This is a genomic window from Fundidesulfovibrio agrisoli (assembly GCF_022808715.1).
Taxonomy (GTDB): Bacteria; Desulfobacterota; Desulfovibrionia; order Desulfovibrionales; family Desulfovibrionaceae; genus Fundidesulfovibrio; species Fundidesulfovibrio agrisoli.
In genome coordinates, this window is sequence record NZ_JAKZKX010000020.1 from 7760 (window position 1) to 63114 (window position 55355).

A 55355-nucleotide genomic window follows, 5' to 3' on the forward strand; every position below is an offset into this window, starting at 1 on the left:
GCTCCAGGCGTGGCCTCTCCAGGGCCGAACTGTCCGCTGTATTTGAAGAACATCAGCCAGTTCGGCCCTGGGGAGGCCACGCCTGGACCCGCTACTGCTCACCGGGTACATTGGAAGGATCTTTCAGGCCCGCTTTCGCAAAATCGACGATAAAAGAGCCCCCGGGTACATACTGCCCGGGGGCTTTTTCTGTGGCGGATCAACTGGTGGGCGCGGAGGCGCCAGGCATGAGGCGCCTCCGGCGGCCAAAGGACTTCGCCCTTTGGAATCCCTTATAGGGTCGGCTGGTGTCTGGATGCCGCGTGTGACTTGAGGCGGCTCAGTCGAATCCGTGAGTGGGCATTGGAAAGGGAGACGGGGAGGGAACGGGGCCGGGTCTTCGGTCCGCCGGGGCTCCCTCCCTGCTGGGCGGGAGCCCCGGCGTTCGCCGGCGAATGTCAGGGCTGGGGCGAGCCGCGATTACAGGTAATCGCCCCGGTTGAACTTGATCTGCTCCGTCGCGGCCATGACTTCCAGTTCATTGACCATGGAGGAGAGTTGCGGGCTCTGCCCGTCCAGCCCGGGATGCTCGTCCTTGAGCTTTTTCACGCCGGTCTGGATGTTTTCAAGGGTGCCGTAGGCCTGGCGAAGCTGGTTTGCACCGCCGTCCGCCAGTTGTCCGGCATATTTTTCCCATTGGCTCAACAAGCTGTTCACGTTGTCCATCACCGCCTGCCTGTCGCTTGCGGCCGAAACGGCCGTGGTGGGCGAAGTCCCCTGGACGGCCGCCTGGGCGGCCACGGCCTGGGCCAGCCCGGCAGCGCCAGACATCAGCGGAGCGACGGCCGACGCCGTCTGGGAGGCATCCGCACCGCCCACCTCGCGGGCCAGTATCTCCCCGAAACTGACTCCCGTGGCGCCGGCGGCCTTCTGGACCTTGCCCGTCTGTTGTACAGGCGTGATCTGGTCTGTTTGGATCTTCATAGGCTGCATCTCCTCGCCCTGACATGTTCCCTGCCAGGCTTAAGCAAAGCCCTTGCCAAATCGATGAACATGTAAGGCGCTGAAATCGTTGATGCTGGCCGGAGGCGGGAGGGAATTTTTTGCCTCCCTGCGCATTCCGCAGCCGGGCGCGGCGGCCCGGCCCGAACCTGGGGCCAGAACATCCCTAGTACACGGGAAAACCCTTGTCTATCGCAGGCCTGCTTGGCTACACTGGCCGGACCGGAAATTTTGCAACAATGGAGGCGGCCATGGCCGAATTCAAGAAGATCCTGTGCGCTGTGGACTTTTCCGATCAGAGCCCCAAACTGGCCGACTACGCCAAGACCCTGGCCCGCTGCACGGGCGCGAAACTGCTGTGCGTGTACGTCGCGCCTTCCCTGTCGCAATACGTGGGCTTCCATGTGCCGCCCAGCTCCATCGAGTCCTTCGTGGGCGAGATCGTGGCCGGAGCCGACACCAGCATGGAGGCCTATCTCAAGGCCCACTTCGCGGGCGCGGACGCCAGCGGCAAGGTGCTGGTGGGCTACCCCGCCGAGGAGATCCTCAACCTGGCCGAGGACGAAAAGGTGGACCTCATCATCATGGGCACCCACGGGCGCACCGGCATCGACCGCATCCTCTTCGGCTCCGTGGCCGAGAAGATCGTCAAGAGCTCCAAGTGCCCCGTGCTGACTATCCGCCCCGAACCCCAGGCCGACGAGGATTGATGGTTTTTCCTATGGACCCCAAAGACACGCTGCGCCCCGAGGTGCTGGAGTTCACTCCGTACTCCCCGGGGCTTTCCATCGACGAAATCAAGGAGCGCTACAAGCTGGCCAGCGTCATCAAGCTGGCCAGCAACGAGAACCCCCTGGGGGCCTCCCCGCTGGTGCAGCGGGTGCTCACGCGCCGCTCCGAGGTGGTGTTCCGCTACCCGCAGTCAGGCAACCCCAGGCTGGTCAAGGCCATCGCCGGGCACCACGGGGTGCCCGTGGAGTGCGTGGTGCCGGGCAACGGCTCCGACGAGATCATCGACCTGCTGCTACGCGTGAAGGCCCGCCCGGGCGTGGACAACGTGGTGGCCTTCCAGCCCTGCTTCAGCATCTACCGCCTGCAGGCCAAGCTCTGCGGCGTTGAGATGCGCCAGGCCCCCCTGGCGCAGGACTTCCGCTTCCCGTTCGAATCCATGCTGGAGCTCTGCGACGAGAACACGGCCCTGGTGTTCCTCACCAACCCGGACAACCCCTCCGGGCACGCGGTCAAGGCCGCCGAGATCGCCTACCTGGCCAAGGCCATGCCGCCGCGCGCCCTGCTGGTGGTGGACGAGGCCTACGTGGAGTTCGCCGAGCCCGAGCAGGAATACTCCGTGATGAACCGCCTGGAGAGCCTGCCCAACGTGGTGGTGCTGCGCACCTTCTCCAAGCTGTACGGCCTGGCCGGGCTGCGCCTGGGCTTCGGCGTGATGCCCGCCTGGCTGGCCGACCTGGTCATGCGCGTGCGCCTGCCCTTCAGCGTGAACCTGCTGGCCGAGGCCGCGGGCATGGCCGCCCTGGAGGACACGCACTTCCGCGTGGCCACCCTGGAGACCGTGCGCAAGGGCCGGGCCTGGCTCACGGGCGAGCTTGAGCGCCTGGGCTGCACGGTGCAGCCATCCCAGGCCAACTTCCTGCTGTTCACCCCGCCCACCGAGGCCAAGGCCCTGTTCGAGGCGCTGCTGGCGCGCGGCATCATCATCCGGCCCCTGGCCAGCTACGGCCTGCCGGAGTGCCTGCGCGTGAGCATCGGCAGCGAGCCCGAGAACCGCGCCTTCATCCAGGCCATGTCCGAGATCATGGGCATCCATGACTGAGCCCTCCATCATCACGTTGGACGGCCCCGCCGGGGTGGGAAAGACCACCCTGGCGCGGATGCTGGCCCAGGCCCTGGGCGTGGCCTACCTGGACACCGGGGCCATGTTCCGGGCCACGGCGCTGCGCCTGGGCGATGGCGGGTGGGACCTGCCCCCCGATGAGCTGGAAAAGCGGCTGGACGGTCTGGAGTTCGGCCTGACGGGCGTGGGTTCGGGCTCCGTGCTGTTGTGCAACGGCGAACCCGTGGGTGATGAAGTGCGCACCGAGCAGGCGGGCGTCTGGGCCTCCAGGGTGGCGGCCCGGCCCGAGGTGCGCGAGTTCCAGAAGAAGGCCCAGCGGGCCATCGGGGCCAGCGTCTCCCTGGTGGTCGAAGGGCGGGACATGGGCAGCGTGGTCTTCCCCGCCGCCGCCCGCAAGATATTCCTGGACGCGGACCCGCGCGTGCGCGCCCAGCGCCGGGCGGAGCAGTTGAAGGCCATGGGCCAGCCCGCCGACTTGGCCGCCATCGAGGCCTCCATCAGGGAGCGCGACGAGCGCGACCGCAACCGCCCCATCGCGCCCCTGGCCCCCGCCAAGGACGCCGTCATCGTGGACACCTCGCGCCTGAGCCTGGAGCAGGTGTTCGCGCGCCTCGTGGAGCTTACGGGCTAGAGCCCGTTGATCTCCAGAAATCTCTCCAACATCGCGTTGACCTGGGCGGGCACTTCCAGCGTGAGGAAGTGCCCCGAGCCCACCGCCTGGCCGTGCATCAACTGGGGGCACAGCTCCGCCAGTTGCGCCGTGTCGGTTCTCGGGCGCGACGAGGACACGTAGAGCATGGGTGCCCGGCAGGCCCGCGCCGCGGCCGCGCCGTCGGCTATGCGCCACTGCTCGAACAGGGCCACGATCACGTGCTGGGGGGTGCGCAGCATGCGCTCCAGGATGGCTTGCTTGCGTTGCGGATCGTCCACGGGGTCGAAGGCGGCCTCGAAGTAGCGCAGGAAGTAGCCCTGCCAGGCAGTGGAGCGCAGCCCGTCCAGCAGGGAGTGGATGCGGCTTGGCCTGCCCGGGGGCGAGAGCACGGTGGAGTCCAGGCAGGCCACCCCGGCCACCAGCTCCGGGTGGTGGTGGGCCAGCTCCAGCACCACCACGCCGCCCATGCTGTGCCCCACGGCCGTCACGGCGCGGCCCTCCATGCCTTCGAGCCCGTTCAGCATTTCCGCCAGGTCCTCGGCCAGCTCCGCGAAGGCGTAGCCCTCCTGGGGGGCGTCGCTCTCGCCGTGGCCGCGCAGGTCCGGCGCGATGACCCGGCGCGTCTTCTGGAAATGCTCGATCTGGGGGGTGAGGAAGGTGTGGTCGCAGCTGTTGCCGTGGACGAAGAGCAGCGGCGGCAGGACGCCTTCCGCGCCGCTGTCGTAGACGTTGAGCGCCGTGCCGTCCCGGAGGGTGACGCGTGTATAGGCCATGGTGCCGGGTGTACCCCCTGAAAGGGGACGGATCAAGCGCCGGGCTGTACTATGGGGAGGCGGAGGTTGAACACCGCTCCCCGCGTGGAGTCGACCGTAAGCTGCCCGCGCAGTTGCTCGGTCAGCAAGGTGACGATCTGCAGGCCCATGGTGTGGGCTCCCGCAATGTCGAACCCCGGGGGCAGGCCGGGGCCGTCGTCGCCCACTGTCACTTCCAGGCAGCCGTCCTCCTGGCGCAGGCTCACCCGCACCTCGCCCGCGGCCCTGTCCTTGAGCCCGTGCTTGATGGCGTTGGTGACCAGCTCGTTCATGATGAGCCCGAAGGGGATGGCCTTGTCCAGGCCCAGGGAGACGGCCGGCAGGTCCAGGTTCAGGGTCACGTCCCTGCCGCCCTTGTAGGTGGTCACCAGCCTGGGCACGAACTGCTCCAGGTAGGCCTTGAGGTCTATCTCGCCGAAGTCGCGCGAATGGTAGAGCTGCTCGTGGATCAGGGCCATGGAGGCGATGCGGCTTCTGGCCTCGAGCAGGGCCGCCTTGGCCTCGGGGTTGCTCATGCCCTGCTTCTGGATGCTGAGCAGGCTGGAGATGATCTGGAGGTTGTTCTTCACCCTGTGGTGGATCTCGCGCAGGAGGATGTCCTTCTCCTTGAGGGAGGCGGCAATGCTGCCTTCAATCTTTTTCCTCTCGGTGATGTCCCTGGCCACGCTGATGTAGGCGATCTGGACGCCCATGTTGAAGCAGGCTACGCGCATCTCCAACGGAAGCAACCCGCCGTCCTTGCGGCGATGCGCCGTTTCAAAGGCGGCCACCTTGCCGACTTCGATGCGGTCCCTCAATTGCCGGATCGCCTCCGGGGTGTTGTGGTTGGTGTCCAGATTGTGGACGTGCAGTTCCAGCAGTTCGTTGCGGGAGTAGCCGGTCTGCCGCAAGGCTTCGTTGTTGACCCCCAAAATGCGCCCTTCCATGTCCGTGAGATAGATTGCGTCGCCTGCGTTCTCGAACACGGTGCGGAAGAGCTCCTCGCTCTCGCGCGTTTTCTTTTCCGAAGCCCGCAGCGCCATTTCAGCGAGGTTGCGCTGTTGTTCGTGCCGCAACAGCAGCGTGAACATGGTCAGGATGAGCCCCGCCCCGGCCAGGAATATCACGCTGTAGCGGACGCCCGTGCCCTTCGCCGTGCGTGCAAGCGACTCCGCGTATTTGTCCATGGGCACGGTCACGCTGATGCCGCCGCGTATCTCGCCCAACTTGTAGCCCTGCTTGGCGTGGCATTTCAGGCAGGGCTCCTCCGTGAGCATGGGGCGCATGAAGCGCATGACCTCGCGGCCATCCTCAACCGCGATTTCGTGGTACTCACCGACGCCCCGTTTGAAGGACTCCAGCGCCGTGGTCTCCCAGGGCGAAGGGGCGTTCGCGGGCCGGATGGGCTCCAGGCTGGTGATGTGGGCCTTGAGCCCGGCGTCCTCGAGCATGACGCCGTGCACCATGCGCGTCATGTAGGCGGGGTTGATCAGGGTGAGTTTCTTTCCGGAGTCTGTGACGATGTCCCTGTCCGGCACGTCGAGGTAGGGGTTGGGCCGCAGGGTTTCGGTGATTTCCGCGTAGAGGCCGCCCATGCGCGCGGCCCAGCGCCGGTAGGTGACGTCCTTCTCGTAGGCGATGCGGGCCTCGACCAATGCCTGCTCCAGGGCGGATTCATGGTCGTTGCTCAGGGCCATGTAGTACAGGTAATACGTGAAGCCCGACCATAACCCGAGGACGACCAGAAACAGCAGGATCAGCTTACGGAGTATGTTCACCGCGGGTCCCCCGATTCAAGGCGCAAGGAAGCGAGGGGTGGGAAAGCTCCCGTGGCGAGGACCGCCACAGGTTCGGTTGGGAAGAGGGCTGAGGCCGGCCGGGCTGCGTTCATCCGGTAAACCATAGTTACAGACCTGCAAGATGCAGTTGATTCGCATGCCCCAGGCCAAGCGGACATGCTTAAATTCCGCTGATTAAAAAATGTCACATGCAAGATGGGGAGTCAATCGGATAAGCGCCAGCCCTGATGCCCTCCTGGCCAATGGGTTGGCTGCACGATCGGCGTGCGCGCAACATGCCGCAAAGGAAGAAGAAAAAAATAGCAGACGCGATGCGTCCGGGATCACGGCGGATTTCCGCAACGCTTCCGTAACGGGGCTTGGGCGCAGGGTTTTATTTTGTTGCGGGATGATGCGGCTGGGGTATGAGGGAATCAATGCCGAAGGCGGTCTTCGGCAGGCGTCGGAACGGCAACGGAGGGTAGAGGTCGTTAATTCCAGGCACCATAACGGGCGAGTGAGCGCCCCAGCGAGGATTCGTCGAAGCGCGCCCTAGCCCCCCGATACACTGCGGGGGCCCTGCCGGGAAACGGCAAGCGCAACAAGGCGGATCCTCTTTTTTTAGTGCCGCCCTATTCTTCCTTGGCGGCTTTCCTGGCGGCCTTGGCGCGAGCGGCGGCCTCTTTTTTCTTGAGCATCGGGCGGATGGCCTCCATGGCCAGGTACAGCTCCCTGCTGACCCAGGCGTCCGTGGCCGCGTAGCAGACCTGCGCCGGGCTCAGGCAACTGGCCTCCCAGTTGGTCAGCCGCGCCTTCTTGGAGACGCGCACGCCGAGCAGCCCCGCCGCCAGGTTGCGCAGCCCCGTCACGGGCCAGCCGAATTTCTTGGCCCACTCCCCCACGTCCTCGAAGCGCCTCGGCGTCACCGGGCCCAGCTTGCCCAGGGCGTTGATGTCGTCGCGCACGGCCACCCCGGCCTTGACCACCGCCTCGTCCCCCAGAACCGCCGTCAGTTCGGCCCAGGCCGCGAAGGCCCCGGGACGCACCAGCACCACCAGTTCGGCCCCGGCCAACTGCACCAGGGAGGGCAGGTAATTGACCCCGCGCTTGAAGGTGGGCCGTGTTTCGGTGTCGAAGCCCAGCACGGCCTCGCCGCCCAGCCGCTCCAGGGCGCGCAGGGCCTCGTCCGGTGTCTGGGCGATGACGACCTCGCCCTCGTAGCGCGCCTGGGGCAGGGCGGCCAGTTCTTCGGGCAGCATGGCCCGGGGTGGTTCAAAGGGGGTGTTCATGGCGTCACTGCTCCATGGGCAGAGCGGAAGGAGGGGGTGGTTGGGTGAAATAACGCTCCACGAACTCGTCGATGACGATGTCGGGCTTCTCGTCCAGGATGATCTGGGGCTTGAAGCCGCGCACGTGCACCGCGTCCGTGGGGAAGGGCCAGACGAACACCATGCGTGAGAAGTGTTCGGCCAGGAAGGGGATGATCTCGTGCACGAAGGAGTCGCGCAGGACCACGGTCCTGGGCAGGGAGGCGTCCTCGTTCTCGTAGATGGAGAGCGGCTGGAACTCGTTGAGCCCGGCCTCGCGGCCGGTGGTCTCCCGGGCCTTGCGGGGCAGCAGGGGCTCCATGGTCACGACGTTCTCCGTGTAGATGTCGCTCATGGCGATCATGCCCGCCAGGCCGCCCTTCAGGCCGGGCCGTTCGCCCACGGCGTAGTCCGAAAGGGGCGCTGGCTTGAGGCCGGGGAAGTACTTTTTGAGCGCTTCCGCGATCTGCCGGTAGGCGAAGAAGGCGCCGAAGGGCGTCCAATGGCTGTCCGTGCGGTAGTAGGCCGTGCCGTTGGCCCGGGCTTCGCGCAGGGCGGGCCGCAGGTCCACCACGTCGATGCCCGCCTTGGTCAGGGCCTCGACCATCTGATCCATCTTGTTGGTCTGGCGGGCCTTGGTGAAGCGTTGGGGCACGTAGTCGGGGTAGATACTCACCTTGTTGGGGGCCACCACCACCATGTAGCGGATGCCAAGCCCGGCCAGCCAGTCGCGGCGGGTGCGGTAGATGTGCACCCAGGTGTCGAGCTGTTGCGGGGTCAGAGGGGCGGTCACGCGCCAATCGTTGATGACGTTGAGCTGCGGGTTTTCCTGGGCCAGGTAGAGCCAGTCGTCGTTGCCGGCCAGCACCGGGTCCCACGGCATGGAGGATTTGAGCAACCGCACGTCCAGCAGATGCTCCCAGCGCACCAGCACCCGGCGCAGGCCGAAGTTGCGGTCCAGCCAGTTGCGCCGCAGCTTGTAGATCACCTGGGCCATGGTGGGGAAGTCCATTCTGATGCTGGGCATGGGGTTGGGGTCGCTCTCCTGCAGGGGCACCACGGGGTTGATCTTGAGGATGTTGGCCGTGACAGGCACGAGGATGGCCCCAATGAACACGATGGAGACCATCAGGGCGACGACCTTGCTCGCCAGGCGGTTGGCTGCGTTGTCCATGCTCAGAACTGGAAGTAGATGAACGGGTTGTGGGTTCCGCTGGCCAGCGCCATGCAGGAGAGCAGCAGGATCGCGGGCATGGCCACCAGTCCGGTGAGGGCGTCGACGAAGGGGCCGTAGAGGAAGCTGCCCGTGCGCTCGAGCATGCGCGCGCGCCAGGCCGCCAGCCAGGGGATCACCGGGGCGGAGCCGACCACGGCCAGCACCAGCACGATGCCCACCTTGGGGTTCATGAACAGGCCGGGGTGCCACTCCATGCCGGTGCCGGTGCCCATGCCGGCCATGGCCTTGAGGAAGGCCGTGGCCTGGCCCAGGTTCTCCGCCCGGAAGAACACCCAGCCCACCATGACCACCAGCAGGGTGTAGGCGTGGGCCAGGGGGCTCCAGGCCTTGTCCATCCAGGCCCCGAAGCGGGTGCGCTCCAGGCCCAGGAAGAAGCCGTGGAACAGGCCCCAGATGATGAAGCTCCAGCTGGCCCCGTGCCAGAGCCCGCACAGGAAGAAGACAAGCACCAGGTTGAAGGTCACGCGGGCGTTGGAGCAGCGGTTGCCGCCCAGCGGAATGTAGAGGTAGTCGCGGTACCAGGTGGAGAGCGAGATGTGCCAGCGCCGCCAGAACTCGCGGATGTTGCGGGAGATGTAGGGGTAGTTGAAGTTCTCCAGGAACTTGAAGCCGAACATGTGCGCCAGACCGATGGCCATGTCGGAGTAGCCGGAGAAGTCGAAGTAGATCTGCAAAGTGTAGTAGAGCACCCCCAGCCAGGCCACGGAGGTGGTCAGCTGGTCGGTGGGCACGGCGAAGATCTTGTCGGCGGGCAGGGCCACCACGTTGGCGATGAGCACCTTCTTGCCCAGGCCGGTGACGAAGCGCCGCACGCCGTAGGCGAAGCGCTCCACGGTGACGGTGCGCCCGGAGAGCTGGCCAGCGATGTCCTTGTAGCGGACGATGGGGCCGGCCACCAGCTGCGGGAACAGGGCGATGTAGAGCGCGAGCTGGCTCAGCGAGGCGTTGGGCGGGGTCTGCCTGCGGTAGATGTCCATCAGGTAGGAGATGCAGTGGAATGTGAAGAAGGAGACGCCGATGGGCAGGTGCACCTTGCCCACGTCGATGGGGTGCATGCCGAGCGGCGACACCACGAAATGATTGAGGTTGTCGACGATGAAGTTGGTGTATTTGAAGATGACCAGCAGCGTGATGTTGAAGGCGATGGCCAGCCCGATCTGGAGCTTGGCCGAGGAGGTCCGGTGGGCGTTGTGCACCCAGAGCCCGAACCAGAAGTTGGCCAGGATGGAGACGGCCATGACGATGGTGTAGGCCCCCTCGCCCCAGGCGTAGAAAACGAAACTGGCCGCCAGCAGCAGGGTGTTGCGGATCTTGAGCGTGGATGCGCCGACATAGTACAGCAGCAGCACCAGTGGCAGAAAATAGAATAGAAAAGATGCGGAACTGAAGACCATGCGATCCTGCGGTGTATGGACGATTTGGTGCTTGCCCGAAGGGTGGTTGCCCCTTACCCGATGGAGCCGCTTTTGACAACTCCCGCCCCTGGAAGCCCCGCGGGCGTCTGTCCGGCGTATCCCGGTGCGGTCGGGCCAGGCGGCCTTCCGCCTCAGCGCCCGGCGGGTTGCGACCGGAAGAAGATGTCCGCCCCGTGGTGGAAGAGCTGGGCGCTGCCGGAAAGGGTCACCCGTACCTCCAGCGCGTCGCCCGCGTCGTTTGGCGGCACGAACCCGTAGCGTTCGCCCACCGGCATCCATTCTCCGGTGTCGTACTGTGCGGTCTCCGAGATTTTGCGCCACTGCCCGCCCAGCTTGGCCTCCACCAGGACGACGCCTTTGTTGGAGAACAGGCGCGGATGGTAATAGACGGGGCCCTTCCAGCCGTCGAGGCGCAACACTCCCCGCATGACGCCGGCCTTGGCCGGGTCCTGGGGGGCGATCTTGCACCAGCCTTGCGGGGCCAGGCTCTCCTCGGTCGAGGCCAGGTTCCGCATCTCGACCTCCGCGATCTCCAGGGGCAGGGCGGGCGGCTTGGCGAAATCGCGCCCGGCGTAATATTCGCCCCACCCGGCATAATAGGACAGGGCCGCGTCCATCGACTCTTTGGAGGGGACTGGGCACATGCCTAGGCGGTCCCGCATGAAACCGGAATCGCGCAGCTTCTCGAAGACCTCTCTGGCGAGCAGGTAATTGAGCAGCTGCGAGTAATGCGTTTCGTCAAGGAACAGGCGGAAAGCCTCCGGATGGCGTTCCGTCAGGGCGTCCACCCAGGGCTGCATGTCCACGAACATGGCGCCGCTGGCGCTTGCGGCGCTGCGCAAAACGGAGCGCGTGTATTCCCGCCCGAACTTGAACAGGGGCACGTTGACAGGGTAGGGGATCCTGTCCGCCTCCTTGGCGGCGGAGGCGTCCGGCCTGACGATCCAGCCATAGTTGACGACCACCACGGGGGTGCCCCGGCTTTGGCGCTCGCGGATGAAGGCCGCGACGTTCTCAGCAAAACCGAAGGCCTTCATCTTGTGCTCCATGGCGTCGGCGGTGAACCATGACTCCACGGCCAGGCGCGCTTCCCGGAGCATGGCCGCGCGGCCGAGCAGGTCGAAAAGATCCTTCGGCCCCGACCTGGGTTGCCAGGCCGGCCATTTCCCGGAGCCGCCTTCGTCCGGCTCAGGGGTGTCCATGGCTACGAGCCTCGTGAGCACGCCGCGCTGCCGCACCGCCTCGTCCACGTTGCTGATCGACGCCGCGGTCAGGACGTCGGTGACGCCGTCCATCACCACGTAGAGGTCTGGCGACAGCTCCTCCAGCTCCGTATTGGCGCGGATGCGCGTATGCCAGCTGTTGTAGCCCACCACGCCCGCGTTGATGACCTCCGCCTGCACGGGGCAGCCTTTCAGGGCCAGGTCGAACATCTGTTGCAGCAGCGCCGGGTAGGAGGTCTTGGGTCCGCTGTAGCCGTAGGTGGTGGAGTTGCCCACGCAAACGATTCTGACGGTGTCCGGCTTTTTTCGGGCCTCGACGGTGCGGCCGGCGTAGGCCCTCACGTCCCCCTGGGCCTCGGGGAGGCGGGTCTCGAGCCTGTAGCCCAGTTGCGGGTCGGGCATGCAGGTCACCCTGAACGCCTGCGGATCGAACGCGGGGGGCTTGGCCCCGGGCGCGCCGTGGGGGGCCTCACCCTGCGCGTGCAGCAGGGCGAAGACCTCCAGCCCCAGGCAGGAGCCGATGAAGGCCAGGAAGATGGCCACACTCATACAGGCGACAGCCCTTTCCGCCCGGTGGTTGGTCATGCTGCCCATGTGCGGCGCCGCATCGGGACGGAGTCATGGAGCGGGCCGCAGGCCGGCGCCGTGCCGAGGTTTGGCGGAGTGTTGCGAATCATGAACGGGGACGGGCCGGAACAGCAATGGAGCACCGGTGGGTGGGCATGATAGGAAGCTGAGGGGCTGAAAGCCATGCGATCCTGCGCTGTCTGGACGATTTGTAGCTTGCCCGGAGGACGGTAGCGCTTATCCGATGGAGCCGCTTTTGACAACTCCCGCTCCGGGAGGCTAGCAACCGGGCCAAAGGAGCATCCATGCACAAAGACTTGCCACGCGTCGCCGTTGCCTGCCCCCCTTCGGGGGTCGGAGCCTGGCAAACGGCCGCCCTGGCCGCCCTGGGTCAGTCCGGCGTCCCCGTGACCCTGCCCGAAGCCGGGGCCTGCCCGCCGTGGCTGCCCGCGCCCTGGGGCCTGTTCCTGGGCCGGGAGAAGGCCGCCCCCGTGGCGGGCGGCCTCGTGGCCCCCGGCGCTTCCGGCGCGGAGCTGCTGCTGGCCCCGCCGGGCCTGCGCGCGGGTGCGGAGCTTGCCGCCCTGCTGCCGTTGGGCCTCCTTGAGGTGGAGGCCTTCCACCCCGCCCTGGCGCGCGACGGCGCGCTGGAAGGCCGCGTGCTCTGGCGGAGGGCCACCGCCCCGGGCAGGCTGGAGACGCGCCTGGCCGCCAGCGTGGCCACCTGCATGGAAGGCCCCCTGCCCGGCGGCTGGGCCGCCAACCACCTGGCCAAGCTCTCCCGCGCGCCCGCCGGAATCCTGGCGCGCATGGGCGCGGACCCTGAGGCTTTCTGGAACGCCTGCCCGCCGTGCGAACCCCTGCCGCCCTTCAGGCCCTCGGGCCTGAGCTGGCTCCGCTTCGCCGCCGATCTGGCCCGCTGGGGCCTGACCCGCGCCTGGCAGGATCTGCTGCACCGCCGCCAGTGGTTTCTGGCCGTGCGCCCGGGCGGGGGCGACCCGCTTGCTCCGGGGTTCGCCGCGCGGCGCTTCGCGCCCCTGTACCCGCCCAAGGGCACGGGCTGGGCCGACCCGCTGTTCTTTAGCCGGGGCGGGCGGAGCTGGCTGTTCATCGAGGAGATTCCGCCCTCGGGCCGGGGCGTCATCAGCGTGATGGATTTCGACGGCAAGAATTTCGGCCCGCCCAGGCGCGTGCTGGAGGAGCCGTTCCACCTCTCCTACCCCAACGTGTTCGAGCACGGCGGCGAGGCCTACATGCTGCCCGAGACCTCCCAGGCCGGGCAGGTGCGGCTGTACCGCGCCACGGATTTCCCCGGGGGCTGGGTGCTGGACAGGGTGCTGCTCGACGGCCTGCGCGCCGTGGACGCCACCCTGGTGGAGCATGGCGGGGCCTGGTGGCTGCTGGCCAACGTGCGCGGGGAGCGCGGCTCCTCCTGGGACGAGCTGCACGTGTTCAAGGGGCCGTCGCCCCTGGGGCCGTTCACGCCGCACAGGCTGAACCCCGTGGTCTCGGATGTGCGCAGGGCCAGGCCCGCGGGCCGCATCGCGCGCCTGGGCGGGCGGCTGGTGCGCTACGGGCAGGACTGCTCGGGCTGGTACGGCCGGGCCCTGGCCGTGACGGAGATCACCCGCCTGGACGACGACGGCTACGAGGAGAGGCCCCTGGCCCGCCTGGAGCCCGGGCTCATCGAGGGAGGCAGCTTCTGCCTCCATACTTTTGACGCTCTGGCGGGAGGCTCACTGGCCGGTGACGCCCAGGCCGGGCTTGAGGTCGTCGACGGGCAGCGCCGCGTTCTTCTTTGGCGCTGAGGCGTCCGGCGGCGGGGGCGGCCCGTAGGACACGATGGAGACCAGCTCGCAGACCACGCCGCGCTTGGTGCCGCGCACGTCCGTGACCATGAACTTCACGGCCTGCCCCTCTTCGAGGGCGGCCTTGGTGGCTTCGCCCTGCAAGGGCAGGGGCACGTTCACGGCCACGGTCTGGTCTTCGGAATCCACGGCGTAGCCCAGCACCGCGCCGTTCTTTTCCGAAACTGAATTGATGACCCCCTCCAGCGGCGAGGGCTTCAGCGGGTCCGTCTTGCCGAAGGTGATGAGCAGCGCCAGGGCTATGGCGCAGGCAAGGGCGAAATATTTGGCCGAACGCAACTCGGCGTACTGCATGACTCCTCCATGTTGGACAATCTGGCCTGTTCCTTGCTAAGAATTATAATAGGCAAGGAGGCCGTCATGACCACGAAATCTCATCTTTCAGCCGCACCGGCCATGCCGGCGCCGTGGGGCGCCGCCCGCCTGCACCCGCTGGACATGGAGGACGTGGCCCTCTCCAGGGAGGCGCTGCGGGTTCTCGGCGACACGGCCAGGAAACTGCTGGTCCGGGCAGGGGCCGAAGAAACCTCGATGGCCCGGATAATCAAGGCGTTCTGCGCCAAGGCGTTCTGGAACGAGAGCGACGGGGCTCTGCTGCTCTGCGGCGAGCTGGATGGCAGGATGGTCTGCCTGCCGGTGCCCGCCGGGCACTGGGAGGTGGCCGTGAGCGGCCCGGCGCATTGAGCGCGCCGCATCAGTCTGAGCTGGGCGGTGGCGAACGCCTGGCGCGTCCCGCCCGGGGGCAATATAATGCCGCTCCCGGCGGGAGGAAGGGCCTCCGCCTGATACGGCGCGGGCGAACGCCTATTTCTCGCGCTTCTTGACCTCGTCCCAGAGGGCGTCCCAATCAGCCAGCCGGAAGTCCGCAGTGTTCAGGCCGCGCTCGGCGGCCAGGGCCTCCATGGCCTCGAAACGGGCCAGGAAGCGGGCGTTGGCGCCCTCCAGGGCGGAGTTGGCCTTCACGCCCAGCCTGCGCCCGTACTCCACCACGCAGAAAAGATAATCCCCGAATTCGGCCTCCACCCGCTCCTGGTCGCCTGAGGCCACGGCCTCCTGCAGCTCCTGCCACTCGCGGCCCATCTGGGCGGCCTGGGCGGCGTCGTCCTCCCAGGTGAAGCGGTGGCGCGCGGCCTTGGAGCCCAGGCGGTAGGCCTTGAGCAGCGGGGGCAGGCCCCTGGGCAGGGAGGCGAAGATACCCTCCTTGTTGTCCTTCTCCTGGCGCTTGATGCGCTCCCAGTTGCGCAGCAGCTCCTCCTGGTTCTCCACGTTCAGCCCCTCGAACACGTGGGGGTGGCGGCGGATCATCTTGGCCGCGATGGCGTCGATGGAGTCGGCCAGGGTGAAGGAGCCCTTCTCCTCGTAGAGCGCACCCAGGAAGCAGAGCAGGAAGAGCACGTCGCCCAGCTCCTCCATGGCGCCGTGCTCGTCACCCGCGCGGATGGCCTCCACCAGCTCGTGGGCCTCCTCGATGACGTAGTCGCAGAGGCTCTCGGGGGTCTGTTTGCGGTCCCAGGGGCAGCCCTCGGGGCCGAGCAGCGTGGAAACGACCTGGCGCAGCTTGGCCAGGGAGTCGCCTGTATTGGGCATGGGGGACGTCCTTATGTGGTGCTTTTCTTCTGCCCGTGCGGCTTGGCGGGCGTGGGCGCGGGAGCGGGCGCCGGAGCGGGCGGAGACGCCGGGGGCTCCACCACCTTCTTCTGGGGCGTCACCGGCGGGGGCGTCAGGCTCTTGAGCTTCTGCTTCCAGTCCGGCGGGATGTATTCCGAGATGAAGCCGTCGACCTTCTCCAGCACCGGCACCAGCTTGGAGCTGGCCATGAAATCGGGCCGGGGCAGGAGCGCCGTCCAGACCCAGAGCACCACCGCCGTGAGCAGCACGCCCTTGGCCAGGCCGAAGAAGCCGCCGAAGAACTTGTTGGCCCAGTCGATGAGCGTGAGCTTCATCAGCCCCGTGATGCCCACCACGATCAGCGAGCAGGCGATCATGGTGCCCACGAAGATGATGATGAACGCGGCCGGGCCCGCGAAGGCCGGGTTGGAGACCATGGGCGCGATGTGCGGCGAGAGCTGCGGCGAATAGGCCACGGCCAGCTTGAAGCCGAAGACCAGCGCCAGGATGGAGGCGGCCTCCTTGACGAGGCCCCGCAGGTACCCCCGGAAAAAGAAGAAGCCCCAGATGATGAGCAGGGCGAGATCGACGATGTTCACGCCGAGGGCGTATCAGGTTTTTTCGCGGGAGGCAAAAGGGGCTACAGCGCCCCCTCGAGCTCCAGCAGCCACTTTTTCATCTCGAGCCCCGGTCCGAAGCCGCCAAGCCCGCCGCCGGAGGCCAGCACCCGGTGGCAGGGGTAGATCAGGGGCCAGCGGTTGCTGGCCATCACCTGCCCCACGGCCCGCGCCGCGCCCGGGCTGCCGCAGATGGCCGCCAGCCCGCCGTAGCTTACCACCTGCCCGGCGGGCACGCGCACAAGCTCCTCCAGCACGCGGCGCTTGAAGCGCGGCATGCCCTCCAGCTCGATGGGCAGCTCGGGCCAGTCCACACGCTCCCCGGCCACGTAACGGTCCAGCGCCTTGGCCAGCTCGCGTCCCATCTCCGTGACCAGGCGGGGCGCGTCCCCGGGGGCGGACCAGGAGAGCGACATGTTCCGCAACGTGCCGTCGCTCCAGGCCAGATCCAGGCGAAGAGGGGCGGATACGAGCGTTTCGGTGAGGATCATTGCGCGTTCTCCTTCTTGTAGGCCGCCTGGGGCGACAGGGCGAGGCTCAGGGCCGCCTGGTGCAGGGCCTCCTCGTAGATGGGGCGCTGATCCTCGGTGATGTACCAAGTCAGGCGCAGGAAGCCGTCCGAGGTGAGCCAGGTGTACGTTGCGCTGATGACCTGGCGGCCCAGGGCGCGGTTGAAACCGGCCTCCTTATAATAGTGCATGCGCCTGGTGGGGAAGTGTTCTTTTTCCAGAAAGGCCGTCCCCGGGGGGGCGGCGTCCTCCCGGTCGCGTTCGACCAGCACGTGGTCCATGAACAGCTCCTGGGGAGTGCGCTTCCTGCCCGTTTCCCGGGTGATGAGCATGAAGGGCGTGACGAACCATGTGTCGGCCTTCTTCTGGAACCCGGCGTGGGTCCGGCGGAACGCGGCCAGCTCCTCGTGGGGCACCGGGGCCTGCTTGCCGGGGTGCTCGAACAGGAACAGCTCCAGGGGCGGGATGCGCACGAAGTCCGCCGGGAGGTTCAGGGAGTAGGAGCCGTCGTCTGCCGAGGCCAGCGGTTCGGCGGCGCGGGCCGGATGGGAGGCCGCGAGCAGCGCCAGCAGAGCCAGCTGGGCCAGAAAGGCCGGAAGCGCCAGGGCCGGAAGAAGGTGGGCGGTGGGCCGGGTCATATTCGCTCCGTTCGGTTCATGCCCTGGCGCACGCCGCGCACGCGCAGGACCTCCGCGATGGTGTTGTGCAGCCGTCTCCTGGCCCCGGCCCAGGCCGGGGCCACCAGCTCGCCGTGGGCCGGGTCCGCGTGCAGGCGGTGCACCACGATCTCCGGGCGCAGCCGGGCCAGGGCGCGGGCCACGAAGTCGGCGTACTCCTCCAGTTCGGGCAGGGGGGCTTCCCCTTCCAGGTGCATCCGGGCCAGCTCCGTGCCCTTGGCGGCGTAGACGTTGTGGAACTTGACGCCCGCCACGGGCAGGGCGTTCACGAAGTCCACGCTGGCGTCCCAGTCCGCGCGCGCCTCGCCGGGAAGCCCGGCCATGAGGTGCGCCGTGACCTTGAGCCCGGCCCCGGCGGCCATGCGCACCGCTGCAGCGAAACAGGCCGCGTCGTGCCCCCGGCGGATGCGGGCAAGTGTTGCCGGGTTGGACGACTGCAAACCCAGTTCCAGCCAGAACTCCTCCACGGGGAGGGCGGCCAGCAGGGCGGTCTTTTCCTCGTCCAGGCTGTCGGGGCGGGTGGCCAGGCAGAGCCCGGCCATGTCCGGCAGGGCGGCCAGTTCGTCCAGCACGGCGGCCAGGCGTTCAGCCGGACCGTGGGTGTTGGAGAAAGCCTGGAGGTAGCCCACCAGGGCGAGATCCTGGCCCCAGCGGGCGCGCAGGCGCTGGCTCCAGTAGGCCCACTGGGCGCCGAGGGGCATGCGGCTGCCGAGCCCGGTGCCCGACCCCCTGGCGTTGCAGAAGATGCAGCCCCCCGCGGCCAGGGTGCCGTCGCGGTTGGGGCAGCCGAAACCGGCGTCGAGCGGAACCTTGCGGGCGGCCCTGCCGAAGAGCGCGCGCCAACGGGCGGAAACCGCGTTGTACGGCCGGGCCTTCTGGGGTGAAACGTGGTCCATCAGAGTAAAATCCCGTTGACATCACGGCTCGAATTGACCAACACCAGCGTCGAACCGAACGACGGCAGGAGCCCTGGCGCACCGCCGTAGCAAGGGCCGGCCGCGTGCGGCCCGGCTTTTTTTATCGCGTTCCCTGCATCTTCCGGGGCCGCTGATCGCGCCCACGAAATACGCCAGGCTCCTGACGCGAGCCAAGGAAGGGACCATGTCCAGACTTTTGGATTCCGCACTGGGATTTTTCTCCAACGATTTGGCTATCGACCTCGGCACCGCCAACACCCTGGTGTACGTGAAGGGCAAGGGCATCGTGCTCTCCGAGCCCTCGGTGGTGGCCGTCAAAAAGGACGCCCGGGGCGTCAACAAGGTTCTGGCCGTGGGCGCCGAGGCCAAGAAGATGCTCGGCCGCACGCCCGGCAACATCGTGGCCATCCGGCCCATGAAGGACGGCGTCATCGCCGACTTCGAGGTGACCGAGGCCATGCTGCGCCATTTCATCTCCAAGGTCCACAACTCCCGGCGCCTGGTGCGCCCGCGCATCATCATCTGCGTGCCCACGGGCATCACCCAGGTGGAGAAACGCGCCGTGAAGGAGTCGGCCCAGTCCGCGGGCGCGCGCGAGGTCTACCTCATCGAGGAGCCCATGGCCGCGGCCATCGGCGCCAACCTGCCCATCACCGAGCCCACCTCCAACATGGTGGTCGACATCGGCGGCGGCACCACCGAGGTGGCGGTCATCTCGCTGTCGGGCATCGTCTACTCCAAGAGCGTGCGCGTCGGCGGCGACAAGATGGACGAAGCCATCATGCAGTACGTCAAGCGCAAGTACAACATGCTCATCGGCGAATCCACGGCCGAGCAGATCAAGATCAACATCGGCAGCGCCCACCACTCCACGAGCATCGGCGACATGGAAGTGAAGGGCCGCGACCTGGTCACGGGCATCCCCCAGAACATCCTGATCACCGCCGACGAGGTGCAGAAGGCCATCGCCGAGCAGGTGGAGTCAATCGTGCAGGCCGTGCGCATCGCCCTGGAGCAGACCCCGCCCGAACTGGCCGCCGACATCGTGGACAGGGGCATCGTGCTCACCGGCGGCGGCGCGCTGCTGCGCGGGCTCGATCAGCTGCTGCGCGAGGAGACCAGCCTGCCCATCGTCATCGTGGACGATCCGCTCTCCGCGGTGGTGCTGGGGTCCGGCAAGGCGCTGGACAACCTGGACGTCTTAAAAGAGGTAACGATCGATTAAGCCCTCGCCCCAGCGCATCGCCCTGGGCCTGCTGGTTGCCCTGTTCGTGTACCTGGGGGTGTTCACCTGGAACATCCGTACCGGCTACGTGGACACGTTGGCCAGCCACACGGGCCTCGAACTCACCCGCTGGGTCCTGACGCCCGGCCGGTGGGTGTGGACGCGCTTATCCTCCTTCTGGGAACGCTACGTCTACTTCGTGGGCGTGCGCCAGGAAAACGAGACCCTTCGCGAGGATCTCGCCAGGGCCAACGAGGAGCTGGTGGGGGCAAGAGAGCAGGCGTCGCTGGCCAAGCGGCTCACCGACCTGCTGCTCATCGCCCCGCCGCCCCAGTGGACCCGCGAGGCCAGCCGGGTCATCGCCCACCGCCTCGGCCCCAACGCCGCGCTGGAGACCTTCGTCATCGACAAGGGCCGTCGCAGCGACGTGGACGTGAACACCCCCGTGGTGGCGCCCGAGGGCGTGGTGGGGCGCGTGCTGCGGGCCTCCATGAACGCGGCCACCGTGCTCATGGTCACGGACCCCAACTCCAAGATCCCGGTTGTCTCCCAGAAGTCGCGCACCCAGGGCATCCTGGTTGGGCGCGGCTCGGGGCAGCCCATGATGCTGCAGTACGTCTCACTCTCCGCACAGGTTGAGCCCGGCGAGATCCTGGTGACCACCGGGCTCGAAGGCATCTTCCCCCAGGGCCTCCCGCTGGCCACGGTGACCAACGTCAACCGCGAGGGGGCCTCGCTCTTCCTGAACGTTTCGGCCCAGGCCCTGTTCGACCCCAAACGCCTGGAGGAGGTGGCCCTGCTCAAGAAGGCCCCGCCGCCCAAGCCCGAGGAGGAAGAGGCCCTGCCCGACACCAGCACCAAGCGCCCCAAGGGCGCGGCCGATCGCAAGGGCGAGGTCAAGAAGCGCGGACGCAACGAGCCCCCCGAAGCCCGGCCACAGGAATCCACGCCCAAGAAGAAGCGCGGGGAAGGGCAATGACCGGCCGGCGCGCGGCTTTCTGGACGGTGTTCACCCTGGCGGGCATGTGGCTGCAAAGCTTTCTTCCGGGCGTGGACTTCCTCGCCCCGGGACTTATCCTGAGCCTCCAGGAGGAGAAGCTCCGAACCACCGTCATCCTTGGCGTGATCTGGCTGTTCATCCAGGAGGGCACAGGCTCGCTGGCCTTCGGCACCGTGGTGCTCTGGTACGCGCTGCTGGTGGGCCTGTTCTTCTTCGGGCACTGGCTCTTCGAGGCCAGGAATTTCTTGTTCATGATGATCCTCGGGGCCTGCCTCGGGGTGCTGCACTTCGGACTGATGGACGTGATGACCCAGCTGCAGGACTGGCGCGCCGCGCCGGGCCGGGTGCTGGTGGAGTCCATCGTGCAGGCCGTGGTCTTCCCCGTCGAGTGGGGACTGATTTACATCATCCACAACCACCTGCCCCAAAATGGCCAAAACATATGAGCCCGAATCCGGGCAGCAAGCCCCGCGCGGCGGCCTGATACTGCTCCAGGTCCTGATCCTGGGGCTGTTCTGCCTGTTCGTGGTCCGCCTGTGGTATCTGCAGATCCACAAGGGCGAACACTTCGCCGACCTGGCCCGCGAGAACCAGATGCGCCAGGCCTCCATCATTGCGGCCCGCGGCATGATCCTGGACCGCAACGGCAAGCCCCTGGCCATCAACGAGCCATCCTTCGCCCTGGGCCTGATCCGCGAGGACTGCCCCGACGTGCAGGGCACCCTGCAGAAGGTGGCGGAGTGGACCGGGCTCGACTACCAGGCCCTGCTGGACACCTACATCCGCGGCAAGAAGCGCTCCAAGCCCTTCGAGCCGTTGGTGCTCATCTCCAACCTGTCCTACGAGCTGCTGGCCAAAATCGAGGCCAACGCCGTGTCCTGGCCGGGGCTCGAGATCCTCACCCGCCACAAGCGCTACTACCCCAACGGGGATCTGCTGGCGCACGTGATGGGCTACGTGGCCGAAGCCAACGAAGAGGAGTTGGAGAAGGACTCCCGCCTGGCCCTGGGCGACCACGTGGGCAAGCAAGGCCTGGAGCTCACCCTTGAGCAGCGCCTGCGCGGCGAGAAGGGCCTCAAGCAGATCGAGGTGGACGCCTACGGCCGCGAGCACGACCAGCAGGTCCTGCTGGAGCCGCGCGCGGGCAACAGCCTGTCGCTCTCCATCGATATCGACCTGCAGGCCTACGCCACCAAGCAGCTGGAAGGGCAGGCGGGCTCCATCGTGGTCCTTGAGCCCAACACCGGCAAGGTGCTGGCCCTGGTGAGCCAGCCCACCTACGACAACAACCTCTTCGTGCTGGGCATCCCTCCCAAGAAGTGGAAGGAGCTGCGCGACGACCCCATGCACCCCATCCAGAACCGGGTGTCGCAGTCGGTGTACCCGCCGGGCTCCACCTTCAAGCTGCTCATGGCGGCCTGCGCGCTCTCCGAGGGCATCGTCAAGCCCACGGACACGGTGTTCTGCTCCGGCTCCTACCGCGTGGGCGACCACGACTTCCACTGCTGGAAGAAGGGCGGCCACGGCAGCGTGGACATGCGCTCCGCCCTTGTGCACTCCTGCGACGTCTACTTCTACCAGTTGGGCGAGAAGCTGGGCATCGACCGCATCAACCGCTTCGCCCTGCAGGCGGGGTTCGGCGCGCCCACCGGCATCGACCTGCCCCACGAGCGCTCCGGCCTGATCCCCTCCACGGCCTGGAAGAAGCGCCGCTACGGCGAGAACTGGACCCGCGGCGAAACGCTCAACTGCTCCATCGGCCAGGGCTACGTGCAGGTCTCCCCCCTGCAGTTGGCCAAGTTCTACGCTTCGCTGATAAACGGCGGCAAGGTCATCCGGCCGAGCCTGGTGCTCACCGACCCCGTGGACGTGCAGAGCCAGCTCCCCCTCTCCGAGAAGGACCGCGACTTCCTGATGAAGGCCATGGTGGAGACGGTCAACTCCGGCACGGGCCAGAAGATCAAGCGCGCCGACGCCATGATGGGCGCCAAGACGGGCACGGCCCAGGTGGTCAAGCTCATCAACGCCGACATCCGGGCCAAGACCAAGGACACCCCCTACAAGTACCGCGACCACGCCTGGATCGCCACCTGGGGCATCAAGGACAACAAGAGCTACGTGGTGATCTGCATGCTCGAGCACGGCGGCCACGGCGGCGAGGACGCGGGCCCCCTGGTGCGCAACGTCTACGACTACCTCTTCGGCCCGTCCAAGCCGCTGCCCCCCGCCCCCAAGGGCGAGGCGGCCCAGGCCCAAACCCAGGGACGCCAGGACTAGCGCATGACCCCGGTCGACCGCAGGCTCTTCACCCACATCAACTGGCCGCTGCTGCTCGTGCTGGGCTGCCTTTTCGGCATCGGCGTGCTCAACCTCTATTCGGCCAGCGGCTTCCGCATGGGCGACGGGGTCTCGCTCAACCCCTACTACCAGAAGCAGTGCATCTGGGGCGTGGCCGGCTTCATCTGCATGGTGGCCCTGACCTTCTTCGACTACCGTTACCTCAAGCACATAGCCTGGCCGTTGCTGGCCGTGACCATCGTGCTCCTGGCGCTTGTTCCGGTTATGGGCAAGACCGTCTACGGGGCCAAACGCTGGCTTGATTTCGGCCTGTTCAGCTTCCAGCCAAGCGAGTTCGCCAAGTTCGCCACGCTGCTGGTGGGCGCGCTGATGCTCTCCAAGGATTCCGGCAGGTTGGGATGGCTGGGGTTGTTCGGGGTGCTGGCTGCGGCCTTGCCTCCGGCAGCCATGGTCATCGTCCAGCCGGACCTGGGTTCGGGCCTGAACATCCTGCTGCTGCTCTGCGGCATGATCCTCTACCGGGGCCTGGCCGGGCGTGTGTTCAAGGTGCTGCTGCTGGTGGTGCCCATAGTCATCCCCTGCGGCTGGTTCTTCCTCAAGCCCTATCAAAAGCTAAGAATTCTTACCTTGTTCAATCCTGAACGAGACCCGCTGGGCTCGGGCTACCACATCATCCAGTCCCAGATAGCCATCGGCTCCGGGCAGATGTGGGGCAAGGGCTTCCTGGAGGGGACCCAGAGCCAGCTCCGCTTCCTGCCGGAGAAGCACACTGACTTCGCCGTGGCGGTCTTCGCGGAGGAGTGGGGCTTCGTGGGCGGCGTCGTTCTGGTGGCCCTGTTCTGCATCTTCCTGTACATGCTGGCCTGCACCGCCCGCGATGCAAAGGACCGTTTCGGCTCCTTTCTGGCGGCCGGGGTCTTCTTCTATTTCTTCTGGCAAATCCTCATCAACATGGGTATGGTTCTAGGAATCATGCCGGTTGTGGGAATCCCCCTGCCGTTCATCAGCTACGGGGGCAGCGCGACTATCGTCAACTTCTGCCTGATCGGCATCGCACTCAACGTATCCATGCGCCGCTTCGTCTTCAAAAAGACCTGACGCGCCCCAGAATCACCGGAGGTTCGCCTTGGCCAAGGACGAGATCAACGCCTTTTTGGGAGTGGGAACCACCTACCGCGGACGGCTGGATTTCACCGGCTCGGTGCGGGTGGACGGCATATTCGAGGGGGAGGTCGAGTCCGAGGGCACCCTGGTGGTGGGCCGCGAAGCCCAGGTCGCCGGGGCCGTGCGCGTGGGCGAGTTGATCCTTGGCGGCTCCCTCGAAGGCGAGGTCCAGGCTTCCAAGCGCGCCGTTCTCCACAAATCCGCCCGTTTCAAGGGCACGCTGACCGCTCCGAGCCTCTCCGTGGAGGAGGGCGCCATCATCGATGGACAGGTTTGCATGTGCTCCGCCGTTGAAGCGAAGCCCGAGTAGTTTCGCTGTCCAATCTCGTGAATTTTTGAACAATCAGGCTGTAAACGGCCTGTTTCCGTGGTTTTACAGACCCTTTTCCAAAAAGCCCCTGGACACCATACCTGAAATCAGGTAGGGAGCCCCCTGGGCTTGAAACAAAATTCACAATTAGGGGGCGGTTGATGAACATAATGAATCTCGACGGGTGGTTCTTTGTCCAGCTTGCGAACTTCCTTATTCTTCTGGTGGTGCTGAACGCCGTTCTCATCGCCCCCGTCCGCCGGATGCTCAAAGTCCGCGCGGAGAAAATCGCCGCCCAGACTTCTGAAATCGAAGGGTTCACGTCCTCCGCCGAGGACAAGATCAAGAACTACGAGGCCGCCCTCGAGTCCGCCCGCCGCGAGGCCGCCGCTGTGCGCACCGGTCTGCGCGCCGACGGGCAGGCGCAGGAGAAGGTCATCCTGGAGGCCGCCGGCGCCGAAGCCGGCGAGACCGTCAAGGCCGCCCGCGCCAAGGTTTCCTCCGAGTCCAAGGCTGCTTTCGACACCATGCTGGCAGGGGTGGCCGGCATGGCTGAGAAGGCCGCTTCCAAGATTTTGGGCAAGTCCCTGTAACCGGCAGCCCCAAGCGATCTCAAGGAGGTTGGCATTGAACAAGGCACGGATAGTATTCTTCACCTTGGCGGTGTGTCTCTTGACCGCCGCATGTGCTTGGGCGTCGTCTGAAGGGCACGATGCGCCCAACTGGAAAAACCTGATCCTGCGTACCATCAACTTCGCGCTGTTCGTGGGCATCATCTGGTACGCGGCGGGCAAGAAGATCGCCAACACCTTCACCGGCCGCAAGCTCTCCATCGAGAACCAGCTGGCCGACCTCGAAGAGCGCAAGGACTCCTCCCAGAAGCGTCTGGCGGAAGTCGAACGCTCCATCGCCAACCTTGAGTCCGAGAAGGCCCAGATCCTCGAGGACTACCGCGCGCAGGGCGAAAGCCTCAAGGCCGCCATCGTGGCCGCCGCCGAGGATCAGGCCGCCCGCATCAAGGCCCAGGCTTTGATCACCGCCGAGCAGGAAGCAAAAATGGCCATGAACGCTCTGCGCGTCGAAATGGCCGACAAGATCATCGAGGCCGCCCAGGACCTTCTGGCCAAGAAGCTCACGGCCAAGGCCCAGGACAAGCTTGTTGACGACGCTTTAGGCAAGGTGGTGCTCAATTGACCGGTAACATCGTAGCGCGCAGGTACGCCAAGGCGTTGTTCGCCCTTGGCGTCAAGGAAAAGGCCGCCGAAACCTTCGGCAAGGACCTCGAGGGGCTGGCGGGCGCCATGAAAGCCTCCCCCGAGCTTCTGAAACTCTTTAGCAGCCCGAGCTTCAACGTCCAGGAGAAGAAGTCCGTTCTCAAGGAAGTGGTCGCCAAGTTGAAAATGGCTCCGCTGTCCGTGAATTTCCTGTCGGTCCTGGCCGACAAGGGACGCCTGGACTGCCTCCCCGACATCCAGAAGACTTTTGCCGAGCTTCTGGACGAAACCACCGGGGTGGTGCGCGGCAAGCTGACCACCGCAATGGAGCTTCAGGCCAAGCGGCAGCAAGACATCAAGTCCAAGCTGGAGGAGAAATCCGGCAAGAAGCTGGTTCTCGAATTCGCTGTGGACCCCGCCATCCTCGGCGGCATCGTCTTGCAGGTGGGGGATAAGGTCCTGGACGCTAGCCTTCGGGCCCAGTTGCAGCTGCTGAAAGAACAAATCAAGAGGGGTGAGTAGGGCCATGCAGATCAAAGCCGAAGAGATCAGCAAAATCATCGAACAGCAGATTCAGAATTATGAATCTCGCGTGGAGATGAGCGAAACCGGCACCGTGCTCTCCGTGGGTGACGGCATCGCCCGCGTGTACGGCTGTCAGAGCGCGATGGCCATGGAGCTTCTGGAGTTCCCCGGAGGCATCATGGGTCTGGTGCTGAACCTGGAAGAGGACAACGTGGGCGTCGCCCTTCTCGGCGAAGACACCCACATCAAGGAAGGCGACCCGGTCAAGCGCACCGGCAAGATCTTCTCCGTGCCCGTCGGCGAGGCCGTGTCCGGCCGCGTCATCGACCCCCTGGGCAACCCCATCGACGGCCTGGGCCCCATCGCCTCCAAGGAGTACCGCGAGGTCGAAATCAAGGCCCCCGGCATCATCGGCCGCAAGTCGGTCCATGAGCCCATGGCCACCGGCATCAAGGCCATCGACGCCATGACGCCCATCGGCCGCGGCCAGCGCGAGCTGATCATCGGCGACCGTCAGGTCGGCAAGACCGCCGTCTGCCTGGACGCCATCCTCGCCCAGAAGGGCGGCGACGTGAAGTGCTTCTACGTGGCCATCGGCCAGAAGAAGTCCACCGTGGCCCTGGTGGTCGACACCCTGCGCAAGTACGGCGCCATGGAGTACACCACCGTCATCTCCGCCACGGCTTCCGAGCCCGCGCCCCTGCAGTTCATCGGCGCCTACGCCGGCTGCACCATGGCCGAGTACTACCGCGACTCCGGCAAGCACGCCCTCATCATCTATGATGACCTGTCCAAGCAGGCCGTGGCCTACCGCCAGATGTCCCTGCTGCTCCGCCGCCCGCCGGGCCGCGAAGCCTTCCCCGGCGACGTCTTCTACCTGCACTCCCGCCTGCTGGAGCGTGCGGCGAAGCTGTCCGACGATCGTGGCGCCGGCTCCCTGACCGCGCTGCCGATCATCGAGACCCAGGCTGGCGACGTGTCCGCGTACATCCCCACCAACGTGATCTCGATCACGGACGGCCAGGTGTACCTGGAGCCCAACCTGTTCAACGCCGGCATCCGCCCCGCGGTGAACGTCGGTCTGTCGGTCTCCCGCGTCGGCGGCGCCGCCCAGATCAAGGCCATGAAGCAGGTCGCCGGCACGCTGCGCCTCGACCTGGCCCAGTACCGCGAGCTGGCCGCCTTCGCGCAGTTCGGCTCCGACCTGGACAAGGCCACCCAGCAGAAGCTCAACCGCGGCATGCGCATGGTGGAGCTGCTCAAGCAGCCCCAGTACCAGCCCCTGCCGGTTGAAGAGCAGGTCTCGGTTATCTTCGCCGCCGGCCGCGGCTACCTCGACGATGTCGAAGTGGGCGCCGTTCGCAAGTTCGAGGAGCAGTTCCTCGACTACATGCGCAACTCCAAGGCTTCCATCCTCAAGGACATCCGCGAGAAGAAGGCCCTGGACGACAGCCTGACCGCCACCCTGGGCGCCGCCATTGACGAGTTCAAAAAGGGCTTCAGGGCCGAAGGCTAAGTCAGGGGAGCACAACACATGCCATCCCTGAAAGACGTCCAATTAAAGATCGCTGCGGTCAAGAAGACCAAGCAGATCACGAAGGCCATGAATATGGTGGCCTCGGCCAAACTGCGCAACTCCCAGGCGCGCATAGAACGCTTCCGCCCCTACGCGGACAAGTTCTACGAGATGCTCGGGAGCCTGGCGAGCGGGGCGGATTCGTCCGTGCACCCCTTGCTGGAGGTTCGCGAGGAGATCAAGACGACCCTGATCGTCTTGGTTACCTCCGACCGCGGTTTGTGCGGCTCCTTCAACGGCAGCCTGATCTCGATGTCCTTGAAGCTCGCCAAGGAGAAGGCCGCCCAGGGCAAGACGGTTAAGTTCGTCTGCATGGGCAAGAAAGGCCGTGACGCCGTGCGCAAGAGCCCCTACGAAATCGTGGCCGCCTTCGGCGACCAGATGGGCTCCTTCGATTACTCCGTGGCCCTGAAGCTGGGCATGGAGATCATCAGCGGCTACATCAAGGGCGACTTCGACGAGGTCGAGCTGGTCTTCGGCAAGTTCATCTCCATCCCCAGGCAGGAGCCCACGGCTCTGACGCTCCTGCCCATGGCCGCCGGCGACGAACCCGCCGCCGAATCGGCTGGGCCCAAGCAAGAGTACCTCTACGAACCTTCGGTGGAAGGCCTTCTGGCCGAATTGCTGCCCCGGTTCGTCAACGTCCAGATCTATCGCGGCATGCTCGACACCTCCGCGTCCGAACACGCGGCTCGTATGCGGGCAATGGATAACGCCACGAGGAACTGCGACGATATGGTGGGCACCCTGACACTGGTTTACAACAAGGCCCGGCAGGCGAGCATCACCAAAGAGTTGATGGACATCGTCGGCGGAACCGAAGCGCTCAAAGGATAAAGGGGGCGATACTATCATGAGCGGTGTCAAAGGCAAAATCGTGCAAGTCATCGGCGCGGTGGTTGACCTCGAATTTCCCGAGGGCCAGCTCCCCGCCATCATGAACGCCATTCATTTGGTGAATGAAAACAACATCAACGCGAAGGACCTCGTGCTCGAAGTCGCCCAGCACCTGGGCAACAACGTGGTCCGCACCATCGCCATGGACGCCACCGACGGTCTGGTGCGCGGCATGGTGGGCGAAGACACCGGCAAGCCCATTCAGGCTCCGGTCGGCCGCGCCCCCCTGGGCCGCATCATGAACGTCGTGGGCCTGCCCGTGGACGAAATGGGCCCCATCGAGGCCACCGAGTTCCTGCCCATCCACAGGACCGCCCCCGCGTTCGTCGAGCTCTCCACCAAGGTCGAAGTGCTCGAGACCGGCATCAAGGTCGTGGACCTGCTGATTCCCTTCCCCAAGGGCGGCAAGATGGGCCTCTTCGGCGGCGCCGGCGTCGGCAAGACCGTTATTCTCATGGAGATGATCAACAACATCGCGAAGCACCACGGCGGCCTGTCCGTGTTCGCGGGCGTTGGCGAGCGCACCCGTGAGGGCAACGACCTTTACCACGAGTTCAAGGAAGCCGGCATTCTGGACAAAGCCGCATTGGTTTACGGCCAGATGAACGAGCCCCCGGGCGCCCGCGCCCGCGTCGCGCTGACCGCCCTGACCGTCGCGGAATACTTCCGTGACGCCGAAGGCCAGGACGTGCTGCTCTTCGTCGACAACATCTTCCGTTTCACCCAGGCGAACTCGGAAGTTTCGGCTCTGCTCGGCCGCATGCCCTCCGCGGTGGGTTACCAGCCCACTCTCGGCACCGACCTTGGCGCCCTGCAGGAGCGCATCACCTCCACCACCAAGGGTTCCATCACCTCGGTGCAGGCCGTGTACGTCCCCGCGGACGACTTGACCGACCCCGCGCCGGCCACCACGTTCTCGCACCTGGACGGCACCCTGGTTCTCTCGCGCCAGATCGCGGAGCTGGGCATCTACCCCGCGGTGGACCCCCTCGACTCCACGTCCCGCATCCTGGACCCCCTGGTCCTGGGCAACGAGCACTACTTCACCGCCCGCGCGGTCCAGCAGATCCTCCAGAAGTACAAGGACCTGCAGGACATCATCGCGATCCTGGGCATGGACGAGCTCTCCGACGAAGACAAGCTGACCGTCAGCCGCGCTCGTAAGATCCAGCGCTTCCTGTCTCAGCCCTTCTTCGTCGCCGCCCAGTTCACCGGCAAGGAAGGCCGTTACGTGAAGCTCGAGGACACCATCCGCGGCTTCAAGGAGATCATCGAGGGCAAGCACGACGACCTCCCCGAAGGCGCCTTCTACATGGTCGGCACCATCGAGGAAGCCGCTTCCAAAGCCAAGGAGATCTAGTAAGCCATGGCCAAAGAACTCCGCCTTGAAATCGTCACGCCGGACCGCTTGGTCGTGTCCTCCGACGTCGAGTACGTCGGCGCTCCCGGTGTGCTCGGCGAGTTCGGCGTGCTGGCCGGCCACGTACCCTTCCTTTCCGCCCTGGGCATCGGCAACCTGCACTACAACGTAGACGGCAAGACCTTCTATGTCTTCGTTGCTGGCGGTTTCGCCGAGGTCAGCGGGAACAAGGTTACTGTCCTGGCCGAAGTGGCCGAAAAGGCCGAGGAGATCGACGTTGAACGCGCCCGCCGCGCTGAAGAGCGTGCGCGGACCCGCAAAGTCAAACAACAGGAAGCCATCGACGACGCCCGCGTCAACGCTGCTCTGCAGCGCGCGCTGGCGAGGATGAGCTGCCGCACCGCGGCCCAGACCGCGGGCACCTGCTCGCGCTAGCTTCCATGTCCCCCCGCCCGGCGACGGGTTGAGGGAACTGCAAGACGATGAAGGCAGGCTGGTTCTCCAGCCTGCCTTTTTCGTTGGCGGACTCTGGCCGGGCTTGAATCCTGGCACGGGCTGTGACACACCACGCCTACATCACGAGAACGCGAGGAACACGATGACCCCAACAGTTGGAGCCCTGGTGCTGGCCGCGGGAAAGGGCACCCGCATGTACTCGGAGGAGCCCAAGGTGTTGCGCACCCTGCTGGGCGAGCACATGCTGGGCTACGTCCTGGACAGCCTCAAGCCGGGTTTCGATGACCGAATTCACGTCGTGGTCGGCTTCCGCGCCGAATCGGTCCGCAAGGCTTTCCCACAGCTGGAGGGGCGCTTCGTGCTGCAGGAGCGGCAGCTCGGCACGGGCCACGCCCTGCAATGCGCCTGGAACGACATCACCGCCGCCGGGTATGAATACGTCCTGGTGGTCAACGGCGACGTGCCCCTTGCCACCAGCGAAGACCTGGACGGCTTCGTGGCCAGGGCCTGCGCCGACCAGGCCGACGTGGCCTTCCTGACCATCCAGCTCTCAGTCGCCGGGGCCTACGGGCGGGTGGTGCGTCACGCCTCCGGCCATGCGGCCATCGTTGAAGCCAAGGACTACGACGAGGCCGTGCACGGCCCCGCCACCGGGGAGATCAACGCGGGCGTCTACCTGCTGCGCGTGGCCACGGTTGAGCACGTGCTGTTCTCGCTCTCCAACGCCAACCGCAGCGGCGAATTCTACATCACCGACCTGGCCGAACTGGTGGCCAAGAACGGGGGCAAGGTCCAGGCCGTTTGCCGGGGCCGCGACGCCAATCTGCTGGGCATCAACAACGCCCGCGAGCTGATCGAGGCCGAGGAGGCCCTGCGCAGGCGCATCGTCGATAGCTGGCTGGACAGGGGCGTGGTCATCCGCCAGCCCGGCAGCGTGCGCATAGGCCCCCATGTGACCCTGGCCCCAGGCTGCGAGATCTGCGGGCCGTGCGACCTCCTGGGCGATACGGTTGTGCAGGCCGGGGCCGTGGTGGAGCCGCACTGCTTCGTGAAGAACAGCCGCGTCGGGCCTCGCTGCGTGCTGCGCGCCTTCTCCCACGCGGAATCCGCCCAGATGGACCAGGACAGCCAGGCCGGGCCGTACGCGCGCCTTCGCCCCGGGGCCGTGCTGCGCGAGGATTCGCGCGTGGGCAACTTCGTGGAGATGAAGAAGGCGGAGCTTGGCGCTGGAGCCAAGGCCAGCCACCTCACCTACCTGGGCGACGCCGAGATCGGCCCAGGGGTCAACGTGGGCGCTGGCACCATCACCTGCAACTACGACGGCAAGAACAAATTCAAGACCGTGGTCAAGGCGGGCGCATTCATCGGCAGCAACACCGCGCTGGTGGCCCCGGTGACTGTCGGCGAGAACGCCCTTGTGGGCGCGGGATCAGTGATTACTATGGATGTGCCGGACGGCGGGCTCGCGCTGGCGCGGGGCCGCCAGGTGAACAAGCAGCGTTAAGCCTGGCTTGATTTCGCCTGTCAAACCGGATAGGAGTCGGGCATGGACATCATCGACACCTTAGAAGAGCGCATCGCGCAACTGGTGAGCCGCCTCAAAGCTCTCGAAGAAGAAAACAGGGAGCTCAAGGCCGCGATGGAAAGGGATAATGCCTCGATGAAAGAGGCCCTGGACCAGGAACGCCAGAAGAAGGACGCGGTGTTGTCCCGGGTGGATCAGCTGCTCAGGAAGTTGCAAGAGGAGCCGATCTGAGTTGAAACCCGATGCCTAGTTACAGCAAGGTTGTCATTGGTCTTGAACTTTCCTTCAAGACCGACGCGGAGCCGGAACGCGTTGAACAAGCCAAGATGTTGGTTGAAGATCGCTTCAGGTTGCTCAATCCGGCCAATAAGAACCTGAGCAAGGAAAAACTGCTGACGTTTGTGGCCTTGGGCCTGGCGGACGATTTGATCATGGCCAACCAGAAGCTTGCAGAGATGGAAGAGAAGCTCGACAAGATTCTGAACAGGATAAAAGTGCCGGACCTGAAACAACCGGCTTCGTAATTGATATTTCCCTGGAGTGTGCGTGATCGTTGATGGGTTTTTGAGCCGATACTCACAAAACGGGTGACGCTCCGAGGCTGCCTGTGCGCAGACCCGCAACGCGGGGAGCCTGATGGCAGCGCAGTGTCGCCCACCTTGCTCAGCAAGGTTCATAACCCCTCTTCGACACGGCTCTCCGGGGCTTCGGCCACACCGCCGTTTCCGAACGGCGTATTCGTCCCCCCTCCGCCTCGCCCCTCCTCAGTAAACTGAGGTCCATAGCGTTCAGCGCACTCTCGCACCCCTGAGGGCGCGCCCGGTTTGGGCGCGCACTATCGGACCACGGTCCGTGACACAATAAAGGAGTCATTCTATGGACTTCAGCGTACTCCTCATCGGAGTGGGCGGTTTGGCCGCAGGTGCGGCAGGCGGTTGGCTGCTCAACCGCATGATCACCACGAAAACTTTCGCCGAGGCCAAAACCCTTGCCGAGCGCATCCTTGAGGAGGCCCGCAAGGAGGCCCAGGCGCACAAGAAGGAGATCATCCTCCAGACCCAGGACGATCTCTACAAGCAGAAGCTCGAGCACGAGCGCGAGGTGAAGGAGCGCGAAAGCCAGATCCTGCGCAAGGAGTCCTCCCTGCAGGAGAAGCTGGACAAGCTCGAATCCAAGCTTGAGAAGGCCACCCAGAAGGAGTCGGACCTGCTCTCCCAGGAGAAGCGCCTGACCCAGCAGGAGAAGACCCTGGAGGAGAAAGAGGCCCGCCTCGAAGAGGGCGTCCAGGAGCAGGAGCGCAAGCTCCAGGAAATTTCCGGCATGACCGCCGAGGAGGCCCGCAAGGTCCTCATGGCCGACATGGAAAGCCGCACCCGCCACGAGGCGGCTCGGATGATCCGCCAGATCGAGACCGAAGCCAAGGAAGAGGCCGGCAAGAAGAGCAAGGAGATCCTGGCTCTGGCCATCCAGCGCTACGCCGGCGACTATGTCTCGGAGCAGACCGTCACCGCCGTGGCCCTGCCCAGCGAGGAGATGAAGGGCCGCATCATCGGCCGCGAGGGCCGGAACATCCGCGCCCTCGAAGCCGCCACCGGGGTCGACCTCATCATCGACGACACCCCCGAGACGGTCATCCTCTCGGCCTTCTCCCCCATCCGCCGCCAGATCGCCAAGATGGCCCTGGAGCGCCTGATCACCGACGGGCGCATCCACCCCGCGCGCATCGAGGACATCGTCAAGAAGTGCGAGCAGGAGTTCGACGTCAAGCTGCGCGAGCTGGGCGAGCAGGCCACCTTCGACGTGGGCGTGCACGGCATCCACCCCGAGATCGTCAAGCTCCTGGGCCAGCTGCACTACCGCACCAGCTACTCCCAGAACGTGCTCCAGCACTCGCTGGAGGTGGCCTCCCTCTGCGGGATCATGGCCTCCGAGCTGGGCCTGGACGTCAAGAAGGCCAAGCGCGCCGGGCTGCTGCACGACATCGGCAAGGCCGTGGACCACGAGATCGAAGGCCCCCACGCCGTCATCGGCTACGACCTGGCCAAGAAGTTCGGCGAATCCAAGGACATCACCCACGCCATCCAGGCCCACCACGAGGACGTGCCCCCCAAGACGGTGTACGCCATCCTGGTGCAGGCCTCGGACAGCCTCTCCGGCGCCCGCCCCGGCGCGCGCAAGGAGCTGCTCTCCAGCTACGTGAAGCGCCTGGAGGACCTGGAGAACATCGCCACCGACTTCGAGGGCGTCTCCAAGGCCTACGCCATCCAGGCCGGCCGCGAGATCCGCGTGGTGGTGGACTCCGACGCCGTGGACGACGACAAGACGCACCTGATCTGCAAGGACATCGCCAAGAAGATCGAGGACAACCTGACCTACCCGGGCCAGATCCGCGTCACGGTCATCCGCGAGCGCCGCGCGGTGGGCTTCGCGAAATAGCCTCTCATCAAGGGACGCGCCCGGAGCCGTTACGGCTCCGGGCGCCTTGTTTACGCCCGCGCGGGGCCATGCCCCCCCGGGCCCCCCGGCCACCATCAACCGCACCCGGACCAATGAAGCTGCTCTTCCTCGGCGACATCGTCGGCCGCTCCGGGCGCAAGGCCCTGTCCGACAGCGCGGCGCGCCTGCGCCGCACCCTGGAGCTGGACGCGCTTCTGGCCAACGCCGAGAACGCCTCCGGGGGCATCGGCCTCAATTCCAAGGCCGCCAAAGAGCTGCTCGCTCTGCCCGTGGAGGCCCTCACCAGCGGCAACCACATCTGGAAGCACAAGGACATCTACAACTTTTTCGGCGAGACCGATCGCCTGCTGCGCCCGGCCAACTACCCGGAAGGCGCTCCCGGCAACGGCCTGGGCGTATTTCACACGGCCTCGGGCGTGCCCTTCGCGGTGCTCAACCTGCTGGGCCGCACCTACATGGAGGCCGTGGACTGCCCCTTCGCCCGCGCCGAGGCCCTGCTGGCGACCCTGCCGCAGGACGTGAAGGTGCGCGTTGTGGACTTCCACGCCGAGGCCACCTCCGAAAAGAAGGCCATGGGCTACCATCTGGACGGTCGCGTCAGCGCCGTGCTCGGCACCCACACCCACGTGCAGACCAACGACCCGCGCGTCCTCCCCGGGGGCACGGCCTACTTGACCGACGTGGGCATGTGCGGGCCCATGGACTCCATCATCGGCATGGAGGCGCGTGGCATCGTGGGCCGCTTCATGAACCGCCTGCCCGTGCGCTTCGAGGTGGCCAAGGGCCCCGCACGCCTGGAAGGCGCACTCTGCGACATCGATCACACCACGGGCCGCGCCCTTTCCGTGCGGCCCTGGCAAGGAGAATAGCGTGAACATTTTCGACGATCTGTCCTGGCGCGGCCTCGTGCACCAGACCTCCGGCGCGGACGAGCTGCGCGAGCACCTTTCCGCCCCCGGGCGCTCCATGTACTGCGGGTTCGACCCCACGGCCAGCAGCCTGCACATCGGCAACATGGTGCCCCTGCTGGCGCTGATGCGCTTCGGGCTGGCCGGGCACAAGCCCATCGCCCTGCTTGGCGGCGCCACGGGCCTCATCGGCGATCCCAGCGGCAAGGACAAGGAGCGCCAGCTCACCTCGGCCGATCAGGTGGCGGCCCAGGCCGAGCGCATCAAGGCCCAGATCCTGAAGCTGTTCGAGGACAACAACGCCTCCATCGACGTGGTCAACAACCTGGACTGGACCAGCAAGCTCTCCGCCATCGACCTGCTGCGCGACGTGGGCAAGCACTTCACGGTCAACTACATGCTGGCCAAGGACTCGGTGAAGGGCCGCATCGACCGCGAGGAGTCCGGCATCTCCTACACCGAATTCAGCTACATGATCCTGCAGGCCTACGACTTCTACCACCTGCGCCAGGCCAGCGGCACCACCCTGCAGATCGGCGGCGGCGACCAGTTCGGCAACATCACCGCCGGGCTCGAGCTCATCCGGCGCAAGGGCGGGCAGGACGCCTACGCCATGACCTTCCCGCTCATCACCACGGCCTCCGGGGCCAAGTTCGGCAAGAGCGAGAAGGGGGCCATCTACCTCGACCCCGGCATGACCAGCCCCTACGCCTTCTTCCAGTACTGGATGAACGCCGACGACCGCGACGTTGTGCCCTACCTCAAGTATTTCACCTTCCTCCCCCGGGAGGAGATCGAGGCCCTGGCCCAGGCCGTGGCCGAGCGCCCGCACCTGCGCGAGGCCCAGCGCACCCTGGCCCACGTGATGACCACCATGGTCCACGGCAAGGACGAGGCCGACAGCGTGGTCAAGACCAGCGAATTCCTCTTCGGCAAGGGCGGCCTGGAGGGCGTGGCCCTGGGCACGCTCAAGGCCGCGCTGGAGTCCGCCCCGGGCAAGGCCTACGCCTCCAAGGAGGCCATCCCCGACCTGGTGACCCTGCTCACGGAGCTTGGGCTGTGCGCCTCCAAGTCCCAGGCCAGGAAGGATCTCGCCGCCGGGGCCGTGTACGTGGGCAACGCCAAGGTGGCCGAGGGCTACGCCTTCCCCGCCGAGGACTTCATCGGCGGCGAACTGCTGCTGGTGCGCAAGGGCAAGAAGAACTACGGCGTCGTGCGCCTGGGCGAGTAGGCCGATGACCGCGCTCAAACGCTTCGCCGCCGCGCTGCCCGGCCTGGACACGGTGCTCGCCCGGGCCAAGGTCTACGCCGGGCTGGTCAAGATCGAGCACTCGGTGTTCGCGCTGCCCTTCGCCTACGTGGGCCTGTTCCTGGCCAAGCGCGGCTGGCCGGGCCTCAAGCCCTTCCTGCTGCTCACCGTGGCCATGGTGGCGGTGCGCTCCTGGGCCATGGGCGTGAACCGCCTGCTGGACCTGCGCTACGACCGCCACAACCCCCGCACCCAGGGGCGCGAGCTGGTGCGCGGGGCGCTTGGCGTCACCGAGGGCTGGGCGTTCGTGTGCGCCTGCGCGGCCGTGTTCGTGGCCGCCTGCTGGGGCATGAACCCCCTGTGCCTGGCCCTGGCCCCGTTTGCGCTGATCTGGTCGGGGTTCTACAGCTTCACCAAGCGCTTCACCTGGATGTGCCACCTGGTGCTGGGCTCCGTGCTGGGCCTGGCACCCATGGCCGGGTGGCTGGCCGTGACCCCGCAGTTCAGCCTGCCCATGGCCCTGTTCGGGCTGGGCGTGAGCTGCTGGGTGGCCGGGTTCGACGTGCTCTATTCCTGCCAGGATGTGGATTTCGACCGCAAGCACGGCCTGTGGTCCATGCCCGCCCGCTTCGGCGTGGGCAACGCCCTGAGCATGGCCGGGCTGCTGCACGGCAACGCGGTGCTGCTCTTCGCCCTGGCGGGCTGGGGCGCGGCCCTGGGCTGGGGCTACTTCGGGTTCCTGCTGGCCACGGGCGCGCTGCTCTGGGTGGAGCACAGGCTCATCTCGGAGAACGACCTGAGCCGCATCGACATGGCCTTCTTCACCATCAACGGCGTGGTGGCCGCCTCGCTGTTCGTGGGGGTGCTGGTGGACCTGTTTGTGCTGGGCTAGCCCGCCGAACGCAAGGCTGTCGGGCACGACGCGAAGCGGAATGGGATCGCAAAGAGAGGAACTCCCTTTGCCCGCCGGAGGCGATCTCTTCCGTTTCCGATTGATGGTGTGCTGAGGCCTCCGGCGGCCAAAGGGCCTTCGGCCCTCTGGACTCCCTTCCGGCTTCGCGTTCAGATCGGGAATTATTTGGGGCGCGAGCGTCGAGGCGTGCGCGAAAAATTGAAGGCGGGGGAGGCTGATGCAGCCTCCCCCGCCTGAATTATTCGAGGCCGGGGCGAAGGGCTAACGGTTCCCCTCGTTCTTGGTGTGCTCCAAAATGTCGTCGTAGCGGTGGGATTTGCCTTCGTGCGCGCCGGGGCGCAGGTCGTAGCGGGTGAGCACCCCGTGCTCGTCGTCGAAGTGGTCCAGGTGCCCGGAGTCGCCGGGGCGCATGAGCTGCGCCGCGAGCTCCAGGAAGGGCTCCACGTCGATGTAGAAGCCCTGGAACTCGATCTCCAGGGTGTGGCCGTCCACGCTGGCGGCGTCGTCGGGCAGCGTTGCCGCGAGACGCACGACGCCGTCGGGCTCGCCGAGGCGTACCTGGCCGAATACCCGGACGTCGGGCCGGTTCAGGCTCAATGCGAGGTACCGGGCGAGGCGGCGGAGAGTCCCGGCCCTTCGTCCGTGATGAGCCGCTTGGCCACGTCCAGGTCGTAGAGCAGCATGGGGTCCGCGTTGCGGCCGCGGCGCTTGTACTCCTCGGCGGCCAGCTCGATCTCCTCGTAGGGGATCCAGCCGTGGCGCTCCCAGACTTCGGGGTAGTCGGCGTTGTACATGCGGAACTCCACGGAGCCGAAGCTCTCGCGGACGTACATGTGGATGCGGTGGTTCTGCGGGGCCGGATAGTAGAAGATGCCGCGTTCGTCTTTCATGGGCCGTTCCATAAAAGCAAAGGCGGCCCGGACGCAAGCCCGGGCCGCCGTGTTTTTCGCGTTGACGCGCGCCTAGTGCTGGATGGCGTCGATGAGCTTCTGGAGCTTCTGGGCCAGCACCGCCAGGTCGGCCACGGCCCGGGCCGAGTGGCCCATGCCGTCCGTGGTCTCGGAGGTGACGCGGCGAATGTCGTCCACGGCGCGGTTGATCTCCTCGCTGGCGGCGGACTGCTCCTCGGCGGCGGTGGCGATGGAGCGCACCTGGTCCGAGGTGTGGTTGACCAGCTCCACGATGTGGCGCAGGGCCTCGCCGGACTGCTTGGCCAGGCCGGTGGCCAGGTCGATGGACTCGCCGGCCGCCTCCACGCTCTTGATGTTCTCTCTCGCCCCGGTCTGGATGGCTCCGATGACCTCGCCCACCTCCTTGGTGGCGTTCATGGTCTTCTCGGCCAGCTTGCGCACTTCGTCGGCCACGACCGCGAAGCCGCGCCCCGCGTCGCCCGCGCGGGCGGCCTCGATGGCGGCGTTGAGGGCCAGGAGGTTGGTCTGGTCTGCGATGTCGGAGATCACGTCCAGGATGCGGCTGATGTCCTCGGTCTGCTTGCCCAGGGCGGCCATCTGCTGCTTGAGCTTCTGGGCGTTGTCGCTGACCTCCTGGAAGGAGGACATGGACTTGGCCACGATGGCCTCGCCGCTGCGGGCCTCGGTGCGGGCCTGCTCGGCGGCCTCGGCCGCGGCGGAGGAGTTGCGGGCCACCTCCAGCACGGTGGCGTTCATCTCCTCCATGGAGGTGGCGGTCTCCTCGGTGCGCTGGTTCTGGATCTCCGCGCCCTTGTTGACCTCCTCCACCTGGGCGGAGAGCGCCTCGGAGGCCAGGGCCACCTGCCGGGCGATCTCGGAGGATTCCTGGGCCACGGTGGACATGGTGGCGAGCAGCCCGGTGACCTTGGCCTCCTGGGCCTGGGCCTCCTGCATGGCCTGCTCGGCGTTCTTCTTCTGCCGCTCCGCTTCGGCGGTCTTGTTCACGGCCTCGTCCATCTTCTCGTGCAGCCGGCCCACCATGGAGGAGAGGGCGTTCTTGAGGGTGAGCAGTTCGGCGGTGAACGCGCCCTTGGGCTGCGCGTTCAGGTCGCCCCCGGCCACGGTCTCGGCGAACTCCTGGATGTGCGTCAGGGGGCGTAGGATGCCGCTGCTCACCAGCCACCAGGCCACGGCCACCACGGCGCCAAGCAGCAGCAGGGTGATGACGCCGGTGTACACGGCCGCCTGCATGGTCTGCTTGTGGCTGCGTTCCAGGGAGGAGATGATCTCGAACGCGCCGTGAACCTCGCCGGCCTTCCAGCCTTCCTTCACGCCGCCCAGGGGGTCCTTCTCGCCCTTGGTGTCGCCGTGGCAGTAGAGGCACTCCTGGGTCAGGCGAATGGGCCGGAAGTAGCGGATCTTGTCGGGCTCCCTGACCACATATTCATCAAGTTTCCTGGATTCGAGCTCGGCCAGGATCTTGCGCTCCTGCTCGGTGGGCTCGTTCCTGGGGTTGCGCGGAGAGACTTTTGGCACCCGGAACTGGTAGCCCAGCTTGGAGGCGTTCTCCTGCGCCATGGTGATGGCCGTTATGACGGGCACGGCTTCGAGCAAACGATCTTTGGGAAGCTGATCCAGAGGCATTATAATTCCGCGCTCAAGTTTGCGCGACATCTCCGTGCGCCCGGCCTCGGCCATATAGACTATGCCTCGTGCCTCCTGCAGGATGGCCTGTTCGGACGACTCGGAGATGGAGAGCATCTCCTGGACGAACATGGCGGCTGCGAGGACCAGGGGGCCGACAATGGCCGTGAGCAGGATTTTCCACTTGATGCTCATGAATAACACTCCGTGTGAAGAGAGTTCATACCCTGAATACGGCCGGGTTGAAAAAATGGTGAGAGAAAAAGAAGGGTTCGTCAAGTTGCCGATTTGAAATATGCGGCCACGGCGGCATCGGCGGAGTCACCCCAGCGGAACTGCGCGGCCTGCTCCAGCCCGCGCAGGCGCATCGCTTCGCAGAGCTCGCGTTCGTGGGCGAGGCGCCGCATGGCCTGGGCCATTTCGCCGGGGTCGGAGGGGTTTTTCAGGTACAGGCAGGCCTCGCCGCCCACCTCGGGCAGGCTGGCGGCGTCGGCGGTTATCACGGGGCAGCCGCAGGCCATGGCCTCAAGCACGGGCAGGCCGAAGCCCTCGTACATGCTGGGGTACACCAGGGCCAGCGCGTCGGAGTAGAGCCCGGGCAGGGCCTCGTCCGGCACGTAGCCCAGTTCGATCACCCGGCCGCGCCCGGCGGCGTCGGACGCCCAGCCGCTCCAGCCGGCCAGCACCAGGGGGATGTCCAGGCCGCTTTGCGCCAGGGCCTTGGGGATCACCTGCGGGTTCTTGCGCGGATCGTTGGTGCCCAGGAAGAAGAAGTACCTCTCGCCCGGGGCCAGGCCGGGAACGCTTGATTCGCCGGAGCGGGGGCGGAAGAACTCCGGGTCTACGGCGTTGTAGGTGATGTCCACCATGTCCTCCGGGATGCCCAGCACATCGCGCATCTCGCGCCGGGTGAAGCGGGACACGGCCAGATAGCGGGAGACGCGCATCAGGCGGCGGCGGAAGAACAGGTTGGAGAACAGCACGCGCTCCCGGGGGTGGTGCTGCGGGTAGCGGATGAGGGAGAGGTCGTGCACGGTGAACACGGTCTTCACCCCACGGGGGGCCAGGAAGGGGAAGAAGGCGGCCTCGTGGTAGACGTCGAAGCCCTTGGCCGCGTTGTAGAAGGCCCATTCGCGCCGGGCGTGCACGGCCAGGCGCGCGGCCAGGGCGGCGGCCGGGGGCAGGCTCCACAGGAGTTTCGTCAGACGGGAGCGCCCGGCCACGCTGGCCGCCGGGGCGGGCATGGAGGGCAGCACGCGCCGCCCGTCGAAATAGGAGAGAGAGACCTCGGAGCCGTGGCGGCTCTCGATGTGCGCGCAGAGGCAGCGCAGGTAGCGCCCGATGCCGGTGTTGACCCCGGTCAGGGGCACCGCGTTGACGATGACTTTGAGCTTGCGGGCCACGGGGGCTCCTTGATGGTGCTTGATGCGGCCGGAGGCTCTCCCGTTTGTCCCGGCTCCAGCCGTGGCCTCCGCGCCGCCGAAACGCCGCTGTATTTGAAGAACATCGCCGCTTCGGCGGCGCGGAGGCCACGGCTGGACCCAGCGCGGTTCACCGCGTCTGAAACGGGGCAAACATACAAGGCTTCATCCGGCAAATATCCCTGTCAGCGCGTGACGTCCGCGATCACCGTGGCCATCTTCTCCCGGAAGGCGGCCTCGTCGAACAGCTTCGCGCGCTCCTCGCAGGCCTGGCGCATGGAGAGGGCCAGCTCCGGGGTCATCTGGGCCACGGCCCGGGCAACGTCTTCCGCGCTGGGGTTGGCCCGCAGCAGGATGCCGGTGCGGCCTTCCCGCACGGTCTCCAGCAGGCCGCCCTCGGCCACGCCGATCACGGGCTTGCCCGCGGCCATGGACTCCACCGGGGAGATGCCGAAGTCCTCGTCGCGGGGGATGTAGATGGTGGCAAGACAGGTCCCGGTCAGGCGGCGCAGCTCCGCGGGGCTGACCCAGCCGCGCACCTCGATGTTTACGGCCTCGGCGCACATGGCCCGCACCTTCTCCAGTTCGCTGCCGCCCGAGACGATGACGAGGCGCTTCTCCGGCATGCCGAGGAAGGCCTCGGCGATGACCTCCACCCGCTTGAGCCGGTCCACCCGGGCGGTGGAGAGGTAGAAATCCTCCTGGGCGATCCAGGGGAAGTCGGCCGTGCGCACCGGCGGCGGCACCACCACGGAGTCCAACTGGAGGAAGCTCCCCAGCCGGTGGGCCACGTTCTGGGAGTTGGCCACGATCACGTCCATGGCCCGGGCGGCCTTGGCGTAGGCCCGCTCGAAGGCCCAGAGGAAGGCCGCGTAGGCCTGGCGCTTGAGCGGCTGCTTGCCGCGCAGGTAGAAGTCGCGCTGGTCGTAGAGGATGCGCGGGGGCGTGTGGCAGTAGAGGATCTTCTTGCCCGCGATGCGCTTGTACGCCAGCGGGGCCAGGGAGCCGCTGAACAGGGAGTAGGGCGGCGCGCTGGCGGGAAATTCGGCGAAGGTGCGCCAGAAGCACGCCGTCTCGGACCAGCGGGCCAGGTCGGGAAAGCGTTCCCGGGCGCGCATGTCCATGGGCGGGCGGTCCTTGAAGAAGCCCTCGGGGAAGGCCTGGGCGTTGAACTGCGCGGTCCAGAGGATGCCGCCGGTCAGTTCGGCCAGGCACTGGGCGACCTTCTCCCCCCCGCCGGGGAAGGCGAAGGCGTCGTGCAAAATGAGGGGGCTGTGGCGCATTGGCGTTCGCGTTTTTTTGGGATAGAAGCGGCTGGCTGTTGTGCATATCCAGGGCTGTGAGCCCTGGCAACCCAAATCATTCCAACATCAACCCATCCCGTAAATATACCATATGAATGTTCTCGTGGCCAACCTGGCCGGCGTCAAGGTGGAAGCCGACGGATCGGTGAAACACTTCATCAAGGCGGGCTCGCGCTGGCCCATGACCATCGGCAAGTCCCGCTCGGTGGACTACTATCCCTTCCCCTTCTGGCTGGCCTACACCCTGGCCGTGCTCAAGCGCGACACCAAGGCCGACGCCCGGGGCCTGGACGGCGTCGTGCTGGACCTCACCGGCGACGAGCTGCTGAAGGAGATCGTGGCCCGCAAGCCCGGCCTGCTGGTGGTGGAGCTGGCCTCCCTCACCCTGGCGGACGACCTGGCCTTCCTGACCCAGGTCAAGGCCGCCACGGGCTGCAAGGTGGTGGTCTGCGGCAACTACGCCACCGTGACCCACAAGGAGCTGCTGGCCGAAAACGACTGCCTCGATTTCGCCGTGCGCGGCGAATACGAGCTGGCCGTGCGCGACCTGGTGCTGGCGCTCATGGACGGCGGCGACGTCTCCGGCGTGCTGGGCCTGGCCTGGAAGGGCCCCGAAGGCGTGGTGGTCAACGAGGCCCGCCCCCTGCTGGCCGACCTGGACGAGCTGCCCTTCCCGGACCGCGACGATTTCCCGGCCACCATCTACCCCGACTTCACGCTCTACAGCCCCTGCATCAACATCCTCTCCAGCCGGGGCTGCCCCTGCGGCTGCGTCTACTGCCAGGAGAGGCACGTGATGTACGCCTCCCCCAAGTACCGCGCCCGCTCGGCCAAATCCGTGGTGGACGAGATGCAGTACTGCCAGGAGCGCTTCGGGGCGCGCCAGTTCTACTTCGACGACCAGAGCTTCGTGGTGCGCAAGCCCCACGTGATGGAAATCTGCGAGGAGATCACCCGACGGGGCCTCAAGGTGCCCTGGACCGTCATGGGCGACGCCATGTTCGTGGACCGCGAGATGCTCGCGGCCATGGCCAAGGCCGGGTGCATCGGCATGAAGTTCGGCGTGGAGTCGGCCGAGCAGTCCATCCTGAAGACCATCGGCAAGCCCCTGGACCTGGAGAAGGCCAAGCAGGTGGCCAAATGGTGCAAGGAGCTGGGCATCCGCACCCACGCCACCTTCTGCCTGGGCCTGCCCGGCGAGACCGAGGAGACCATCCGCAAGTCCATGGCCTACATGGAGGAGATCGAGGTGGATACGGCCCAGGTCTCCAAGGCGGTGCCGTATCCGGGCACGCCCATGTACAAGTGGGCGCAGGAGAACGGCTACCTCACCACCACGGACCTCTCCCGCTTCGACGGCATGGGCTCCTCCATCATCAGCTACCCCGGCCTCTCCGCCGAGGACATCGACCGCTGGTACGCGGAGTTCTCCCGCCGGGTGGCGCGCAAGAAGGTGCTCAAGTACCTCCTTGAGCCCGGCCAGAGCTTCTCCATCATGGCCGAGATGGTCCGGCGCAAGGGCCTGGCGAGCCTGCTCAAGTCCCTCTACACCTTCGTGAGGCGGGCCTTCTGATGCTGCGCTGGATCGCCGGGGTTTTCGCCGTGGGCCTGGCCACGGCGCTCCTGGCCACCCCGCTGGCGGCCCGCTTCGGGCGCGCCTTCGGCTTCATGGACGCCCCCCAGGGCCGCAAGGTGCACACCCAGCCCATCCCGCGCTGCGGCGGGCTGGCCCTGGTGCTCTCCTTCTTCGCGGCGGTGGCCCTGGCCGCCTTCGCGGATTTCCACGGCACGGGCAGGCTCATCCCGCGCGGCCAGATGCTGGCCGTGTACGCGGGCGGGCTGTTCATCTTCCTGGTGGGCTTCGTGGACGACCGCAGGCCCCTGCCCGCCAAGCTCAAGTTCCTGGCCCAGATCGCGGCGGCCAGCATCTGCTTCTTCGGCGGGGTGCGCATCGAGTCCTTCAGCATGGGGGAGATGTTCTCCCTGCACCTGAACCAGGACGTGCTCTCCTACGGGCTCACGGTGTTCTGGTTCGTGCTGTTCATCAACGCCATCAACTTGATCGACGGCCTGGACGGCCTGGCCGCGGGCGTGGCCTTCTTCGTCTGCGCGGTGCAGGTGGTGCTGGCCACCATGCGCGCGGACCCCTTGCCCGCCATGCTCTTCGCGGCCCTGGGCGGCGGGGCGCTGGGCTTTCTGCGCTACAACTTCAACCCGGCCACCATCTTCCTGGGCGACGGAGGCAGCTACTTCCTGGGCTACATGGTGGCGGCGCTCTCCATTCTGTCCTCCTCCAAGTCGCAGGTGGGCGCCACCATCCTCATGCCCATCCTGGCCTTCGGCGTGCCCCTCTTGGACACCCTGACCTCGCCCCTGCGCCGCTTCGTGCGCGGCAAGAAGATGTTCGAGCCGGACCGCCAGCACGTGCACCACAACCTGATCGCCAAGGGCTGGTCCCAGCGCAAGGCCGTGGTCTTCCTCTACGGGGTCACGGCCTTCCTGGCCGTGATGGCCGTGCTCATCGTGAACATGCGCGACGTGCCCGCTGGCCTGTTCATCCTGCTGCTCGGCGGGGCGCTGATCCTGTTCGTGCGCAAGGCCGGGTACTTCAGCTATTTCGCGGTGGACAAGGTCTTCGGCTGGATTCGCGACATCTCCGACGTGGCCGGGGTCAGCCAGGGGCGGCGCACCTTCCTGAACATGCAGATCGAGATTTCCCAGGCCCCGGACCTGCCCACCATGTGGGAGAACGTCTGCGAGGCCCTGGAGCAGCTCGGGTTCGACCTGGGCGAGATGATGCTCACACAGGAGGCGGCCCCCAAGACCGGGATGGCCCCCCTGGCCCCGCACGACATGGCCGGGAGCGCCTGCGGCCCGGTCTCCTGCCCGAGGGTGTTCGAGTGGCAGCGCGCCGACCTGGACCGCGACAAGCGCGAATTCCTCACCGAGCGGTCGCTGCTCAAGGTGGAGCTGCCGCTCATCAGCAAGGGCGGCGCGGCCATGGGCGTGCTCTGGCTGGTGAAGAACCTCACCGACGACACCCAGTCCGACTACACCCTGCGCCGCGTGGAGCAGCTTCGGCGCACCGTGGTCTCCACCCTGGAGCGGCTCTCCGCCCCCCGCTGATGCGCGTCCTGCACCTGGGTAAATATTATCCGCCTGTGGAAGGCGGGATCGAGACGGTCACCAGCCAGCTGGCCCGGGGGCTCACCGCCCTGGGCGCGCGCAGCGACGTGCTCTGCGCCCAGCCCCGGGGGGACATGCCCGAGCTCCGCGAGGAGTTGGAGGGCCACACCGTGTACCGCGCGGCCACGCCCCTGGTGGCGGCCTCCACGCCCGTCTCGCGGCGCTACGTGCGCCTGCTGGCCGAACTGGCCCCGGCCTACGACGTGCTGCACCTGCACTGCCCCAACCCCCTGGCCGCCCTGGCCCTGCGCCTGGTCAACCCGCGCGCCAAGGTGGTGGTGCACTGGCACAGCGACGTGATACGCCAGAAATACTTCAATAAGATATACAGGCTTATGCTGGGCGACTGGCTGGCCCGCCGCGCCGATGCGGTGATCGGGGCCACCCGCGCCCACATCGAGGATTCGGAGTACGCAAAAGCCTTCGCCCCCAGGGCCCACATCATCCCCTTCTGCATGGAGGCCGGGCCCTTCGCGCCCGAATTGCTGGATAAGGCCGCCCTGGCCCGCCTGCGGGCGCGCTTCCCGGGCCGCAAGGCCGTGTTCGCCCTGGGGCGGCTCATCTCCTACAAGGGGTTCGAGCACCTGGTGGACGCCGCCGCGTTGCTGCCGCCCGAGTGGGTGGCGCTCATCGGCGGCACAGGGCCGCTCAAGAGGGAGCTGGAGGCGCGCATTCAGGCCAAGGGGCTGGAGGGCCGGGCCGTGCTGCTGGGCCGTGTGGAGCAAGAGGAGCTGTCGGCGCACTTCGCCTTCAGCCGCGTGTTCTGCCTGCCCTCGGTGACGCGCGCCGAGATGTTCGGCATGGTCCAGTTGGAGGCCATGGCTTGCAGCAGGCCCGTGGTCTCCACGCGGATCGCCGGGTCGGGCGTGCCCCTGGTGAATGAGCACGGGGTCACGGGGCTGACCGTGCCGCCCGGGGATGCCGGGGCGCTGGCGCGGGCCATCCTGGAGATCGACGCGGACGAGGCGCGCTGGCAGGCAATGGGAGCTGCCGGGCTGGAGGCCGTGCGCACGAGGTTCGCGCCGGAGGCGATGTTCGAGGCTGTTTTGGGAGTGTACAGGGAGATTTGCGGCGGGTAGGCGTGCCGTCAGATTATCGAGGTCGCATCGAACGAAAACCGGCACTGTTAGTATTCATCGAACACCATGTCCGCGCAATGGGAGTCTCTGATGAAAACGAGTTGCCTCATCTGCTTGGCGGTTCTGCTCTTCATCTTTTCGCATGATGTCTTCCCCGTGCATGCTTCTGGACAGTATTGCGGCTACGAAGCAGATGCCCAGTTTCTCGCCGATAATTTCAGCAAATTATACAGTGAAGATTACAGCGGATTCTGGCTGATATTTAATCGCGTGGCAAAAGAGGCTGTAGCGTGTACAAATGCTGAAGATACTGCAGGTTTTCTTGTGCTGGCAAAACAGGTCGAGGGGAATGCTGAAGTAACGGAAGCATTCATGCACGTGATGGAGGAGGGGATATTTGAGAAAAATGCAGAGTGTCTCGTAAATGCTTTAACCATGGTTGACGCGCATTCTGCTCGAGTTATCCTCGATGATTTGAAGAATCCAATGTATATTGATGAGTCATTCGTGCGAAATAAGATGCAAGGAATGTCAGTTGATGGCAAGCGAGCGGAGTTGGTGCGTGAATATTTCAAATGAAAAACACAGAGTATAATGCACAGTAATGACAAGTTGCGCTGGGACGGCAGCCATGCTGATACTATAATCAGATTTCGCCATGCGTAACAGTGTAGTTGATGATGCGATCAGAACGCCAAGCACGAGTTACTGCAACAACTTCAGCCCGTGCTCCTTGAGCAGCGCATACAGCCTCGACCGCGACAATCCCGAAATAGTCACCGCCTCGGCCGGGCTTCCGCCCGCCCGCATCAGCAACTGTTCAAGATAAAGCCTGTCCATGGCCTGGCGGTACACCTTGAGGCTGGGCAGCGCGCTTGTCGGCCCCAGGTCGAACGGCGGGCCGTCCCCAAGCGCGCCGTGTCCATCCCCTCCGGCCCCTCCTGCCTCTCTCTCCCTCACCTGGCCTCTTGCCACCTGGACCCTGATGTGCACCGGCAGGTGCACGGGGTGCAGCTCCGGCTCCTCCAGGGCCAGGGCCACCATGCCCTCCATCACGTTCTGCAGCTCGCGGATGTTGCCGGGCCAGCTGTACGCGGCCAGGGCCGCGCTGACCGCCACGCTGAGCCTCTTCGCGGGCACGCCGTGGCGCGAGCAGGAGAGGCCCAGGAAGTGCTTGGCGAAGGCGGCCACGTCCTCGGGGTGCTCGCGCAGGGGCGGCAGGTTGATGGCGATGCCCCGCAGCCGGAAGAGCAGGTCCTCCCGGAAATTGCCTTCCCCGGCCATGCGGTCCAGGTCGCGGTGGGTGGCGGCCACCAGCCGGAAGTCGCAGGGCCGCTCGCTGCGCCCGCCCACAGGGCGGACCTTTCGCTCCTGCAGGGTGCGCAGGAAGGTCTTCTGCACCACGGCGGGCAGCTCGCCCACTTCGTCCAGGAACAACGTGCCTCCGTGGGCCTGGAGGATCAGGCCCTCACGTGGCTGGTCCGCCCCGGTGTAGGCCCCGCGCTCGTTGCCGAAGAGCAGGCTCTCCGCGATGGTGGCGGGCAGGGCGGCGCAGTCCACGGCCACGAAGGGCCCCTGGCTGCGCCTGGAGTTGGAGTGGATGGCGCGGGCGAACAGCTCCTTGCCGGTGCCGGTCTCGCCGGTGAGCAGCACGTTGGCGTCGCTGCGGGCGGCCAGGGCGGCCTTGTCCAGACAGGCGGCGCGGTCCGGGTGCCCGCCGGAGATGCCGGCCCAGACGAAGCCCTTCACCGGGGGGCCGGGGCGGGCGTCGCGGTAGGCCAAGGCGGAGAGCAGGGGGCCGGTCATGGAGCGCAGGGTGGGGGGCTTCTCGATGTAGTCCCACGCACCCTTGCGCATGGCGGCTTCGGCTCCGTCCGGGTCGCCCCAGCCGGTGATGACGATCACCTCGGGCCTGCTGGGCGAGCCGTGCAGTTCGCCGATGGCCTCCAGCCCGTTGCCGTCGGGCAGGCGCACGTCGAGCATGATTACGTCGAAGTCGCCCTCGCGGGCCATGGCCAGGCCCTGGGCCAGGCTGGCCGCCATGGAGGGCTCGTGCCCCAGGCGCTCCACCACGCGGGTCAGGGCCTCGCGGATGGGCTCGTCGTCGTCGATGATGAGTATCTTGCCCACTGGTACGCCTAGAAAGCCTGGTTCATGGTGCGCAGGATGGCGCGCAAGGATTGGGCCTGCTCCTCGCTCAGGGAGGCGCAGAGCTCCTGCGTGAGGCGCAGGTGCATGGCGTGGTGGGCTTCGAAGATGGCCTGGCCCTTGGGGGTCAGGGCCACCAGCACGGAGCGGCGGTCCGTCTCGTGGGGCACGCGCGAGACCAAGCCGCGCTTCTCCAGCCGGTCCACCGTGACGGTGAGCGTGCCGGTGGTCAGCCCCATCTTGGCGGCCAGCTCCTTCATGCGCAGGCTCGGCTGCTGGCCCAAAATCTCCAGGGTGTGCATCTGGGGCAGCGTCAGCGAGCTGCCCCGGACCACGGCATGCTCCCAGGAGGAGAGCTTCTCGTAGAATTCGATGATCAGCGCCGAGAGCGATTCGAGGTCGGACATGCGCTGATTCTAGCCAAGCCTTCCCCGCTTGGCAATCAACCTCAGGCTTCCATGGGGCACGGGCAGGGGTGGACCTCCACGGTCACGATGTCCAGGCCTTCGATGCCCGCGAGCAGGCGCTTGTAGTGCTCGGGCGGGCGTGGTGATTCGTCCTCCACGGTGATGACCGAGGCCAGCTGGTGGTGGCTGACGCGCCAGAGCTTGATGTCGCGCACGCGGGAGCCTTCCTCCTGCTCCAGCCGGGCGCGCATCACCGCGGGCAGCTCCGGGTCGGGCACGCGGTCCAGCAGCACGCGCGAGCACTCCTGTATCAGGCGCAGCGACCAGCGCCCGATCACCAGCGCGCCGATGAGGCCGCCCAGCGGGTCCAGCCAGTGGAGGCCCAGGTGCTTGGCCCCCAGGAGCGCGCCGATGGCGAAGAGCGAGGTCAGGGCGTCGGCCAGCAGGTGCAGGTAGGCGGCGCGGATGTTGTGGTCGTGGGCGTTGGCGTGGGCGTGCCCGTGCAGGAACAAGGCGCACACGGCGTTGACCCCCAGGCCGATCACCGCCACCACCAGGGCCGGGCCGAAGTCGATGGGAACTGGGGAGAACAATCTCGCGGCGGACTCCCAGGCCAGGTAGGCCGTCACGCAGGCCATGAGCACCGCGCTGGCGAAGCCCGCCAGGGAGTTGATCTTGCCCGCGCCGAAGGCGTAGGCCCCGTTGTGCGCGTTGCGCCGGGCGAAGGCGTAGGCGAAGAGCGCGATGCCCAGGGCGAAGGCGTCGCTGGCCATGTGCAGGCCGTCGGCGAACAGGGCCATGGAGCCAGAAATCAGGCCGTAGACGACCTCGGCGGCCATGCCCGCGGCGTTGAGGCCGAAGGCCAGCCAGGTCAGGCGCTCGGCGCGGGCGTCCTGCTCGTGGGCGCGGGAATGGCCGCAACAGTGCCCGTGGCCATGGTCGTGAGGGTGGTCATGGGTATGGGAGTGGTGCATGGGAACGCCTTTTATTTTGAATCGTGAGTAACTTGATAATCAAATAAACCGCGATGTTTTGAATGTCAAACATTTTGAGTGGAGGAAGTTTCCGAAAGGCGGTGACGTTGGAGGGGATTTGCGCTATCGGTCTGGCGACACCCCTTCATCAAGGAGATCAGCAATGAGCGAAAGAACCGGACTCGTCACCATATTCGGCAATCCCCTGACCCTGCTCGGCAACCCCGTGGCCGTGGGCCAGAAAGCCCCTGACTTCACCGTGCTCGACAACGAGCTGGCCCCCAAGACCCTGGCGGACTACAAGGGCAAGGTGCTCATCATCGCGGCCGTGCCCTCGCTGGACACCCCGGTCTGCGACATGGAGACCCGCCGCTTCAACACCGAGGCCTCCAAGCTCGGCGAGAACGTGGTCGTGCTGACCATCAGCATGGACCTGCCCTTCGCCCAGAAGCGCTGGTGCGCGGCCGCGGGCATCGACCGCGTGGCGACCCTCTCCGACCATCGCGACGGCTCCTTCGGCATGGCCTACGGCATCCTCATCAAGGAACTGCGCCTCCTGGCCCGCACCGTCTTCGTGGTGGACCGCGACGGCACCGTCAAATACATCGAGATGCTGCCCGAAGTGACCAAGGAGCCCGACTACGACGCCGCCCTGTCCGCGGCCAAGGCCCTGGTGTAGCGGGGCGAGGAGGGAGGCAGGATGAAGATGCCTCCGGCGGCTTAAAGAACTTCGTTCCTTAAGAATCCTGTATAGAAAAATTGCCGCGTGCGCCCTGTCGGGCCGCACGCGGCAATTTTTGTTTGTGGCGGGGGATTGGCTCCAGCTTGGTCATCGCCATGCTGTGGGTGCTGATGCCGGGTTTGATACGTGCGCGGTGGAAAGTTGGAGCTGCCCTGCGCGTCCCGGTCCGTCCCGATCGGTTCCGACCCGGCCCGACCCGGCCCGATCCGGCCCAGTCCGGTCCGTCCCGGCGGTTCCGGGAGTTTCGCAGGCGCTCGCCCTGGGTCAGGCAAGGTATCAGGTGGAATCCCGTTTCGCCCCGGTAAAACCGCGCCCGCGCCGGCATGTATTGCCGCCGCGATATTGCGGGGGCCAGGGGGATCATCCCCCTGGCCGCCGGAGGCTTCATCCATTCGGCCCAGCCGCCCCGCGGCTTTGCCGGAGCGCCAGGCCAAACGTTCGGTTCAGGGTGCGGCCGGGGCCTCGGGAGGCGAGCTTGCCGCCGGATCGGGTGCGGGGGCCGTGGCCTGCGCGCCCGGCGCGTGGGTGCGGGCGGTCTCCACGTATGCCTGGATGGCTTCCAGGCGCTTGGTGTCGGTGGGGTGGGTGCTCAGTTTTTCGGACTTCTTGCCCAGCCGGTCGGCGTTCTTGTCCACCAGTTTCCGCCAGACCTCCACGGCCTGGGCGGGGTCGTACCCGGCCTTGGCCATGAGGACCATGCCCAGGGTGTCGGCCTCGTACTCGTTCTCCCGGCTGGAGGGCAGCAGCAGCCCCACCGAGGCCAGGGCGGAGAGGCCGTCCGCGTTGCCTTGCGCCGCGGCTCCGTTTCCGGCAGCCATAGCCGAGCCCAGGCTGATGGCGATGACGTCGGTGACGGCCTTCTTGCTGAGCAGCTTGGCCGTGTGCCGCGCGATGGCGTGCCCGGCCTCGTGCCCGATGATGGCGGCCAACTGATCGTCGGTCTCGCAGGCGTTCGCCACGCCGGAGTAGATAACGATGATCCCGCCGGGGAAGCAGAAGGCCTGGAACTGCCCATTCTCCACGCAGTGGAACTGCCAGTTGGCGTCGGGCACGCCAGCCTGTTCGGCGATGGCCTTGCCGATGCGCTTGATCCTTCTGGCCACGTCGCGATCCCGGCAGGTGCGCACGGTGGAGAGGTAACGCTGGGAGGCCCCCTTGCCCATGGCCAGCTCGTCCTCCCGGGAGACGAGGTTCAACTGCGATTTCTGGCTATAGGGCGTTGTCTGGCAGGCGCAGAGCAGCAAGCTGACCATGAACAGCGTGAGGAAACGGATGGGCGTAAGCATTGTGCATGGTATGTATAGCGACTGGCGAATAATGTCGAGCGTGCGAATTCGTGTCATGCAATTCTTGATGTATTTCCCGGCGGGGAGGAGGCGTTGAGCCCCGATGGGTCACGACATGGCTGATAGCCTTGGCTGGAGGGGGCTCCGAGTGTACGTGGGGGTTTACCTAGGTGAGACATGCTTGACATGACGGCGGAATCGCCTCATAGGGTACGGAAAACTCAGCCGCCGGGAGCATCATGAAAAGAGCCATACCCCAGCCGCCGGTCAAGGGCTTTTCCGCCGAAGCCGTTCTCGCCAGGATCATGTCCGCCACGGGGATCAAATCCCAGTCGGAGCTGGCGCGGGTGCTGGGCATCGGCCGCCAGGCCGTGACCGACGCCAAAAAACGCTCGCACATCCCGGCGGACTGGTACCTCTACCTTTGCCGGAAATACGGCCTGAACCCCCAATGGCTGGAGTCGGGCATGGGGGCCATGTACATCGCCGGGCAGGACTCCGGGCCGGACTTCCGGGGCAGCAGGAACTCCGGGGCCCACTCCGAGGAGTTCTCCTACGTGCCCAAGGTGCGCGCCCGCCTCTCCGCCGGGGGCGGCAGCCTGGTGGTGGACGAGGCCATCGAGACCTACTACGCCTTTCGCCACGCCTGGCTCAAGCGCAAGGGCCAGATAAGCCAGATGCGCCTGATGCGCGTCTCCGGCGACTCCATGGAGCCCACCCTGCGCGACGAGGACGTGGTGCTCATCGACCTCTCCCAGACCGAAATCTACACCGGGAAGATCTACGCCGTGGGCATCGACGAGGAGATCGTGGTCAAACGGCTGGACAAGAAGCCCGGGCAGCTCGTGCTGGTCAGCGACAACAGGCAGTTCTACCCTCCGCTGGAGGTCACCCTCACCGAGGACGCCAACGTGCGCGTGCTGGGCAGGGTGATCTGGATGGCGCGGGAGGTGCTCTAGTGCCCGTGAGCCGAGGCGGCCGACCGGCAGCCATTCGCCCGGAGGCGCGGGGCCGTGCGTCACGCCGCGTCTGAGCCTCGCCGCCGGGATTCCGGCGCGTTTTCTTCCCTGCGGCGGGCCCTCGCCGCTCTGGCCGTGTCGGCCATGATCCTCGCCATGACCATGTTTCCGTCGGGAGGCATCGCCCGCTCGGCGCAGCAGGCCGGGCAGGACCCCGCCAAGCCCGCCGCCACGGTGCTCTTTAGCGGCGATTTCACCACCGGAAAGCCGGGGGCTGAGATCGCCGGGGCTCCCGGGGTGCGCTTCGGCATCGAGTTCAAGCTGGAGGATACGGAGCCCCGCGTGCTCACGGTGCGGCTCACGCGGCCCGCGCCCGAGGGCGCGCCCGGGGAGGACGTCTGGCTGCTGGCCGCGGGGCCGGGCCAGCCCGTGCAGGCGGCCTGGGAGTTCGCCTACGGCTGGGAGGTGGCCCCGGGCCGGTGGGAGATGAAGGTTTTCGCCGACGACGTGGAGTTGGCCTCCTCGCGCTTCCAGGTCGTGCAGGCCCCGGAGCCGGTCAAGGCCGCGCCTGAATCCGCCACCGCACCCGGCCCCGCCAAGGACAAGAAGAACGGCGGCGCCGACAAGGCGGCCGGGAAAAAGGGCGGCAAGAAGGACGCGGCGAAGCAAGAGCCTGCCAAACCGGACGCGGCCAGGCAGGATACGCCGAAGACCGGGCCGGAGAAGCCCGCCCAGGCGGGCTCGGCCCCGAAGCAGCTATCCAAGGCGGATCCGGCGATCCCGGCGGCACCGTTGGCCGTTCCGGCCCCTGAGCGCCAGGCCCCGAAACAGCCACCCAATGCGGAGCCCGCGATCCCTGCAACGCAGCAGGCCGCCCCGGAGCCCGCGCGCCCGCCCCTGAAAGATCCTTCCAAAGCGGAGCCCGCGCAGCCCGCATCGGCGCAACCCAGGCCGGAGCCGGAACGTCCGGCCCAGAAGCAGCCGCCCAAGGCGCCAGCGCCCAAGCCGGAAACGGCCAAACCGGAGACATCGAAACAGGAGCCCGCCCGGCAGGAGGCGGCCAAGCCCGACCCCGCCCGCAGCGGCAAGGCAACCGGCCTTGCGGCGGACAGGCGCGTCTACGCCCTGATCGCCGGGAGCTTCTCGGAGCAGGCCCGGGCCATGTGGATGGCGGTGCTGGTCAGGGAGCAGGGGGTGAAGGCCTGCGTGCGGCCCTGGGAGAAGGACGGCAGGCGGTTGTGGCAGCTTGTGGCGGGCTGGCGCAACAGCCCGGACGAGGCCCAGGCGGCCAAGGCCGAGCTCGCGGTCAAGCTGGGCGACATCATCATCGTGCCCATGAGCGCGGGAGAGTTGGAGAAGGGCTTGCAGTGCCACTGAGGGGTGCGGGCCGCCAATAAGGGAGTCCAGAGGGGCGGAGCCCCTTCGGCCGCCGGAGGCCTCCACGACCCCGACATGCGGGCGCCCTGATCGCGGCTGCGGGTTCGCACCCTGTGCGCCTGGCTTTGGCGGGCTCAGGGCCGGACGGACGCTCCAGCCCGTGCCCGGGTCGAAGAACCTCGCCGCCTCGCCTGAAAAGCATCGCCAAGCCCGTTTGGGAATGCCCGGCCGAATGACGGGCACAATCCACGGCATTCTTCGCCGCCTTCGCTCGCGCAGCCCGGAATCTTCTCCCGTGCGCATCACCAGCCGCACGGATTTCACGCGCTGCGGGCCTGCTACCCGAGATATCCCCAAGCCGCAGGGGCAAGGCCTCAACCGGCGGCGCTAGCTCCCCTGCCTGCTCTGGCGAAGCTTCTCGGCCACGGTCATCACGGCCAGGGAGTACAGGTCGGAGTGGTTGTAGGCGTAGATGACGGTGCGCTGTCCGTCGTAGCCCAGGCCGGGCTTCCAGCCGTGGGCCACAAGGTAGTTGGCCACGCTGGGGATGGCGTCCTGGGGGCGGAAGAGGTCCACCTTGCCGTCGCCGTCGCCGTCCACCCCGTACTTGAGAACGTTGGTGGGCATGAACTGGCAGATGCCGATGGCCCCGTAGATGGAGCCGGGCACGTCCAGCGGGTTCACGCCCGAGGCCTGGGTGTGCAGGATGAGCGCCTTGAGCTCCTGGTAGGCCCACTCGGCCCTGTCCCGGGCGCTGGCGTTGGCGTAGTCGGCGCGCTCCTGGCTGGAGCCCACGGACCTCAGGTAGGGGCGAATGGACTCCAGGGAGTTGCTGGCGGCCATG

Annotated in this window: 55 protein-coding genes and 1 other RNA gene (1 of these 56 cut by a window edge); 33 read left to right on the forward strand and 23 right to left on the reverse strand. The window is 66.5% G+C overall.

What is annotated here, in order from left to right:
• Positions 1-459 precede the first annotated feature (459 nt).
• Positions 460-963, reverse strand: a complete 504-nt coding sequence (locus MLE27_RS13535; RefSeq protein ID WP_243312619.1) for a hypothetical protein — start codon at positions 961-963, stop codon at positions 460-462.
• Between the two features lie 269 nt (positions 964-1232).
• Between MLE27_RS13535 and MLE27_RS13540 the strand changes: the two genes are divergently transcribed.
• The 3 genes from MLE27_RS13540 to cmk are packed head-to-tail and all read left to right on the forward strand — an operon-like array spanning position 1233 to position 3464.
• The gene (locus tag MLE27_RS13540) at positions 1233-1691 is read left to right on the forward strand and encodes a universal stress protein (protein WP_243312620.1); all 459 of its coding nucleotides are present in this window, start codon (positions 1233-1235) and stop codon (positions 1689-1691) included.
• Between the two features lie 11 nt (positions 1692-1702).
• Entirely contained in the window at positions 1703-2812 is a 1110-nt protein-coding gene (gene hisC / locus MLE27_RS13545) for a histidinol-phosphate transaminase (protein ID WP_243312621.1), read from the forward strand.
• Positions 2805-3464: a (d)CMP kinase gene (gene cmk / locus MLE27_RS13550; protein ID WP_243312622.1), complete on the forward strand. Its 660-nt coding sequence runs from the start codon at positions 2805-2807 to the stop codon at positions 3462-3464. The genes hisC and cmk overlap by 8 nt, the downstream gene beginning before the upstream one ends.
• Here the strand turns inward: cmk and MLE27_RS13555 are convergent.
• The 6 genes from MLE27_RS13555 to MLE27_RS13580 all read right to left on the reverse strand — a co-directional run bounded on the left by MLE27_RS13555 (position 3461) and on the right by MLE27_RS13580 (position 11785).
• Complete coding sequence (locus MLE27_RS13555) at positions 3461-4258, reverse strand: alpha/beta fold hydrolase (protein WP_243312623.1); 798 nt, start codon at positions 4256-4258, stop codon at positions 3461-3463. The two genes, cmk and MLE27_RS13555, sit on opposite strands and share 4 nt — an antisense overlap.
• A 32-nt stretch (positions 4259-4290) precedes the next feature.
• Positions 4291-6054, reverse strand: coding sequence for a histidine kinase dimerization/phosphoacceptor domain -containing protein (locus MLE27_RS13560; protein WP_243312624.1), 1764 nt, complete (start codon positions 6052-6054; stop codon positions 4291-4293).
• A gap of 632 nt (positions 6055-6686) precedes the next feature.
• The gene (locus MLE27_RS13565) at positions 6687-7343 is read right to left on the reverse strand and encodes a 3'-5' exonuclease (protein ID WP_243312625.1); all 657 of its coding nucleotides are present in this window, start codon (positions 7341-7343) and stop codon (positions 6687-6689) included.
• A gap of 4 nt (positions 7344-7347) precedes the next feature.
• Complete coding sequence (locus MLE27_RS13570; RefSeq protein WP_243312626.1) at positions 7348-8535, reverse strand: alginate O-acetyltransferase AlgX-related protein; 1188 nt, start codon at positions 8533-8535, stop codon at positions 7348-7350.
• A 2-nt stretch (positions 8536-8537) separates the two neighbouring features.
• Positions 8538-9992 carry an MBOAT family O-acyltransferase gene (locus MLE27_RS13575; protein WP_243312627.1) on the reverse strand — a complete coding sequence of 485 codons (1455 nt, stop codon included), beginning with the start codon at positions 9990-9992 and terminating at the stop codon, positions 8538-8540.
• A 152-nt stretch (positions 9993-10144) separates the two neighbouring features.
• Entirely contained in the window at positions 10145-11785 is a 1641-nt protein-coding gene (locus MLE27_RS13580; RefSeq protein ID WP_243312628.1) for an SGNH/GDSL hydrolase family protein, read from the reverse strand.
• A 323-nt stretch (positions 11786-12108) separates the two neighbouring features.
• On the opposite strand from MLE27_RS13580, the gene MLE27_RS13585 reads away from it, so the two are divergent.
• Positions 12109-13608, forward strand: a complete 1500-nt coding sequence (locus tag MLE27_RS13585; protein ID WP_243312629.1) for a glucosamine inositolphosphorylceramide transferase family protein — start codon at positions 12109-12111, stop codon at positions 13606-13608.
• Here the strand turns inward: MLE27_RS13585 and MLE27_RS13590 are convergent.
• Positions 13537-13962, reverse strand: a complete 426-nt coding sequence (locus MLE27_RS13590; protein WP_243312630.1) for a hypothetical protein — start codon at positions 13960-13962, stop codon at positions 13537-13539. The two genes, MLE27_RS13585 and MLE27_RS13590, sit on opposite strands and share 72 nt — an antisense overlap.
• A gap of 66 nt (positions 13963-14028) precedes the next feature.
• Here MLE27_RS13590 and MLE27_RS13595 point away from each other — a divergent pair, with 66 nt between their 5' ends.
• Complete coding sequence (locus MLE27_RS13595) at positions 14029-14352, forward strand: hypothetical protein (protein WP_243312631.1); 324 nt, start codon at positions 14029-14031, stop codon at positions 14350-14352.
• A gap of 120 nt (positions 14353-14472) precedes the next feature.
• Here MLE27_RS13595 and mazG read toward each other — a convergent pair whose 3' ends face one another.
• The 5 genes from mazG to mnmL are packed head-to-tail and all read right to left on the reverse strand — an operon-like array spanning position 14473 to position 17975.
• Positions 14473-15255, reverse strand: coding sequence for a nucleoside triphosphate pyrophosphohydrolase (gene mazG / locus MLE27_RS13600; RefSeq protein WP_243312632.1), 783 nt, complete (start codon positions 15253-15255; stop codon positions 14473-14475).
• 11 nt (positions 15256-15266) lie between these two features.
• Positions 15267-15875, reverse strand: coding sequence for a CvpA family protein (locus MLE27_RS13605; RefSeq protein ID WP_243312633.1), 609 nt, complete (start codon positions 15873-15875; stop codon positions 15267-15269).
• Positions 15876-15916: 41 nt separating this feature from the next.
• Entirely contained in the window at positions 15917-16384 is a 468-nt protein-coding gene (locus tag MLE27_RS13610) for a methylated-DNA--[protein]-cysteine S-methyltransferase (protein ID WP_243312634.1), read from the reverse strand.
• Positions 16381-17040, reverse strand: a complete 660-nt coding sequence (locus MLE27_RS13615; RefSeq protein WP_243312635.1) for a hypothetical protein — start codon at positions 17038-17040, stop codon at positions 16381-16383. The genes MLE27_RS13610 and MLE27_RS13615 overlap by 4 nt, the downstream gene beginning before the upstream one ends.
• A complete protein-coding gene (gene mnmL / locus MLE27_RS13620; protein WP_243312636.1) occupies positions 17037-17975 on the reverse strand; it encodes a tRNA modification radical SAM protein MnmL/YtqA in 939 nt (312 codons plus the stop codon). The genes MLE27_RS13615 and mnmL overlap by 4 nt, the downstream gene beginning before the upstream one ends.
• A 205-nt stretch (positions 17976-18180) precedes the next feature.
• Between mnmL and MLE27_RS13625 the strand changes: the two genes are divergently transcribed.
• From MLE27_RS13625 to MLE27_RS13725, 21 genes are all read left to right on the forward strand, one after another.
• Positions 18181-19221: a rod shape-determining protein gene (locus MLE27_RS13625; protein ID WP_243312637.1), complete on the forward strand. Its 1041-nt coding sequence runs from the start codon at positions 18181-18183 to the stop codon at positions 19219-19221.
• A 46-nt stretch (positions 19222-19267) separates the two neighbouring features.
• Positions 19268-20200, forward strand: coding sequence for a rod shape-determining protein MreC (gene mreC / locus MLE27_RS13630; RefSeq protein ID WP_243312638.1), 933 nt, complete (start codon positions 19268-19270; stop codon positions 20198-20200).
• Entirely contained in the window at positions 20197-20667 is a 471-nt protein-coding gene (locus MLE27_RS13635) for a hypothetical protein (RefSeq protein WP_243312639.1), read from the forward strand. The genes mreC and MLE27_RS13635 overlap by 4 nt, the downstream gene beginning before the upstream one ends.
• Positions 20651-22498, forward strand: a complete 1848-nt coding sequence (mrdA, locus tag MLE27_RS13640; RefSeq protein ID WP_243312640.1) for a penicillin-binding protein 2 — start codon at positions 20651-20653, stop codon at positions 22496-22498. Before MLE27_RS13635 ends, mrdA begins: the two co-directional genes overlap by 17 nt.
• A gap of 3 nt (positions 22499-22501) precedes the next feature.
• Positions 22502-23617, forward strand: coding sequence for a rod shape-determining protein RodA (gene rodA, locus MLE27_RS13645; protein WP_243312641.1), 1116 nt, complete (start codon positions 22502-22504; stop codon positions 23615-23617).
• Between the two features lie 28 nt (positions 23618-23645).
• Positions 23646-23993: a bactofilin family protein gene (locus MLE27_RS13650; RefSeq protein ID WP_243312642.1), complete on the forward strand. Its 348-nt coding sequence runs from the start codon at positions 23646-23648 to the stop codon at positions 23991-23993.
• 161 nt (positions 23994-24154) lie between these two features.
• Entirely contained in the window at positions 24155-24586 is a 432-nt protein-coding gene (locus tag MLE27_RS13655) for an ATP synthase F0 subunit B (protein ID WP_243312643.1), read from the forward strand.
• A 34-nt stretch (positions 24587-24620) separates the two neighbouring features.
• Positions 24621-25187: an ATP synthase F0 subunit B gene (locus tag MLE27_RS13660; protein WP_243312644.1), complete on the forward strand. Its 567-nt coding sequence runs from the start codon at positions 24621-24623 to the stop codon at positions 25185-25187.
• Entirely contained in the window at positions 25184-25729 is a 546-nt protein-coding gene (gene atpH, locus MLE27_RS13665) for an ATP synthase F1 subunit delta (protein ID WP_243312645.1), read from the forward strand. The genes MLE27_RS13660 and atpH overlap by 4 nt, the downstream gene beginning before the upstream one ends.
• Before the next feature lie 4 nt (positions 25730-25733).
• Positions 25734-27248 carry a F0F1 ATP synthase subunit alpha gene (gene atpA, locus MLE27_RS13670; protein WP_243312646.1) on the forward strand — a complete coding sequence of 505 codons (1515 nt, stop codon included), beginning with the start codon at positions 25734-25736 and terminating at the stop codon, positions 27246-27248.
• An 18-nt stretch (positions 27249-27266) separates the two neighbouring features.
• Entirely contained in the window at positions 27267-28145 is an 879-nt protein-coding gene (locus MLE27_RS13675; RefSeq protein ID WP_243312647.1) for a F0F1 ATP synthase subunit gamma, read from the forward strand.
• A gap of 16 nt (positions 28146-28161) precedes the next feature.
• The gene (gene atpD / locus MLE27_RS13680) at positions 28162-29565 is read left to right on the forward strand and encodes a F0F1 ATP synthase subunit beta (protein WP_243312648.1); all 1404 of its coding nucleotides are present in this window, start codon (positions 28162-28164) and stop codon (positions 29563-29565) included.
• Positions 29566-29571: 6 nt separating this feature from the next.
• The gene (locus MLE27_RS13685; RefSeq protein ID WP_243312649.1) at positions 29572-30000 is read left to right on the forward strand and encodes a F0F1 ATP synthase subunit epsilon; all 429 of its coding nucleotides are present in this window, start codon (positions 29572-29574) and stop codon (positions 29998-30000) included.
• A 163-nt stretch (positions 30001-30163) separates the two neighbouring features.
• On the forward strand, positions 30164-31525 hold the full coding sequence (glmU, locus tag MLE27_RS13690) for a bifunctional UDP-N-acetylglucosamine diphosphorylase/glucosamine-1-phosphate N-acetyltransferase GlmU (RefSeq protein WP_243312650.1): 1362 nt from the start codon (positions 30164-30166) through the stop codon (positions 31523-31525).
• Positions 31526-31567: 42 nt separating this feature from the next.
• Entirely contained in the window at positions 31568-31777 is a 210-nt protein-coding gene (locus MLE27_RS13695) for a cell division protein ZapB (protein ID WP_243312651.1), read from the forward strand.
• A gap of 11 nt (positions 31778-31788) precedes the next feature.
• Entirely contained in the window at positions 31789-32070 is a 282-nt protein-coding gene (locus tag MLE27_RS13700) for a cell division protein ZapA (protein WP_243312652.1), read from the forward strand.
• A 5-nt stretch (positions 32071-32075) separates the two neighbouring features.
• A non-coding RNA gene (gene ssrS / locus MLE27_RS13705) (6S RNA) lies at positions 32076-32256 on the forward strand.
• A gap of 166 nt (positions 32257-32422) precedes the next feature.
• Positions 32423-33982 (forward strand): ribonuclease Y, encoded by a 1560-nt coding sequence (rny, locus tag MLE27_RS13710; protein ID WP_243312653.1) that lies wholly within the window; start codon positions 32423-32425, stop codon positions 33980-33982.
• A 113-nt stretch (positions 33983-34095) separates the two neighbouring features.
• On the forward strand, positions 34096-34872 hold the full coding sequence (locus MLE27_RS13715; RefSeq protein ID WP_243312654.1) for a TIGR00282 family metallophosphoesterase: 777 nt from the start codon (positions 34096-34098) through the stop codon (positions 34870-34872).
• A gap of 1 nt (position 34873) precedes the next feature.
• Positions 34874-36142 carry a tyrosine--tRNA ligase gene (tyrS, locus tag MLE27_RS13720; RefSeq protein ID WP_243312655.1) on the forward strand — a complete coding sequence of 423 codons (1269 nt, stop codon included), beginning with the start codon at positions 34874-34876 and terminating at the stop codon, positions 36140-36142.
• A gap of 4 nt (positions 36143-36146) precedes the next feature.
• Positions 36147-37052 (forward strand): 4-hydroxybenzoate octaprenyltransferase, encoded by a 906-nt coding sequence (locus MLE27_RS13725; protein ID WP_243312656.1) that lies wholly within the window; start codon positions 36147-36149, stop codon positions 37050-37052.
• A 282-nt stretch (positions 37053-37334) separates the two neighbouring features.
• On the opposite strand, the gene MLE27_RS13730 is transcribed toward MLE27_RS13725, so the two are convergent.
• The 5 genes from MLE27_RS13730 to MLE27_RS13750 all read right to left on the reverse strand — a co-directional run bounded on the left by MLE27_RS13730 (position 37335) and on the right by MLE27_RS13750 (position 42332).
• The gene (locus MLE27_RS13730; protein WP_243312657.1) at positions 37335-37670 is read right to left on the reverse strand and encodes a hypothetical protein; all 336 of its coding nucleotides are present in this window, start codon (positions 37668-37670) and stop codon (positions 37335-37337) included.
• Positions 37667-37963, reverse strand: coding sequence for a hypothetical protein (locus MLE27_RS13735; RefSeq protein ID WP_243312658.1), 297 nt, complete (start codon positions 37961-37963; stop codon positions 37667-37669). Before MLE27_RS13735 ends, MLE27_RS13730 begins: the two co-directional genes overlap by 4 nt.
• 72 nt (positions 37964-38035) lie before the next feature.
• Positions 38036-39823 (reverse strand): methyl-accepting chemotaxis protein, encoded by a 1788-nt coding sequence (locus tag MLE27_RS13740; protein WP_243312659.1) that lies wholly within the window; start codon positions 39821-39823, stop codon positions 38036-38038.
• 80 nt (positions 39824-39903) lie between these two features.
• Positions 39904-41031 (reverse strand): glycosyltransferase family 4 protein, encoded by a 1128-nt coding sequence (locus MLE27_RS13745; RefSeq protein ID WP_243312660.1) that lies wholly within the window; start codon positions 41029-41031, stop codon positions 39904-39906.
• 203 nt (positions 41032-41234) lie between these two features.
• On the reverse strand, positions 41235-42332 hold the full coding sequence (locus tag MLE27_RS13750) for a glycosyltransferase (protein ID WP_243312661.1): 1098 nt from the start codon (positions 42330-42332) through the stop codon (positions 41235-41237).
• Between the two features lie 112 nt (positions 42333-42444).
• Between MLE27_RS13750 and MLE27_RS13755 the strand changes: the two genes are divergently transcribed.
• The 4 genes from MLE27_RS13755 (at position 42445) to MLE27_RS13770 (ending at position 47197) form a co-directional block, all read left to right on the forward strand.
• Entirely contained in the window at positions 42445-43926 is a 1482-nt protein-coding gene (locus MLE27_RS13755) for a B12-binding domain-containing radical SAM protein (RefSeq protein ID WP_243312662.1), read from the forward strand.
• Positions 43926-45479 carry a glycosyltransferase family 4 protein gene (locus tag MLE27_RS13760; RefSeq protein ID WP_243312663.1) on the forward strand — a complete coding sequence of 518 codons (1554 nt, stop codon included), beginning with the start codon at positions 43926-43928 and terminating at the stop codon, positions 45477-45479. The genes MLE27_RS13755 and MLE27_RS13760 overlap by 1 nt, the downstream gene beginning before the upstream one ends.
• On the forward strand, positions 45479-46618 hold the full coding sequence (locus MLE27_RS13765) for a glycosyltransferase (protein WP_243312664.1): 1140 nt from the start codon (positions 45479-45481) through the stop codon (positions 46616-46618). Before MLE27_RS13760 ends, MLE27_RS13765 begins: the two co-directional genes overlap by 1 nt.
• Before the next feature lie 90 nt (positions 46619-46708).
• Positions 46709-47197, forward strand: a complete 489-nt coding sequence (locus tag MLE27_RS13770; RefSeq protein ID WP_243312665.1) for a hypothetical protein — start codon at positions 46709-46711, stop codon at positions 47195-47197.
• A 126-nt stretch (positions 47198-47323) separates the two neighbouring features.
• On the opposite strand, the gene MLE27_RS13775 is transcribed toward MLE27_RS13770, so the two are convergent.
• From MLE27_RS13775 to MLE27_RS13785, 3 genes are read right to left on the reverse strand one after another with little or no spacing between them, the layout of a single operon-like run.
• Positions 47324-48748 (reverse strand): sigma-54-dependent transcriptional regulator, encoded by a 1425-nt coding sequence (locus MLE27_RS13775; protein WP_243312666.1) that lies wholly within the window; start codon positions 48746-48748, stop codon positions 47324-47326.
• Positions 48749-48756: 8 nt separating this feature from the next.
• Positions 48757-49173, reverse strand: coding sequence for a MarR family winged helix-turn-helix transcriptional regulator (locus MLE27_RS13780; protein ID WP_243312667.1), 417 nt, complete (start codon positions 49171-49173; stop codon positions 48757-48759).
• A gap of 41 nt (positions 49174-49214) precedes the next feature.
• Positions 49215-50147 carry a cation diffusion facilitator family transporter gene (locus tag MLE27_RS13785; RefSeq protein ID WP_243312668.1) on the reverse strand — a complete coding sequence of 311 codons (933 nt, stop codon included), beginning with the start codon at positions 50145-50147 and terminating at the stop codon, positions 49215-49217.
• Between the two features lie 163 nt (positions 50148-50310).
• On the opposite strand from MLE27_RS13785, the gene tpx reads away from it, so the two are divergent.
• Positions 50311-50826 carry a thiol peroxidase gene (gene tpx / locus MLE27_RS13790; RefSeq protein WP_243312669.1) on the forward strand — a complete coding sequence of 172 codons (516 nt, stop codon included), beginning with the start codon at positions 50311-50313 and terminating at the stop codon, positions 50824-50826.
• A gap of 506 nt (positions 50827-51332) precedes the next feature.
• On the opposite strand, the gene MLE27_RS13795 is transcribed toward tpx, so the two are convergent.
• Positions 51333-52175 (reverse strand): M48 family metallopeptidase, encoded by an 843-nt coding sequence (locus MLE27_RS13795; protein WP_243312670.1) that lies wholly within the window; start codon positions 52173-52175, stop codon positions 51333-51335.
• 239 nt (positions 52176-52414) lie between these two features.
• Between MLE27_RS13795 and MLE27_RS13800 the strand changes: the two genes are divergently transcribed.
• Positions 52415-53134, forward strand: a complete 720-nt coding sequence (locus MLE27_RS13800) for a LexA family transcriptional regulator (RefSeq protein ID WP_243312671.1) — start codon at positions 52415-52417, stop codon at positions 53132-53134.
• Between the two features lie 156 nt (positions 53135-53290).
• The gene (locus MLE27_RS13805) at positions 53291-54511 is read left to right on the forward strand and encodes an SPOR domain-containing protein (protein ID WP_243312672.1); all 1221 of its coding nucleotides are present in this window, start codon (positions 53291-53293) and stop codon (positions 54509-54511) included.
• Positions 54512-54898: 387 nt separating this feature from the next.
• Here the strand turns inward: MLE27_RS13805 and MLE27_RS13810 are convergent, their stop codons facing one another.
• Positions 54899-55355, reverse strand: partial view of a lytic murein transglycosylase gene (locus MLE27_RS13810; RefSeq protein ID WP_243312673.1) — the 3' end only. It continues 458 nt past the right edge of the window; only the last 457 of its 915 coding nucleotides appear in the window; its start codon lies off the right edge, out of view — the gene reads right to left on this strand; its stop codon occupies positions 54899-54901.

Bases quoted from the DNA above. Each gene is read 5' to 3' on its own strand.
- MLE27_RS13750 (WP_243312661.1), bottom strand. From the start codon at position 42,332: ATGCGCCACAGCCCCCTCATTTTGCACGACGCCTTCGCCTTCCCCGGC.
- MLE27_RS13570 (WP_243312626.1), bottom strand. From the start codon at position 8,535: ATGGACAACGCAGCCAACCGCCTGGCGAGCAAGGTCGTCGCCCTGATG.
- MLE27_RS13760 (WP_243312663.1), top strand. From the start codon at position 43,926: ATGCTGCGCTGGATCGCCGGGGTTTTCGCCGTGGGCCTGGCCACGGCG.
- mnmL (WP_243312636.1), bottom strand. From the start codon at position 17,975: ATGGACCACGTTTCACCCCAGAAGGCCCGGCCGTACAACGCGGTTTCC.
- MLE27_RS13725 (WP_243312656.1), top strand. From the start codon at position 36,147: ATGACCGCGCTCAAACGCTTCGCCGCCGCGCTGCCCGGCCTGGACACG.
- MLE27_RS13685 (WP_243312649.1), top strand. From the start codon at position 29,572: ATGGCCAAAGAACTCCGCCTTGAAATCGTCACGCCGGACCGCTTGGTC.
- MLE27_RS13805 (WP_243312672.1), top strand. From the start codon at position 53,291: ATGACCATGTTTCCGTCGGGAGGCATCGCCCGCTCGGCGCAGCAGGCC.
- MLE27_RS13635 (WP_243312639.1), top strand. From the start codon at position 20,197: ATGACCGGCCGGCGCGCGGCTTTCTGGACGGTGTTCACCCTGGCGGGC.
- hisC (WP_243312621.1), top strand. From the start codon at position 1,703: ATGGACCCCAAAGACACGCTGCGCCCCGAGGTGCTGGAGTTCACTCCG.
- MLE27_RS13765 (WP_243312664.1), top strand. From the start codon at position 45,479: ATGCGCGTCCTGCACCTGGGTAAATATTATCCGCCTGTGGAAGGCGGG.
- MLE27_RS13740 (WP_243312659.1), bottom strand. From the start codon at position 39,823: ATGAGCATCAAGTGGAAAATCCTGCTCACGGCCATTGTCGGCCCCCTG.
- MLE27_RS13595 (WP_243312631.1), top strand. From the start codon at position 14,029: ATGACCACGAAATCTCATCTTTCAGCCGCACCGGCCATGCCGGCGCCG.
- glmU (WP_243312650.1), top strand. From the start codon at position 30,164: ATGACCCCAACAGTTGGAGCCCTGGTGCTGGCCGCGGGAAAGGGCACC.
- MLE27_RS13590 (WP_243312630.1), bottom strand. From the start codon at position 13,962: ATGCAGTACGCCGAGTTGCGTTCGGCCAAATATTTCGCCCTTGCCTGC.
- MLE27_RS13565 (WP_243312625.1), bottom strand. From the start codon at position 7,343: ATGAACACCCCCTTTGAACCACCCCGGGCCATGCTGCCCGAAGAACTG.
- tpx (WP_243312669.1), top strand. From the start codon at position 50,311: ATGAGCGAAAGAACCGGACTCGTCACCATATTCGGCAATCCCCTGACC.
- MLE27_RS13800 (WP_243312671.1), top strand. From the start codon at position 52,415: ATGAAAAGAGCCATACCCCAGCCGCCGGTCAAGGGCTTTTCCGCCGAA.
- cmk (WP_243312622.1), top strand. From the start codon at position 2,805: ATGACTGAGCCCTCCATCATCACGTTGGACGGCCCCGCCGGGGTGGGA.
- MLE27_RS13715 (WP_243312654.1), top strand. From the start codon at position 34,096: ATGAAGCTGCTCTTCCTCGGCGACATCGTCGGCCGCTCCGGGCGCAAG.
- MLE27_RS13585 (WP_243312629.1), top strand. From the start codon at position 12,109: ATGCACAAAGACTTGCCACGCGTCGCCGTTGCCTGCCCCCCTTCGGGG.
- MLE27_RS13535 (WP_243312619.1), bottom strand. From the start codon at position 963: ATGAAGATCCAAACAGACCAGATCACGCCTGTACAACAGACGGGCAAG.
- mazG (WP_243312632.1), bottom strand. From the start codon at position 15,255: ATGCCCAATACAGGCGACTCCCTGGCCAAGCTGCGCCAGGTCGTTTCC.
- rny (WP_243312653.1), top strand. From the start codon at position 32,423: ATGGACTTCAGCGTACTCCTCATCGGAGTGGGCGGTTTGGCCGCAGGT.
- mrdA (WP_243312640.1), top strand. From the start codon at position 20,651: ATGGCCAAAACATATGAGCCCGAATCCGGGCAGCAAGCCCCGCGCGGC.
- MLE27_RS13700 (WP_243312652.1), top strand. From the start codon at position 31,789: ATGCCTAGTTACAGCAAGGTTGTCATTGGTCTTGAACTTTCCTTCAAG.
- MLE27_RS13655 (WP_243312643.1), top strand. From the start codon at position 24,155: ATGAACATAATGAATCTCGACGGGTGGTTCTTTGTCCAGCTTGCGAAC.
- atpD (WP_243312648.1), top strand. From the start codon at position 28,162: ATGAGCGGTGTCAAAGGCAAAATCGTGCAAGTCATCGGCGCGGTGGTT.
- MLE27_RS13580 (WP_243312628.1), bottom strand. From the start codon at position 11,785: ATGAGTGTGGCCATCTTCCTGGCCTTCATCGGCTCCTGCCTGGGGCTG.
- MLE27_RS13780 (WP_243312667.1), bottom strand. From the start codon at position 49,173: ATGTCCGACCTCGAATCGCTCTCGGCGCTGATCATCGAATTCTACGAG.
- MLE27_RS13610 (WP_243312634.1), bottom strand. From the start codon at position 16,384: ATGATCCTCACCGAAACGCTCGTATCCGCCCCTCTTCGCCTGGATCTG.
- MLE27_RS13675 (WP_243312647.1), top strand. From the start codon at position 27,267: ATGCCATCCCTGAAAGACGTCCAATTAAAGATCGCTGCGGTCAAGAAG.
- MLE27_RS13735 (WP_243312658.1), bottom strand. From the start codon at position 37,963: ATGAAAGACGAACGCGGCATCTTCTACTATCCGGCCCCGCAGAACCAC.
- atpA (WP_243312646.1), top strand. From the start codon at position 25,734: ATGCAGATCAAAGCCGAAGAGATCAGCAAAATCATCGAACAGCAGATT.
- MLE27_RS13770 (WP_243312665.1), top strand. From the start codon at position 46,709: ATGAAAACGAGTTGCCTCATCTGCTTGGCGGTTCTGCTCTTCATCTTT.
- MLE27_RS13625 (WP_243312637.1), top strand. From the start codon at position 18,181: ATGTCCAGACTTTTGGATTCCGCACTGGGATTTTTCTCCAACGATTTG.
- MLE27_RS13755 (WP_243312662.1), top strand. From the start codon at position 42,445: ATGAATGTTCTCGTGGCCAACCTGGCCGGCGTCAAGGTGGAAGCCGAC.
- MLE27_RS13575 (WP_243312627.1), bottom strand. From the start codon at position 9,992: ATGGTCTTCAGTTCCGCATCTTTTCTATTCTATTTTCTGCCACTGGTG.
- MLE27_RS13615 (WP_243312635.1), bottom strand. From the start codon at position 17,040: ATGACCCGGCCCACCGCCCACCTTCTTCCGGCCCTGGCGCTTCCGGCC.
- MLE27_RS13555 (WP_243312623.1), bottom strand. From the start codon at position 4,258: ATGGCCTATACACGCGTCACCCTCCGGGACGGCACGGCGCTCAACGTC.
- MLE27_RS13695 (WP_243312651.1), top strand. From the start codon at position 31,568: ATGGACATCATCGACACCTTAGAAGAGCGCATCGCGCAACTGGTGAGC.
- MLE27_RS13540 (WP_243312620.1), top strand. From the start codon at position 1,233: ATGGCCGAATTCAAGAAGATCCTGTGCGCTGTGGACTTTTCCGATCAG.
- rodA (WP_243312641.1), top strand. From the start codon at position 22,502: ATGACCCCGGTCGACCGCAGGCTCTTCACCCACATCAACTGGCCGCTG.
- MLE27_RS13795 (WP_243312670.1), bottom strand. From the start codon at position 52,175: ATGCTTACGCCCATCCGTTTCCTCACGCTGTTCATGGTCAGCTTGCTG.
- MLE27_RS13785 (WP_243312668.1), bottom strand. From the start codon at position 50,147: ATGCACCACTCCCATACCCATGACCACCCTCACGACCATGGCCACGGG.